This is a genomic window from uncultured Aquabacterium sp., from assembly GCF_913773725.1.
Classification (GTDB): Bacteria; Pseudomonadota; Gammaproteobacteria; order Burkholderiales; family Burkholderiaceae_C; genus Aquabacterium.
Genome location: NZ_CAJYGK010000011.1, coordinates 1 through 55,130, shown reverse-complemented (window position 1 = coordinate 55,130; position 55,130 = coordinate 1). Strand labels below are relative to the sequence as shown.

The following is a 55,130-nucleotide window of genomic DNA, read 5'->3' as shown; positions in this document are numbered from 1 at the left end:
TCTTCCGCCTGCTCCGGCAGCGCACGAGCGAACACAACGCAATACTGGACGAACTGGAACGGCAGCATGTGCTGGAAAACACCTTGATCGATGCCTTGTTCACCGCCCTCGCCCGTCACGGGCATGGAGATGCAGACGCCGCGGAAGCAGTCACCGCCGCCGTCCAGCGCCTGAGCGGCGCGGTCTGGGAGCACATGTCCCTGGAGGAGACCGTCATTTTCCCGGCTGCACGCCGGCATCTGACCAGCGCCGACTGGTCAGCTGTCTACAAAGCCTTTTCCGCGCACCACGCCCCCCTTTTCAGCCACTCCCCCGAGATGCCAATGAGGCAATTGTTCGCACGCATCGCTACCGCCCTGCAATAGGGTGACGGGTGCATGCCACTGCCGCAGGAGACAATTCACCGCCTGGCGCGGGGGGGCGCACCTGTGGCCAGGGCCTCCACCATTCGGCCAATGCGCCGGGGCAACGTCTTGCGATCAGCATCCCCCGGCACCAGTTGCTCGCTCAACACATAGCGGATCAGGAGTTCGCATACCAGTTCCCGATCCACCTTGACGCCAAAACGAGCCTCCCAGGCATCGAAAACAGAGCCGAGAACGTCCTGGAACCGGACCACCGAGTCGTGGAAGATGCGGCGAAAGAAACCAAGGGCGTATTCCGGTGCGGCGACCAGCAACCGGCGCGCGCGGCCATGCTCCAGGTAGTGGTCCAGGTAGCGAATCAACGCGTCGAAGCGCTCGTCGGGGTCCTGGTAGGGTTGGACGGCCTCTGCCAAGGTGACATGGAACTGCTCGCGTTTGTGACGGGCAAACGCATCCAGCAGTTCATCCTGAGACGCGAAATAGCGATAGAACGTGCCGCGGGAAATACCCGCCTCGCGGCAGACATCGAGTATCGAGATCCGCTCGGCGCCAGATTTCAGCACGATGTTCTCGGTGACCATCAGGATGTTCGCAATCGTTTGCTCGGAACGCCGGTTGCTGCGCCCACGGCGTACGCCAACCGGCCCTGTCTCTGCGGCCACCGGGCTCTTCTTCTCCACCATGGCGACAGCCGCCGCAGGTTTCTGCACAACAGGCGCCGCAACGCCACGATCCACCACCCTGCGACGGGGCTTGCCAACCGCTTTCGATGCGACTGCGGCTTGCTTGTTCGTACTCTTGAGGGTCATTTCCATGCTTTCTGAGGTTCAGTGAGAGATTCGGCGCTTGGCGATGCGGCCAAGGGTTTACCAGCACGCGCGGTGAAAAATCTAAATATAGAATTCTCATCTTTATCTAGAATTTTTTGCATCCTTGGGTGTGGCTTGGAGCGTTTTGCATGGCAGGAATCGGCAATCCCGACACGTGGTCCCTCGGTCAACAAGATACGGTCATTGCGGCGCTCGAACGCGCGGTAGCCAAACATTCCGACCGGGTGTTGCTCGACTTCTCGGGTGAACTCCATACCTACGGCGAAGTGGATCGCCAGTCGACCCGTTTGGCCCATGCGTTCGCGGCGCTGGGCGTGCAACCCGGCCAGACGGTCGTGACGATGCTCGACAACAACATCGATGCCGTGCTGTGCTGGTTCGCCATCAATAAGCTCTGCGCCGTCAGCGTACCCATCAATACCGCGCTCAAGGGTGAATTCCTGCGCCACCAGATTGCCGATGCCGGCGCGGCGCTCGTGGTCTGCGAGGCCGCGTATGCCGAACGCATCGCGGCGGTTTCGGACGGGTTGCCGGACGTGCAGCAGGTCCTGACCCGGGGCACGCCCGGCGACAGGCAGTGCGGCACCCTGCCCCTGGCCTCGCTCGACGAACACCGCGGCAGCGATGACAGCGCGTTCGAGCGCAAACCCCAGCCCTGGGAACTGGCCTGCCTCATCTACACCTCGGGCACGACCGGACCCTCCAAGGGCTGCATGATCAGCTACAACTACATGTGCAATCTGGCGCGTCTGCAACTGCGCGCTGGGCCGGCCAACGAAAACGACGTCACGATCACGCCCCTGCCGCTGTTCCACATGAACGCCATGTGCGTGGGCGTGCTGGCATCGATTCTGGTCGGCGCCCGCGTCGCTTTCGTTCCGCGTTTTTCGGTGTCGAACTTCTGGCCCGAAGTGGAGCGCAGCGGTGCCACCATCGCCTCCATCTTGGGCAGCATGGGGGCGATGCTGGCCAACGCGCCGGATACCGAGGCCGGGCGGCGCTGCAAGGGGCAAATCCATACAGTGCGGGGCAATCCGTTCACGGAGGAAGTCAAATCCATCTGGCGCGAACGCTTCGGCGCGAAACAGGTGGGCGGCAACGGCTATGGCCTCACCGAAGCGGCAGTGATCACTTCGCTGGCCGGTGGCGAATATGCCGCCCCCGGTTCGTCTGGAAAGCGCATTCCCGATTTCGACGTGCGCATCGTGGACGACCTTGACCGGGAAGTGCCGACCGGGACTTCTGGCGAAATCGTGGTGCGGCCGCTGCGCCCGGACATCATGTTCATGGGCTACTGGCGCAGGCCGGAAGACACGCTGAAGATCATGCGCAACCTCTGGCTGCACACCGGGGATATTGGCAAGTTCGACGAGCAAGGCTTTTTCTATTTCGTTGATCGCAAGAAAGACTACCTGCGCAGACGCGGCGAAAACATCTCCAGCTTCGAGATGGAGGCTGCCTTCGCCCGCCACCCGGCCCTGGCCGAAGTCGCCGTGCACGCCGTCCCGTCCGACAAGGGGGAAGACGACGTCAAGGTGACCGCCATGCTGCGCCCTGGCATGGCGCTGGCGCCCGAGGATCTTTTCCAGTGGGCCATCGACGCCGTCCCCTACTACGCCCTGCCGCGTTACATCGAATTCCGCGACAGCCTTCCCAAGAACCCCCAGGGGCGGGTTCTGAAGTATGAACTGCGCGACCAAGGTTGCACACCGGCCACCTGGGACCAGGAAACCAGCGGCATACAGGTCACCAAGCGCTGAAGCCTGTCTCCGGTGCATCAGTATTCGCGCACCGGCACATGGGCCGGGCGCGAGTTGTAGCCTGGCAAATGCAGCCCACCGTCCACGTGCATGGTGATTCCGGTCACGAACCGCGCCATCTCCGAGCCCAGAAAGACGGCCACTGGCCCGATATCCAGTTCCGGATCACCCGAGCGACCCATGGGCCGGGCGGCGGCCGAGCGCTCGGCGAAACCGGGGATTTCGGCGGCCAGCTTATGGAATGTCGCCCCCATGGCTGTCGGTGCAATGGCGTTGCAAGTGATGTTGAACCGGCCCCATTCGGCCGCTGCGCTGCGCGTCAGTCCGACGACACCGGATTTGCCCGTGTTGTAGTCGGCATGCTGCCAGGCTCCGATGTCCACGTCGATCGACGTGAAATTGATGATGCGCCCACCACCGCGCGCACGCATGTGCGGCAAGGCAGCGCGCATGGCCCACCAGGACGCCCAGACGGTAGATGTCAGGGTACGCTCCAGCATCGCATCCGTCTTGTCCTCCAGCAACACGTTCTCGGATGGGACGAAGGCATTGTTGATGAGAATGTCGAGCCCGCCAAAGCTATCCGCTGCGGCCTGAATGGCGGCTTCCACGCTGTCCTTGCGGAGCACGTCGGTGGGCACGAACAGGGCGCGCGCGCCCATCTGCTGGAGTTCGGCCTCGGCCTCGGCGCCGGTCACGGGATCGAGCTCGGCAATCAGTACCGCAGCGCCTTCTCGCGCATAGCAGCGTGCAATGCCGCGTCCGATACCACCGCCCGCTCCGGTGATCAGCGCCACCTTGTCTTTCAGCAAGCCCATTGAATCTCCTTATATTAGACAGAATTCTTTTTATCGTACACTTTAAGACACTTCGTGTCAGCCGGAAAAATCAGGCTTCGCGCGTTGCCAGCCGACGGCAGAGGCCCCGAAAGAAAGTTCCCATGCCTGTATTCCGACGCCGCATTCTGATCGCAACCGATCCCTTGGAAGCCGGCTTTCGCTGCCGGGCCGCGCTGGAGGATGACTTCCATCATTTCCGGGTCGAACTCGTCGTCCGGGATGGGCTCATCGCCTTCGTGCGTGGCGAAGCTCCTCGCCACCCTTACAGCCTGTGTCCTTCGGCGGCTGGCCAACTCCAACAGCTGGTCGGCACGCCCCCTGCGACAAGCGCCCACGGCGTGATGCGCCAAGTCGATCCCAGCGAGCAATGCACCCACATGCTGGAACTCAGCGGCCTGGCCGCGGCCGCCGCGTCCCGGGCCCTGCCGCGACGCCGCTATGACATCGAGGTGCCACTGAGAATCGAAGGACGCACATACGCGACCCTCGATCGCGACGGCATCCGGCTGCTGGCCTGGGATATCCAGGACCTGGACATCGTAGGGCCTCCCCCTTACGAAGGCATCGGGTTGCGCCAGGGCATGGCGCGCTGGGCGTTTGCCCACCTGACTGAAGACATGGCTGAAGCAGCACTGGTATTGCGGCGATGTGCCGTGATTTCCATGGGGAAGAATCGTCCCCTCGATGCACAGCGCCATGCCAGAACGACCGGAGCCTGCTATGCGCAGCAGCCTGGAAGAGCCCCTCTGGCTTTGCGCCAAGTGGGCTCGACCTGGAATTTCACGTGGCAGCCCGGCCAGCTATGCCGCGATGACCAGGAATGGCTCGCGTTCAAGGCTTGAAGGCAAGCGCGAGGTCAAAGGAAGATGGCCAGATTCGGCGTACCCAGCACGGCCTGGTCCAGCAGGATCTCGCGCTTGGCCAGCTTGAACCCCTCGCCATCCGACCGCAGGATGTCCCTGCGTTCCGCGCTGATCAGGTCGTATTCATCGAAGTTGAACCGGCTGCGCGTCACTAGCAGATAGCTGCGCACGCTGTATTCCTGGGGCTTGTCCGTCTCTTCGACCAGAACGTTGGTCACGAGTCGGCGCGTGCGCGATGGTGGATCTTCCGCCCAGGCGCTCTTGGTGCCGGTAAGGCGCACGATCCGCCCCATCACGGAGCGCCAATCGTCGTGGTAGTGCTGCATGGTGCGCACCACCGATGCCGCCTGCTGGTTGACCGGCCGTGTTTCCCTCAAGGGAGCGGAGTAGATCAGGTCTTGCGCGAGCAGGGCGCCCCATTCCTTGAGGCGGATTTCGTCAAGCAGGCGCGCCTCGACGTACAGAAATTGAAGGATCTGGTTGTAAACCGGCGATCCGATAGGCACCAGGGCGCCTTGGGCTTCACTCATGGGAGTCTCCGAGATTGGATGGTATCGAGTTGCAAGGAAGGATCAGACCGCGTCGCCCATGAGCTGGCGCCAGTACAACCACCAGTGCCACTGCGTGTCGTCCTTGGTGAAGCCTTCGTTGACGATGCCCGGGCCGGGCCAGCCTTTGGGCGCCCCGGTTTCATAGACAGCCTGGTACTTCAGGGTCATCTTCTTGCCCTGCGCGCCCTTGGCGGCCAGGGTCATGTGCGGCCAGGTGTCGGAGTCGTCCTGCTCCACCATGCCTGATGTGCCAAACAGCTGGATGGTCTGCCTGAGCATCTTGTCGCGCAACTCCTGCGGGGCGTCCTTTTCCGCAAAGATCCAGTTCACGAACTCCAGCTTGTCGGGCCCCTTCGGGACGTAGGCATGCATGGTCATCGAGCCGACCACCGAGCCATCGGCCTGTGGGATGTAGACGAAGCCAAACAGCACGTTCGGGAAGATGCCGCCGACCTGCGGCGGCATGCTGGTCTGCACATGCAGCTGTTCGGGCGTGAGGTTGCGCTTGAGCTGCTCGACCATCTCCTTCGTCATGCCGGCTGGCGGGAGCGCATTGAGCTTTTCGTCCACGCTCAGCACGTCGGGATCGAGCCCGGTCATGCGGCGAATCTTCCGCCCCAGGTCGATGCATCGCAACGCGTGCCCGTGCGGCGAACTGACTTCCACCCCGTACATCTCTGGGCTCAGGTCGCCACCGCTGCCCTCCCCTTCGCCCTTCTTGGAATAGTTGCCGACCTCGCCAAGCCAGCGGTGCAGGGTCAGCGTGTGGTAGCCGTCGGCGGCAGACTGCTCCCCTGCTGCCTTCCAGTTGGCACGCACCGTGAAGCGCTGCGGCGGCCCCAGCACTTCCATGCCTTTGTCGGTGCGCTTGAAAAGGATGTCGTAGTACCACTTGGCGTCGCCAAGGAATTCCTCGAACGAGGGGCCATCGATGTTCCAGGTTGCAAAGATCAGCCCGCCATACAAGGTGACCCGGGCCTTCTTCAACCCCAGTTCCTCCTTGCTCATCATCTTGCCGTGCATCGTCTCCTTCTCGACCGGCGCGCCGAGAAAGGCTCCGTTCGGACGGAAAGCCCAGCCATGGTAGATGCAGGTGTGGATCTGCGTGTTGCCCGCATCCAGGGTCGAAACCCGCATGCCCCGGTGCGTGCACAGGTTGAGAAGCACGTGAACCTCGCCCGACTTATCGCGCGTGACCAGCACCGAGTCGGAACCCATGTCGCGAGTGACGAAGTCCCCCGAGTTGGGAATCTCGGACTCATGGCCGAGGAAAACCCAGATCTTGCCGAAGATCCGCTCCATCTCCAGCTCGTAGAGCTCGGGGTCCGAGAGCGCGCGCATCTGCACCTCCCGTGTGTTCACATTGACCAGATCAACGACCTTGGTTCCATCGGAAAGCGTGGGGGGGGTGGGGCTTAGCATGCGCGTCTCCTTCATCTGTTTGGGCAGCTGTGGGGACGAAATATAAACAACCTAGCAAAGTCTGTACATATAAAGCCCGTTCCAGTGGCCCAAATGCGGCCAAAAACCAGGGTTAACACTAGGTTCGCGCATACCCTCCCAGCCTGGCATCCGCGCCATCCTTCTGGTTCGTGCCGAATTCCGATCAGGCCTTGAGAGAAGCGGTGATCTTGGCATGTGGCCCCGCCACCTGGCTTGCCCAGGCGTCCGGCATCTGGTCGAAGCGATACCCGACATGGTCAAAGGTGATGCGATGCTCGTGCGCCATCCGCAGGAGCCGGCGCCAGGTGGCCTCGCGATCGCTGGCCGAGCGCTGCCCCGTACCCACGCAACTGAGCGTGCGGAACAGCAGGTCGGCGATATCGAGCTTCACTTCGCGCCCGCCCCCCGTGCCGACGGTGAGGATGCGCGCGCCCCAGCGCGTGGCCTTCAGCGCCGCGAGCATGGGCGCACCGCATACGCCGTCGAGAACCACGTCGAACCCCTCGCCCGCCACGGCCTTCAGGGCCACGGCATCGTCGGTGCCGCCCAGGGCCACCACCGCGTCGGCCAGGCCCCGCGCGCGCAAGCGCTCCAGGGCGGCCGCATCGCGGGCCGCCCCCACCACACGGCCAGCGCCCAGAATGCGCGCGAGCTGCAGGGCGAGCTGCCCGAGCGTTCCCGTGGCCCCCAAGATCAGCACGGTTTCGCCAGGCTGGATGCGGGCCTGTTCCAGCGGCAGCAGTGCGCCGGTGCCCGCGATGCCCATGGTGATGGCCAGCGCATCGTCGACATCGTCGGGAACGTCCCACACCTCTTCGGTAGGTACCAAGGTGCGTTCGGCCCAGGCCCCGAAGGGCGCCACCGAGCGCTCGCCGAAATAGACCCGGCGCCCGTCCGGGGCGTGGCCTACCCCCTCGCCCCGAATCACGCACGGGAATTGCACGCCCAGGCGGTAGGCCCCCAGAACATCCCAGCCTCCCAGCCCCGCGGTATCGACCTTGATCAAGGTCGCGCCCTCGCGAGCCTGTGGTTCGGGAAAGTCCTGCAGAACCGGCGGCAGTCCGCGCTCGGCAATCACGGCCGCCCGCATCTTGCAGCCCCCAGATCGTAGAGATGGCTCATCTGATGCTCCCAAAGGCTACAGCGCGGTCTCTGCGTCCGCATCAGCGAACATCTTGTTGATGTCGCCCGAGGTCACCGGCTTGCCCGTCTGCCGCACCGGCTTGGCCCCCCCCATGCCCAGCATCGGTTCGACACTCACGTGCTTGGCCTGCGCCCGCAGCGCTCCCACGGTGCAGTTCTCGCGTCCCAGGATGGAGAACGGGTCGTAGGAGAACTCGCGCATGGCGTTGAGGTGGCCGATCTTGTCGATCTGCGCGTCCGTCAGGTGCCGGGTCTGCGCATGGAAGATCTCCGGCGAACCCGGCCAGGTGCAGTCGGAGTGCGGGTAGTCGCACTCCCAGGTCACCTTGTCTTCGCCGATGTCGGCCAGATTGCGCAAGCCGAACTCGTCTTCGATGAAGCAGGTGATGATGTGCTGCCTGAAGACGTCGCTGGGCTTGCCGCCGCCGAAGTCCGTCATGGTCCACTCGTGATGGTGCCGGTAGGTGAAGTCGGCACGCTCCAGCAGGTATGGAATCCATCCGATGCTGCCCTCGGAGAGGGCCATGCGCAGATTGGGGTACTTCTTCCACATGGGGGCCCATATCCAGTCGGCGGCCGAGTTGGCGATCGAGATCGGCATCGAGGTGATCCAGGCATCGATCGGCGTGAGGTCCGAGGCATGCTCGGCCTTGACGCCGGTGCCGATGTGGCAGCAGATCACCACGTCATTGTCCGCGCAAGCCTTCCACACCGGATCCCAATGGTCGGAGTGGATCGAGGGGAACCCATGCAGCGCGGGGTTGTCCGAGAGGGAGATCGCGTGAACCCCCAGCTTGGCCATGCGGCGGATCTCCTGGGCAGCCAGTTCACCATCCCACCATGGAATCAGGCTCAGCGGAATGAACCGCCCCGGCGCTGCATTGCACCAGTCGTGCAGGTGCCAGTCGTTGTAGGCCTGGATGGCGGCGAACGAAACCTCCCGCGCATCCCTGTACTGCTGGAAGCGCTGCCCCGCGAAACCGGGAAAGGTCGGGAAGCAGATGGAGCCCAGCACACCATTGGCGTTCATATCGTCCACCCGGGCCTTGATGTCCCACGTCCCGCGGCGCATGTGCTCGTAGCCCAAAGGCTCCATGCCGTATTCGTCCTTGGGGCGCCCCACCACGGAGTTCAGGCCCATGTAGCCTGTCGCGCGGTCTTCGAAGACCCAGACGTCACGGCCCCTGCTTTGAACCACCTTGGGCTGGCGGCCCTTGAATTTGGCTGGCATGTGGCGATCAAAAGCCCCGCGCGGCTCAATCGCGTGGTCGTCAACGCTGACAAGAATGAGGTCGTCGAGTTTCATGATGGACTCCAGATAAAGGAATATGCAAACAAAAGATGGGACCCCGATCGCGAATGGGACGATCGGGAATGCGCCGCGCCGGCCGCGCCGCACATCGCGGCGGGCACGTCCGGCGGGGCACACCGTGCGGCTGATTTGACGGCCTGGGGCTTCAGTCCCAGATCACGGGCACGGAGGACGCGCCGCGCAGCATGCTGCCGGCGATCACGGGCGCGGGGCGGTCCGGATCGAGCCGGATGTTGGGGAACAGGTCGAGCACCGCGTTGATGGCGATGGAAAGCTCCATCTTCGCCAGGTACTGGCCAATGCACATGTGCGGGCCGAAGCCGAAGGTGAAGGACGGCTTCTGGCGGCGGTCGATGTCGAAGGTGTCGCTGTTGTCGAAGATCTCTTCGTCGCGGTTGGCGGAGGCGACCACGCACTGCACCATCGCATCCCTGGGGATCTGCACGCCCCGGATCTCGACATCGCGAACGGCCTGACGCACCTTGACGGTGGACACGGGCTCGAAGCGCACCCCCTCGTCGATCAGCTTGGACACCAGGCTGCGATCGTTGCGGACCCGTTCGACCAGGGCTGGACGCTGCAGCAGCAGCGTCATGATTGAGCTGAAGGTCCGGGTGGTGGTTTCGCCGCCGGCGGCCACCATCGAACGCGCGAAGGTCGTGATTTCGTGGTCGTCGAGCTTGCGCCCCTCGAATTCGGCGCGCAGCAGGCGGCACACCAGGTCGTCTCCGGGAGCTCCTTCGGCGCGGCGGCGCTTGACCAGCGCCATCACGGTCTCATACAAGGTGTTGGTGGCCTTCATCGCGCGCTCGCGGGACGCGGCCTCTTCGGCCGGGTCGATCTTCGGGCCAGCCAGCACGGTCAGGCCCATCGCCGCGTACTCGTAGAAGTTGCCCAGTTCCTCGTCGGGAAAGCCGATCAATCCGTAGATGACGCGGATCGGGAAGTACAGGCCGAAGTCCAGCAGGTCGGCGCGCTTGTCGGGCACCAGGGGCAGGATGAACTCGTCGCGGATCTGGTGCTCGATCGCGGCGCGCCAGGGCAGCACGGCATCGGGTGCAAACACCGGCTGCAGCAGCCCGCGGGCCTTGCGGTGCGCCTCGCCATCCATGGCCGTGATGACCAGTCCGTCGGCACTGAAAAAGCTGCCGAAGCCCTTGGCCATGAAGCGGCTGTTGAAGGTGGCGGAGTCCTGCAGCACGTTCTTGACGTCGTTGTACTTGAACAGGGTGAAGGTCGGGTGGCCGTGGTTGGCACCGGCATGCGTGGGCACGCCGATGCTGTTCATGAAGTCGCCGGTCGCGACCGGCGACGTCGCGCGCCTGTCGCGGCACACCGCGTACAGGTCGATGTCGGTCCCTCGGTAGTTGGCCGAAAGTGCAGCGAAAGCCTCTTCGAGCTTCTCGGAACGATAGGTGGTTTTCATTTTTTCCTCAAAGGTGGAACGCGACACCGCAGGTCACAGAAAAATGCCGAGGTTGGGCGTGCCGAGCACGGATTGGTCAATCAGGACCTCGCGCCGCGCCAGTTGCAAGGCGCCGCCTTCCTTGCGCAACACGTCATGGCGGTCGCAGGGGATCAGGTCAAAATAGTCAAAATCGAATCGGTTCCGGGTGAGAAGCATGTAGCTCTGCACCTTGAATTCATTCGGCTTGTCGGTCTTGTAGACGCGCACGTTGCTGACCATCCGGCGCGTGCGCGAGGGAGGGTCTTCGCACCAGGCGCTGCGGGTTTCCGTGATACGGCGCACGCGCAGCATCAACGAGGCGTAGTTGTCGTGCATGTGCTGAACGGTTCGAATGGTCGTGCCATCCTGCATGCGCACGGGGCGTGTCAAGCGCTGCGGGACGTTGTATTCGATGTCCTGCGCCAGCAGCGCGCGCCATTCGTCAAAGCGCAGCTCATCGAGCATCTCCGCCTCGTCAATGAGGAATTCGACGCATTCGTTGTAAAGGGGACTGCCGACAGGCATGCGGTTGCCGCGCACGGTGGATGGCAGAGGCGTGGGTTCGAGCAGGTTGGCAAACATGGTGATCTCCTGGTGGTGAAGGGTTGGCATCGGCGGCTCAAGACTCGCGAGTCATCAGCTCGTGCCAGTACTGCCAGAAGCTCCAGTTGGTGTCGTCCTTGGTGAAGCCGCTGCCAACATGACCGGGACCCGGCCAGCCGTCAGGCTTGCCGGTCTCATACTTGGCTTGGTATTTGAGCGTGATGTTCTTGCTCATCGCCCCTTTGGAGACGATGGTCTGGTGCGGCCAGGTGTCCGAGTCGTCCTGCTCCACCATGCCGGAAGTGCCCAGGAACTGGCAGGAAATGCGCAGCATCGCGGCCTTCTGCTCGGGCGGCGTATCCTTTTCTGCCAGGATCCAGTTCATGAACATGAACTTATCCGGCCCCATGGGCACATAGGTGTGCAGGGCCATCGCGCCCGTCACCTTGCCATCGGCCGTCGGCAGGTAGATGAACTCGAACAGTCCGTTGGGAAAGAAGTTGCCCACTTGCGGCGGGTTGGAGCTCATGATCTCGATCTGCTCAGGCGAGAGGCGGCTCACCACATCGGGGATCATCTCGGCCGTCAAGCCCGGGGGGGGCAGGACAGTGAGCTTTTCCTGGGGCGAAAGCTCGGCTGGATCCCTGCCCGTGATCCGGTGAACCTTGCGGCCCAGATCGATACAACGCATGGTGTGGCCATGGTCAGTCCAGACTTCAACGCCATACATTTCCGGTGTCAGGTCCGCCCCACCCCCTTCGGCATTGGGCTTCTTCGCATAGGGGCCGATCTCACCCAGCCAGCGGTGCAGGGTCAGCGTGTGATAGCCATCGCATGCCCCCTGCTCGGCAGCTGTCTTCCAATTGGCCTTGATGATGAAGCGCTGCGGCGGCCCCAAAACCTCCATGCCACTGGTGGTACGGCACCACATGGTGTCGTAGTAAAACTTTGCGTCTCCCAGGAACTCGTCGAAGGAAGGGCCGTCAAGGTTCCAGGTGGCGAAAATCATGCCGCCGTAGACCGCCACGCGGGCCTTGGTGAGCGAGAGTTGCTCTTTGCTCATCATCTTCCCGTGCATGCACTCCTTGTCGACGGGGGCGCCGATGAAGTCCCCATTGGGCTTGAAGGCCCAGCCGTGGTAGATGCACATGTGGGCCTGGGTGTTGCCCACGTCCAGCGTGGAGACCTTCATGCCCCGGTGGGTGCAGACGTTGAGCACCACGTGCACCTGGCCCTCGCGGTCACGCGTGACGAGGACCGAATCCGAACCCATATCCCGCTGGACGAAATCTCCCGAGTTGGGTATTTCCGTTTCATGGGCCAGGAAGACCCAGGTCTTGGCGAAGATCTTTTCCATCTCGAGCTGGTACAGCTCGGCATCGGACAAGACCCGCATCTTCACTTCACGGGTGTCCAGATTGATGAGGTCCGAGATTCTGGTTCCGTCGGACAACACCGGATTGCTACGCGTCAACATTTCATCGTCTCCTTGGGACCGGCACGATTGCCGGCATGGAGACAATTTAGGACAGTTTTTCTATTTGTGTTCAACTTCTAGAGGTTTACCCGAAGCCGAAACGCCTGCCCTGTTGATCTATCGCAAATTACCAGGGGGGACTGGCCATGAAAGGCGCCTTCAAGAAGTCTCCGTTCCCGCCGGATGCAAGGCAACGCCAATCGCCAGCATGATCAAGAGCACCGCGGCCCCGTCTTGCCAATGCAGCGCCTCGTTCAGCCACAGCGCGCCCGACAGCAGCCCGAGCACGGGGATCAGGGAAATGCTGACACTCGCTGCGACTGGCGGCAAGGCGCGGGCCAGGGCGAACCACGCCACGTGGCAAAACCCAAAAATCAACAGTGCGTTGTAGGCGATCGCTGCCCAGACCCCTGGCGAGGGCTGGTTCGCGGGCAGGCCATCGGTGATCCCCACATACAGCAGAACCGCGACTGCCGTGATCGCCGTCATCCAGAACCCGATCGCGAGCACAGGCACATCCATGGCGCTACGCCGCAGTTGCTGGGTTCCCAGGGCCCACACCGCGGTTCCGGCCAGCAGGGTGAGCCCGGCCAAGGGAACCCCGCTGAGGCGCGAGAACTCATGCCACAGCAGCAACACCACGCCTGCAGTCGCGCTCCCCACGCCCACCCATTGCGGCCGGGACAGGCGCTGGCGATACAGCAACATGCCCCAGAGCGCCGAAAACACGGGCATGGTGTAGCCGATGATCGCCGCCCGCCCGGAACTCAGGCCCGGCAGGGCCCACATCAGGCACAGGTGCCAGGCCACCATGTTGGTGGTTGCCAGCAGCAGCAACTCGCCCCAGTACCGTCGTGGCACCTGCAGGGGAACCCGCAGCAGCTTCAGCCCCACCCACAGGCACGGCAGGCCCAGTACCATGGACCAGGCCCGGAATGCCATCGCGGGATAGGCGCTGACGGCTGATTTCATGATGGGCCAGTTCACCCCCCAGAACAGGGTGACGAACACGAGCAGCCAGACCTGGCGTCGGCTCAGGACAAAACCCGTCATGCCGCGACGGAGGTATCGAGTTTCAGCAGGCGGCGCGCATTCCCGCTGCGGATCTTGGCCACATCGGCGTCAGAAAGGCCCAGTCCGGCGGTCAGGTCGCCATTGTCGTAGGCGCCCCCGAAGTTGGTGCCATAGAGAACCTGGTCGGCGCCCACCACCTCCACCACGGCGCGGCGCAGCGCCGGATGGTGCACGTCCAGGTCGAACCAGAAGTTGGACAGGTAGTCCATGAACGGGCGCTTGTTGCGTGCGTCGGGCGCCATCGACTTGTTCAGCTCGGCCAGGCGCCCGAGCTGGAACACCGCCATGCCACCGGCGTGGTTGATGTAGGTTTTCAGTGTGGGGAACACGTCCAGCGCGCCGCCGCAGATCAGGTACCAGAAGAACAGGGTTTCATCGACGCAATCGCCCACGATCGAGGTGGTCTCGAAACGGTCTTCCGCATGCTTGTCGCCCCACCATACGGACTGGTTGTAACCATGCACCATCAGCGGCACATCCAGCCGCGTGACAGCCTCCCAAACGGGGAACAATTCCTCGCTATAGGCCTGCAGGCCCTTGAAATTGGCGCCCCCCACGCAGACCCCCTTGGCCCCGAGTTGCGTGACGGCGCGCTCGATCTCGCGTGCAGCCGCGACCGGATCGGCCAGGTTGGCGTGTGCCCAGAAAGCAAAGTGCGCCGGGTCCTGGGCGCAGTAGGCGGACATCTCGTCATTGCAGATGCGCGCGTATTCGCTTCCGAAGTCGTCCGCCCAGTACATGAATGCATGCGAGGGCGTGGACACCACTATCTGGTCCACGCCGCGCTGGGCCATCAGTTCGCGGCGCGCGGCATGCGTCATCTTTGCCAGCAGGTTCGCCTCCGCCTGCTGGTCCGAGGTGGCCTTCGATTTTTGCTTGGTTCCCAGCGCGAAGTGCCCGACGGTGAACCCCTGCATCTTCATGAAAGGCCCCCAGAAATCGTGGCGGTTGAGCATTCCAGGAGTCAGCAGGTGGGCGTGGGCGTCGATCAGCATAGGTCGTCAGGGTGATGGGACGGGGAATGGCCCCCGGGACAGCCGCCCGGACTTGACATCAGCCGAGCCAGCACAGTCTAATGTTTGAACACTTATTGTCAATGTGTTTCAATTTCAGCAAGAACCTGAGAGACCCGATGCAACCCACCACATACCACCTGCTTGGCCGTACCGGTTTACGCGTCTCGCGCCTGTCCCTGGGTACCATGACCTTTGGCACCGAGAACGGTTGGGGCTGCGATCGGGAGACCGCACGCGCGATGTTCGACGCCTACCTGGCATCCGGGGGGAATTTCATCGATTCGGCTGACATCTACACGCAAGGCACCGCCGAGACCTGGCTGGGCGAATTCATGTCGGAAACGGGTATGCGCGATCGCGTCGTTCTGGCCACCAAGTACAGCTTCAATCACCAGAACCCGCAAGGCAACCCGAACGCCGCGGGCAACGGCCGCAAGAATCTGATCCGTTCCCTGGATGCCTCGCTGGCGCGGCTGAAGACGGACTATGTGGATCTCTACTACCTCCATGCATGGGATGGCATCACGCCGGCGGAGGAGGTTCTGCGCAGCATGGATCAGTTGGTGCGCGCCGGCAAGATCCGCCACTGGGCGCTCTCGGACGTGCCCGCCTGGTATGCCGCGCGCATCACCACCCTGGCGCAGTACCATGGCCTCGAAGGTCCTTGCGCGGTGCAGCTCGAGTATTCGCTGGTGCAGCGCGGCATCGAGTACGAGTTTCCCGCCATGTGCCAGGAAGTGGGCCTCGGGCTGGTGGCCTGGAGTCCTTTGGGCGGCGGCCTGCTGTCCGGCAAGTACCAGCCCAATGTGGAGGCACCAGCACAGCAGGCTGGGCGCATCAAGGCCACCGCCGCGGTGGCGACACCCGCGCTGAACAAGCTGACGCCGCGCAACTGGGAGATCGTCGCCGCGCTCGAATCCGTCGCCAATGAATTGGGGCAGCCCATGGCTAGGGTGGCCATCAACTGGCTGTCGGGCCGCCCGGCGCTCAGCTCGGTGATCCTGGGCGCCACCCGGCTCGAACAGCTGCAGGACAGCTTGGGCGCGCTGGACTTCGAGTTGCCTTCCGAACTCCGTACCCGGCTTGATCAGGTGAGCGCGTTGCCACCGCTGTTTCCCTACAACTTTCTGAGCGCCATTCAGCCGCGCATGCACGGGGGAGCCAGCGTGTCGCCCCACCCTCCCCACTTTGACGAACCTCCTGCGGCTCGCAGTGGCGGCTGGCGCTGAGCGACAGACCAGCGCCCCTGGAGAACCCGCCCATCCATGGCAAATGTCCGGGGAACTCGCACGAAAGAGCCTCGGAGGAACCAGTGAAAATGGCAGGCATGGCCTCCCAGCCAATCGAAACGGAGACATCCACATGATTTTCTGGACCCGGCGTCGGATGCTTGGCCTCGCGGCCAGTGCACTCCCGACATGGGCAGCTCCTGGCTACGCCCAAACCATCTGGCCCACCAAGCCTGTCTCGATCACGGTGGCATACGCCGGTGGCGGTGCCATCGACGGGCTGATTCGCTACTGCACCGAGCAGATCCAAAAGCGCCATCCCGAGATCGTGTTCGTCATCGAGTACAAGCCTGGCGCAGGCGGCAACATTGCGGCGGACGCTGTCGCCCGCATGAAAGGCGATGGGCATCAGTTCCTGATGACAGGATCCTCGACCCAGGCGGCCAACGTCAGCTTGTACAAAACCCTCCCATTCAATCCGGAAAAGGATTTCGCGCCGATCGCCTCCATGGCCACCGTGCCTTACATCCTGGTGGTCAACCCCGCGCGCGTGCCGGTCAGCACGTTTCAGGAGTTCGTCGCCTTCGTCAAATCCAGGCCGGGCCAGTTGAGCTACGCCAGTTCGGCGATCACCGGAAGGCTCGCTGGCGAGATTCTCAAGCAGCGCCTGGGATTGCAGGCGACCTTCGTGCCGTACAAGACCTTGGCCCAGGTGGTTTCCGACATCATCGGCGGCCATCTTGACTACGCCTTTGGCGACCCTCAGGGCTACCTGCCACATGTGCGCTCCGGCCGCCTGCGTGCAATTGCCGTGACGACGCGCGCGCGCATCGCCGCCGCCAGCGACATTCCTACCCTCGCGGAGTCGGGCGTCGCTGATTTCGACGTCTCCGCGTGGCTGGCTCTCTACGGGAAGGCCGGGATGCCAGCCTTCGCAATCCAACGCTTCAACCAGTTGATCAACGAGGTGCTGGAAGCGCCCGAGGGCCAGGCATTCCTTACCAGCATCGGGCTGCAGCCACTGCTTGGCAAGCCCGACCAGCTTGCCACCCTGCAAAAGCGCGATACGCTGGCCTGGGCACAGGCCATCCGGGCGGCAGGCATCACGATCGAATAGTCCATGCCTGAAATCAGATCCCCGGCCAACGCCAGCCCTATGCCGGCAGTCGATCCCGCTTACCTTTGCGAGGGTGCGTTGGGCTTCTGGCAAATTGCCGAGCGGCAGCCCAGCCGCATCGCGATCACGGAATCCAATGGCGGCTGCAGCACGTTCGGCGAGCTGCGCGACCGCGTCGATCGCCTGTCCCATGCGCTGCGCGGCTGCGGTGCGAAGACCGGCGACGCCGTCGCGGTCTTGTTGCCGAACTCCAGCGACTGGCTGGCGAGCGCGCTCGCCATCTCGCAAATAGGCGCCTACCTGGTGCCTTTGAATTGGCACCTGACGGCCGAAGAATTGGCCTACCTGTTGTCCAACAGCATGAGCCGCGTGCTGATTGCCGATCATCGCTTTGCCTCCACGGCCAGCCAGGCGGCCCGACAGGCGGCACTCCCCGAGCAAGGGCGCCTGGCGGTTGCGGGAGACATACCGGGTTTTCGCGATCTGCAATCCTTGCTGGACGCGCAGCCCGACGCCCCTCTTGGCGACCGGCTGGCAGGCAGCACCATGTTCTATTCCTCCGGCACCACGGGACGCCCCAAGGGAATTCGGCGGCCGCTGACAGGATTGCCCCCCGAAGGGGCATTGGCGCGCACCCTTCCGCTCTATTCGGGCATGTTCGGCCTGCGCGCGGGCAATGGGGCGCACCTGGTCTGCACGCCGCTCTACCACGCGGCTCCCGGCTCCCGCGCCATCCAGATGCTGCATCTCGGGCATCGGCTCGTGCTGCTGGAAAAATGGGACAGCGAACGCGTGCTCGCCCTGATCGAAAGCGAACGCATCGACAGCGTGCAGCTGGTGCCGATCCTGTTCCACCGCCTGCTGCAACTTCCGCAGGCTATCCGGCAGCGCTACGACCTTTCGAGCCTCAGAACCGTCATTCACGCGGCTGCCCCATGCCCGCCGGAGACCAAGCGCCGGATGATCGAGTGGCTTGGCCCTGTTCTGCACGAGTACTACGCGTGCAGCGAGGGAGGGGGCACCTATGTCGGCAGCGACGACTGGCTGCGGCGCCCCGGGACAGTGGGCCGCAGGTATCCGTTCAGCAAGCTCGCCATCCTGGATGAGGGCGGAGCCGAGCTTCCTGCCGGCGAGCCCGGGTTGATCTACATGAATGATGGCTTCGATTTCGAGTATTTCAACGATCCACAGAAGACCCGTTCCGTCAAGCGCGGTGACCTGTTCACCGCGGGAGACTATGGATACCTCGATGAGGAAGGCTGGCTCTACCTTTGCGACCGCCGCTCCGATCTCATTCTTTCCGGCGGCGTCAACATCTACCCTGCCGAGATTGAGGCCGTTCTCATGCAGCATCCTTCGGTATCCGACGCAGTCGTCGTGGGACTGCCGGATCCCGAATGGGGCCAGAGTGTCTGCGCATTGGTCCAACCCCGCGAGCCGGCCCCATCGCACGCGCTGGAGGCGTTGCGTGCCGAGCTGATGGCGTACTGCGGGCAGCACCTGGCTTCCTTCAAGCGGCCCAGGCACCTACTCCTCGCGCACGTCCCGCGCACCGATGCCGGCAAAGTCGGCCGCGCTGCAGTCCGGCAAGCGCTGCTGGCGGGAGAACTGCGTCCGCTGGCAGGTGCCGCTCCTGCCTGACCACCGGCTCAGCGCACCATCAGCGTCCCGCCATCGACGGCAAAGATCTGGCCGGTCATGAAACGCGCGCCGGGAGATGCCAGGAAGGCGAGCACCGGCACCAGATCCTGCGCCATGTCGCCCAGCTTGCCGCCCAGCGGGATCACCCTGGCCATCAGCGCATCGTGCGCGCTCAGTTGCTCCGGGCTCATTTCGGAACGGGTCTGGTCATACATGGGCGTCCAGATGGCCGGGGCGATCGCATTCACGCGGATGTTGTAGGGCCCCCATTCCTGGGCCACGGTGCGGGTCCAGGCCAGGACAGCCCCTTTGGCGGCCGAATAGGCAGACTTGTTGGGGAGCCCCAGCGCGCCGGCTGCGGAAGCGAAGTTGATGATGCTGCCGCCCTGCTCCCTCATATGGGGAAACACCGCCCGGTTCATCAGGAAGGTACCCGTGGCATTGACAGCAAAGACCTTTTCCCACAACGCCAGACTGGTCCCCTGCGCCGGCGAAGACGGCGCGATGCCCGCGGCATGGATCAGCACATCCAGGCCGCCCAGGCGGGTGCAGGCGGCATCGACCGCGCGCGCAACCGAGCCCTCGTCGGCCACATCGACCTCCATGAAGCCCCGTGCTCCCGCCGCCTTGGCAACGGCTTCGCCGCGTTCGCGGTTCAGGTCCATGGACACGACCAGCGCCCCCATGCCCGTCAGCGAGCGCACAAGGCCCTCGCCCATGCCACTGGCCCCTCCGGTGATGAGGATGCGGCGGCCGGCCAATTCTGAAACGGACATGGTGGTGCTCCTCTAGCGCTGCACTTTGATGGTGGAGGACTCGATGTCCCAGGTGGCAGGCGTCACCCCTTCATCGCGCAGCTGGTACTTCAGAATCCGCCCCTGCGGATTGACCGGCAGTTCGACCCGGAACTCGATGTAACGGGGCACGGCGTAATAAGGCACCCGATCCACCATCCAGCGGCACAGGGCCTCTTCGGTGAGTTGGGCACCCGCCACCCGCTTGGCGGTGACCTTCAGGTCGTCCTCGCCCAGATTCGACCGCACGGCATGAACCGCGACCTGCTCGATGTCGGGATGCTGCAGGATCGCCGATTCCATCTCGAAGCTGGAGATGTTCTCCCCCCGCCGGCGCAGATAGTCCTTCTTGCGGTCCACGAAGTAGAAGAACCCGGCCTCGTCGAACTTGCCAATGTCTCCCGTGTGGAACCACATGTTCCCCATCACCTTCTGCGTGTCCTCGGCCCGGCGCCAGTAGCCCTTGAACATGATGTCGGGATGCAGGGGCCGGCACACAACCTCGCCGGCCTGCCCGGGCGGCAGCGGATTGTCCTGGTCGTCGAAGATGCGCACGTCGAACTCGGGAGCGCACCGTCCCGACGAGCCTGGAGGAACCGGCTCGCCGGCTGGCACCGACGTGATCAGCGCCTCCGTCAGGCCGTAGGCGTTGGAGCCGATGTGGCGCGCGCCGAAGCGGGTGCGCCACATCGCCTTGATGTCTTCCGTGAACGGATTGCCCTTGACCGTGTGGATCTGGCCGAAGCAGCGCCTCATCGCGTCATTGTCCGGTGCCTGGGCCAGCAGCGTACCCAGGGCGCCCAGGATGGACACCACGGTGGCCCCGGATGCCTCCACGGCAGGCCAGAAGCCGCTGACCGAGAACCGTGGAGCGATCGAGATCGTTCCACCCACCAGCAGCGTGGACACCACGCCGGTCGCGATCGCGTTCATGTGGAACAGCGGCAACGGGGTCCACAGCACATCGTTCGGGCCGAACGGCGCATCCCGCAGGAGCAGGCGCGCCACATGGCACATCTGGTTGCCGCTGATCATGCAGCCCTTAGAAGGCCCTGTTGTCCCGGACGTGTAGATCAGGGCGTTGAGCGCGGCCGGATCGGGCAGCTCGGCCAGGGGCGTGGTGTCGTGCCCCCGGTGATCGTCAAGGCTTTCGATGGCAAAACCAACGTCTGGACACCCATTTTCCACAACCCCGCGCACCAACAGGCGCCTAATGCCTTGAAGGTGCCCGGCCACCTCGAACAGGCGCGGAGCGTAGGCCGCATCGCACACCACGATCTCGGCCCCCGAGTCGGCCACCTGGTGGCGCAGGAACTCGCCCTTGAGCGCCGTGTTCAACGGAACGCTCACGGCGGACAGCTTGTTGAGCGCGATCCAAAGAACCACGGCGTCGAGGTGGTTGTCGAACAGCGAAGTGACGGTGGCGCCGGCCTTCACCCCCAATGCCTGCAGCGCATGGGCCATGCGGTTGCTGAGAGCGTCGAACTCGGCGTAGGTGGTTTTCTCGCCACTGAAATCGAACAGGATTTTGTCCGGATGCGCGAGAACCGCGCGGGCCAAGGCCGCCACGGGAGTGTCGCGCAGTCCTGGCGTCCAGCCAGGTGCGCTATCAATGTCTTTGCTCATTCGATGTGCCCTGCCGCGACCGGCGGCAGATTTTTTGCGTTGTGTGAAGGCGCCGATCGGAAGCATGCTGCATGCCACCGCGGCGACGGAACCAGGGCGCCCGCCCGTGGGTGGAGGACGCCCATCAAGGCTGCGTGATGCGCGTACGCAGCAGGCCGATGCCCTCCACCTCTAGTTCCACGACATCGTCAGGCTTGAGGTAGCGCATCTGCTCCAGGCCACAGCCATTGCCCACCGTTCCCGACCCGATGAACTCACCGGGATGCAGGGTTTCGGAGCGCGAGACATGCGCGATCACATCCTCGAACTTCCAATACATGTCGCGCGAATTGCCGCGCCCCCATTCCTCGCCATTGACACGGGCGACCATGTTCAGGTTGTAGGGATCGGGGAGCTCATCGGCAGTGACCAGGCAGGGCCCCATCACGTTGCTGGTATCGAAGTCTTTGCCCTTGGCCGGCCCCAGCATGCCGCCCATTTCCACGGCCTGGGCATCACGCGCGCTGATGTCATTGAAGATCGTGTAGCCAAAGATGTACTCGCGCGCCTTCTCTTTGGGCACGTCCTTGGCCCGCGCGCCTAGGTAGAAGCCGAACTCGAGCTCAAAATCGAGCGCCTTGCTGTAGCCGGGCCACACGACATCGTCGTCCACGCCGATGGTCGCAAAACGGTTGCATTTGTAGTAGATGGGCTGGCGCAGGAAGGTCTCGATCGCGCGCTCGTCTGAGCGGGTGTTCATGGCCTTCAGTGTGGCCTCCGGATCCGGTGTGCGCGCCGCGCGTGCCCGCCGTGCTGCCGCATAGCTCTGGCGCAGATGCAGCTCGAAGCAAGAGGCATCGCGCATTTGCGGTGGCGGTTGGATGGGCGCCAGGATTCTGACCGCGCTGCGCTCCCGGACGGCCGCACGGGGCGCGCGCGCGATCAGGTCGCGCGCAAGCTCGGAGGCAGCGGGCCCCGCTTCGATCAGCGCGAGGATGCTCGCCAGTGCGTCCGCGCTGCCGCCATGCACGGTCTGCGCCGCCTGCCGCAAGTCAAGCACCGCTTGGTCGCCCTCGATGAATGCGCCTGCGCGGGCGGCTTCGCCTGCAGCCTGAAATGTCACCAGTCTCATATTGATCGTTTCTCTTGTGGGGGGATTGAAAACCAGGGGCAAAGCGCCTCTAGCGGGAACGAAGACTCAGTTGGCCGGCGGCAGAGGCGGCGCGTCAGCGGGCTCCAGCCGGCGGCGAAGCACCACCGGCGCTCCACCATGGCTGCGCTTGACCAGCCATTGGGCAAGCGAAGCATCCATGTAATCAGCGTGTCCTGGGAACCAATTCGCGAGCGCATGGGCGAGATCGCGGGCTATCTGCCCTGGACCGCCATTGCGCAGAATCTCCTGCACCTCGTGCACGGAACGCAGAACCGCCGTATGTTCGTCCACATGGCACTGTGCGGCAGGAAACCCGGTGGAGTCCATCCAGCGCCGCTCCTGCTCGAAATGCTCGACGGCATGTGCTTCGAAAGCGGCAAGGCACCCCGCAAGATCGACATCTTTCGCTGTTTGAAGGGCCGCCACGCACGCGACAAATTCGCGATGGGTGCCATCCATGTCACCGTGCCCAAGCAAGTAGCGATCGGACCAAGCCATGGCATTGCCGCCGCCCTCTCCAACGGCCCCGGGTGACGAGTGCTCCTGGGACAAGCGCATGTCTTCCATGATCACACCCGACCGGCCACCGGAATGCACGCGCCTGTGACGGCGCTGGCATCGTCCGACAACAGAAACGCGATGACGGCGGCCAGCGAGCGCGGCGATACCCAGCGCGCGGTGTCGGCATCGGGCATATCGGCCCGGTTGGCAGGCGTGTCCAGAATGCTGGGGCACACAGCGTTCACACGCACGCCACGATCCTTGACCTCCTCGGCAAGCGCTTCGGTTAGCCGCGCGACGCCAGCCTTGGACGCCGCATAAGCCCCCATTCCCATTCCGGCCTTCTGTGCAACCAGCGCTCCCACGTTGACGATGCCTGAGCCATCGGCCGCCAACAGCCGTGGCAGAGCCTCCCGGCACGCCACCACGGTACTGCGCAGATTCATCGCATAGAGCGCATCCCACGACTCCAGGGTTCCGCTCTCCAGCGTTTCCCATCGGAACCCCCCGGCGGCGTTCACCAGGCCATCGAAGCCCTGGAGCCGCTCGCTTGCCTGCTGGAATGCGGACCGTGTGGCATCCGGGTCGGTCAGGTCAATGCCGCCGATCACCGCCGTGATCCCAGGCACATCCTGGGCCGCAACACGATCGAGCAGGACAACGCGGGCTCCCTGCTCGACCAGCACGGCCCCCACGGCACGGCCCAGCACGCCCAGGCCGCCGGTCACAACGATATGGCGGTTCGCCAAAGAATGTTCACTCATAGATGCAGATGGTTGGTAGAAACCATTAGTTAGACACATTGACGCAATTTGTTCAGATATTAAACTCTCTCAACCCGCCTGCGTCAATTCGTAGCGGCCCTGATTCAACCCACTGCCAGCCCGACATACCCCGCGTTCATGCCACGAAAACTGCCCCAGATCACCAGCGACTCATCGGCCTTTTGGCAGGGAGGGGAATCGGGCCGACTGATGATCCATCGCTGCAGCACCTGCCGGCGGTTCTTTCATCCACCCGCTCCGATCTGCCCATTCTGTGGTTCGCTGGATGTGGCGCCGCAGGCCACAAGCGGCCGCGGCCGCATCGCCACCTACACCATCAACCACCAGGCGTGGAAGCCCGAGCTGGCCACCCCCTACGTCGTGGCCATCGTCGAGCTCGACGATCAGCCCGGCCTGCGCCTGCTCAGCAACGTCGTGGAATTAGTGCCCGATCAGGTGCGAATCGGCATGCCGGTGCATGTCACTTTCGAGCAGCACGAAGACGTCTGGCTCCCTCTGTTCAAGAAAGCCGAATGATGTTCGACCATCTGTACGAAAAAAACGTGGCGATCGCCGGCGTAGGCCAATCCGAAGTGGCCCGCCCATCCGACAAGTCCGCCATGCGCCTGACCCTGGACGCATGTCTGGAAGCCATTGCCGATGCGGGTCTCACGCGAAAGGACATCGACGGCGTGGCTTGCTGGCCAGGCGACAACAACAATGGCAACAGCTTTTCCCCGGTGGGCCCCAATGCGCTCATCGGCACGATGGGGCTCCACGTCAACTGGTATGGCGGCGGCTACGAAGGGCCGGGGCCACTGGCCGGCGTGATCAACGGCGCGATGGCCATTGCCGCGGGCCTGTGCCGCCATGTGCTGGTGTTCCGCACGATCACCGAAGCGAGCGCGCGGCGGCTCGACAAGAATGCCAACGCCTTGAGCAACAAGACCGCCGGGCGCGACAGCAGCTTCTTCTGGCAGTGGTACACCCCCTATGAAGTGCACTCGGCCATCAACCTGATGGCCATGTACGCGCAGCGGCACTTCCACGAATACGGGACCACCCCCGATCAGTTGGCGCAAATCGCCCTGACCTGCCGTGCCAACGCCGAGCTCAATCCCAAGGCTGTGTACCGCACGCCCATGACCATGGACGACTACTTGGCCTCCCGCATGATCTCGACGCCCCTGCGCATGTTCGATTGCGACGTGCACTGCGACGGGGCGACGGCCATCGTGCTCTCGCGCATGGATGCGGCGCGCCATGGACCGAATCCCCCCATCCGCCTGGAGGCCATCGGTTCGGCATTGCACCAGCCCTGGTCCTGGGATCAGGTTTCCCTGACCGGCGGGGCCAGCATCGACGCGGCACGCATGATGTGGCAGCGAACCGATCTCAAGCCGGCTGATGTCCGCAGCGCCCAGTTGTACGACGGCTTTTCCATCCTGACCCTGCTCTGGCTGGAGGCCTTGGGCCTGTGCCCGGCGGGCGAAAGCGGCCGCTTCGTCGAAGGCGGCACGCGGATCGCCCGCGACGGCGCCCTGCCGGTGAACACCAATGGCGGCCAGCTCTCGGGGGGAAGAACCCACGGCCTTGGGTATGTGCACGAGGCTTGCACCCAACTCTGGGGGCGCGCCGGACAGCGCCAGATCGCGCCGCACCAGGTAGCGGTCGCGGCGGCCGGCGGAGGCCCGCTGGCCGGCTCGCTTCTGCTCGTGCGCGAGTGAACCGGCCCTGGCCCTACCTGCCCTTCCCTTCCCCATTGCCGGCACCCTATGACACAACCTCTCCCCACCTCTTCACATACCGCGCATGGCCTGGGCATCGATCTGACCGAGTTCAAGAGCGCGTGGCGCATCGTGATTCTGGCCACGCTGGGACTGGCGATCAACTCCAACTCATCCATGCTGTATGCCTACGGCGCGATGATGGTTCCGCTGCAGCAGACCTTTGACTGGGCCCGCGCGGATCTTCAGTCGGCAGTGAGCTTCATGTTTCTGGGATCGGTGGTCGCATCCCAGATCGTGGGCTGGCTCAATCTGCGCTTTGGCATGAAGCGCGTCACGGTGATCTCGCTGTGCATGCTTTCCCTGGCCTTCATCGCCATGACGCGCTTGGGGCCTTCGATCGTGACGCTCTACCTGGGCTTTTTCCTGATGTCCATGGCCAGCATGGGCACCATGCACGTCACCTGGACCCATCTGGTGAACCTGTGGTTCGAGCGCAACCGCGGCCTGGCTCTCGCGCTGGTTCTTTCCGGCACCGGTCTGGCCGCCATGCTCATTCCCTCGGCGGTGAGCGCCGTGATCTCGCAATGGAACTGGCAGGCGGCCTTCTGGCTTCTGGCGGCCCTGCCAATGATCCTGGTGCTGCCCCTGGTGCTGGCCTGGATGAAAGAGCCTGCCCGCGCCCCGGCCCGCAAGCACAGCGAGTCAGCATCGTCAGCAGGTGCCGTGATCACGGGTGCCTCGCTGCGCGAAGGCCTGCGCAATCCCCGCTTCTGGCTTCTGAACATCGCCTTGTCCATGGTCGTGGCCTGCGTGGTGACGCTGGTCACGAATGGTGTCCCCCTGTTGCGCGACAAAGGCCTGGAGGCAGGGGATGCAGCGCGCATCTTCGGCAGCTTTGGCTTGTCGCTGATATTGGGGCGGGTCGTCGTGGGCTACCTGGTGGACCGCCTCTGGGCGCCTGGCGTGGCCGCCGTCGCCCTGGGGCTGCCGGCCCTGGGGTGCCTGCTCCTGGGTATCAGCGGCGCGAACGATACCGGCTGGCTCGTGCTGGGTGTCATGCTGGTGGGCATCGGCGCGGGTGCCGAGTTCGACCTGGCGGCCTTTCTCGTCTCGCGGTATTTCGGCATGCGCGACTACGGCCGCCTGTTCGGCATCCACCTCGGGCTGATCACGCTGGCTTCCACGCTGGCCCCATGGCTCTTCGGGCAACTCTACCGGAGCACCGGCTCGTACCAGGCGACGTTGTGGGTCTGCGGGCCCATGTTTCTCTTTGGTGGCCTCGCGTTGCTCTCGTTGGGCCGTTATCCGATCTTCGAGCGCAAGACCGCCCCTGACCAAACTCTTTGAAGCAGAACTCTATGTCCCACAATTCCATTGTCATCGTCGGTGCCGGCCAAGCCGGCTATCAGGTTGCAGCATCGCTGCGGCAGGAGGGATTTGAAGGCGCGATCACCCTCATTGGCGACGAACCTGGCGTTCCCTACCAGCGTCCACCACTGTCCAAGGCCTATCTGCTAGGAAAGGTTGGCGTGGCGGCGCTACGCTTTCGCCCCCCCGAGTACTTTGACGAGCACCGCATCACGCGCATACAGGGCAGTGCCACTGCCATCGACCGGGAACGCCGCGAGCTTGTCCTCGCCAGCGGCGAAAGACTCGCCTACGAGCACCTGGTGCTGGCAACCGGCGCGCGCAACCGTGTGCCGGCGGTCGCGGGCATCGAGCTCGGCGGCGTATTCGGCTTGCGCAACCTGGCAGATGCCGACGGGCTGTCACAGCGCCTGGGCAGCGCGAAGCGCGCAGTGGTCATTGGCGCGGGCTTCATCGGCCTGGAGTTCGCGGCCGTCGCAGCCGCACGCGGCATCGCGGTGGACGTGCTGGAGCTGGGCACGCGGCCAATGGCCCGAGCCCTCTCTGCGGTCACGTCCCAGGTATTCGATCACGCCCACGCCCGGTGGGGTGTGCGAATCCACTATGGCCAGAGCCTCGCCGCAATCCACGGCGATGGCGGCCAGGTGCGCAGCGTGGAGCTGGCCAGCGGCGAAGTCCTGCCGGCGGATCTGGTGGTCTATGGCATCGGCGTGCTGCCCAACGCGGAACTCGCTGCTCAGGCACAGTTGACCGTCAACAACGGCATCGTTGTCGACGCCCATCTGCTCACCAGCGACCCGGCCATTTCCGCCATCGGCGACGTGGTCAGCTTTCCCAGCCCCTGGTCACCACAGGCCATCCGGCTCGAGTCGGTTCAGAATGCCGTGGACCAGGCCAAGGCCGTGGCGGCCCGGCTCATGGGCAAGCCCGCCGGCTATGCCGCCCTGCCCTGGTTCTGGACCGACCAGGGAGAACTCAAGCTGCAAATCGCCGGCCTCGCCGACGGGCACGATGAAACCGTCGTGCTCGGCTCCGTCGAGCAGCACCAGATCAGCGTCCTTTGCTTCCGCGCCGGCCGTTTGGTGGCAGTGGAATCATGCAATCGGCCAGCCGACCACATGGCGGCGCGCAAGCTCATTGCACGCAACACGCCGCTCAGTCCTGCCGAGGCGGCCGCTCCAGGCTTCGATCTCAAGGCGTTCGAAGTCTCGACACGCGAGACCGCCTGAAAACGCGCCGATCCAGCGGCTTCCGCCGGGCTTTCAGCGGCCCTGCGCGGCGACCCCACCCCCACCCCCACCCCCACCCCCACCCCCACCCACGCCCACGCCCGCCACTGCCAACTACCCCGCGTCATGAATCGCTTAAAAATCTCCACCCGGCTTGCCATTTCGTTCTCCACCATGGTGCTGCTGCTGGTCGCGCAGGGCGCAATGGTGCTGTTCCTGTCCGCCGCGCAGCGTGAGGCGATGGAAGACATCGTTCAAAGGAGCAACCCCATCACCAAGGCATTGAGTGCGGTGATCGACGGGTCGAACATGGAAACCATCCAGTTCCGCAATCTGGCCTTGTTCTCGTCCCCGGACATTCAGCAGGCGGCGCTGGCCCAGATCAAGGTCGAACGCGGCAACATCGCCGCACAGACGCAAATTCTGGATCAGCTCATCGAATCCGACGAAGGTAAGGCCTTGCACCAGAGCATCAAGCCTCTGCGCGCCAAGGACCTTGCATTGGGCAATCAGTTTCTTGAACTGTTTGCCAAGGAACAATGGGTGGAGGCGCTGGCCTTGCTGGAGAGCAAACAGCGCCCCGCGCAGATCGAATACCAGAACGCGATCCGCAAGCAAGCGGAACTCCAGGCGCAGGTCATGGCCGAAGCCGGCCATCGGGCCGAGTCGGCCACCCGCAATTTGATGCGGGGGCTCCTGGTCGCGAGCGCCGTGACCATTGCTCTGGCCCTGTTCCTCGCTATCACCATCATCCGCTCGATCACTCGCCCGCTGATGCAGGCCGTTTCAGTGGCCGACCGCGTCGCCAGCGGCGATCTGAGCGGGCACATCACCGTGCAGTCCCAGGACGAAATGGGCCACCTGCTGGAGACGCTGCAGCGCATGCAGCACAGCCTGGCGCAGACGGTCACGGCGGTGCGCAGCAATGCACAGGGCGTCGCCTCGGCCAGCACCGAGATCGCGGCGGGCAACCATGACCTGTCGGGCCGCACCGAAGAGCAGGCCAGCGCACTGCAGCAAACCGCCGCGTCGATGGAACAACTGGGCTCCACGGTGAAGCAGAACGCCGACAACGCGCGCCAGGCCAACCAGCTCGCCCTGAGTGCCTCCACCGTGGCCACCCAAGGCGGCGAAGTGGTCGCCGAAGTGGTCAAAACCATGAAGGGCATCGACGACAGCAGCCACAAGATTGCCGACATCATCAGTGTGATCGACGGCATCGCTTTCCAGACCAACATCCTGGCCCTGAACGCCGCAGTGGAAGCCGCCCGCGCGGGCGAGCAAGGCCGCGGCTTTGCTGTGGTAGCCAGCGAGGTGCGCAGCCTCGCAGGCCGCAGCGCCGAAGCAGCCAAGGAAATCAAGCGGCTTATCACCGACAGCGTGGAGCGCGTGGAGCAGGGGTCGCAGCTCGTGGGCAAGGCCGGTGCCACGATGACGGAGGTCGTCACCGCCATCCGCCGTGTAACGGACATCATGGGCGAAATCAGCGCCGCGAGCAGCGCACAGAGCCAGGACATGGGACAAATCGGAGAAGCGGTCGCGCAGATGGACCAGACCACGCAGCGAAATGCCGCGCTGGTCGAAGAAATGGCCGCGGCCGCCAGCAGCCTGAGCAGCCAGTCCCAGGCGCTGGTGGAAGCTGTGGCGGTATTCAAGCTGTCGGACGGAGAGGCCGTGCGCACCATCAGTGCCGTGCCCGTGCCTCGCACGCTCCACGCAAGCGCGCCGATAAAAGCCATCCTGCTCGCCAGCGAGCACTAGGCTGAATCGACATTCACTGTAGCCATAGCCAGATTGAAGCAGCCAAGACCGCTGCCATGAAGTTGGCGGGCTTGCGGTCGTAGCGGGTGGCCACACGCCGCCATTGTTTGAGCTTGGCAAAGCAGCGCTCGATTCGACTGCGCAGGCGGTAGCGAGCCTTGTCATAGGGGCGCGCGGCCGCTCGCAATTGCGAGGCGGGATCACGGCCTGCGCCCCTTGCTGCTCGATGGCCTGTATCAATTCCGGGCTGTCGTAGCCCTTGCCGGCCAGCACGTAGCTGGGCTTGAACCCATCCACCAGGGCGCGGGTCTGGGTGACCATCCTCCGAGCTTAGAGAATGAATATCGATTAAGCCTAGGGCCGCAAGCATCAGAGCGGCAAGGCCCAGCCGCCATGCCGCGCCCGTCTCACACGAAAGCGCGCCGCCCGCCATGGGCAGTGGGGGCGATTGGAAGCGCATCTGAGTTTCCGGCGGTCTGGACTCTTCGGCGGGAAACCAGCACGCGAATGAATGCCCCGTTCATTGGCGCGGGATCTGCCTGAGCGGTGAACACGTCCTCTATGAAGTTTTGATAGCTGCTTGCGCGTTCTGAATGGGCGCTTGAGGCCAATTTGGCCCGTATCTTCCGTGCACGCGTCCGGGCCCCTGCGAAAGTATTGCCCTGCACTGAAGATGAGATCAGCCCCGCCACAGCGCCAACCTGGACCGCTGGTGACGAACGTGCCACGCGCACTCGGAGCGCGTGGACATCCACCCGCAAAAAAACACCCCCTGGTACAAGCCGTGAAGGTCTGCCAGGGGGTTCAAAACCCCGGATTCCACGGGGTACTGTGTCAATCACCGGCCTTGCCTCCGGTACTTGCACCTTGGAGAACGTGTCCAGGTCCGGCCCGGTCAGGCCATGGCTCCCAGAAAGTCAGCCTTGCCCAGCTCCACGCCTGCCTGGCGGAGCAACGCATAGGCCGTGGTCACATGAAAGAAGAAATTCGGCAGCGACCACTGCTGTAAGAAGGTCTGCCCCGTGAAGTGCAGCGGATCGCCTTGCCGCTGCGGCACGACCAGGGGCCGCTCGGCGCTCCCGGCCAATTGCTGCGGCGAAACGCCTTCCACGAAGCCGATGGCGTCCCGGACGCGGACACGCAACCCTTCGAAGCTCTCGTCGGAGCCTTGAGCGGCAGGCAGTTCCACGGCACCCAGGCGCGCGACGGCGAGCCGCGCCACCTCGCTGGCAATGGCAACTTGCTTGCCAAAGGTCAGCATGTCGGGCGACAGCTTCGTATTCAGGAAGGCCGCGCTGTCAAAACTTCTGGCCTGGGCATGGCCTTCGGCTTTGTCAAGCCAGGTCAGCAGGTTGCGCAGCATGCGGGCATAGATTTCCGCGCTGGCGGCATGCATGGATAAAGACATGGTCGGATATGGTTGGTTGGGTTCAGAGTTTGTTGGATCCCATGCGTGCGAAGAACTCGCGCATGGGCACCATGGACGGAGCGTGGCTGGTGAAGCCGCCATCCACTGGAATCACCGCCCCCGTGATGAATGAGGACTCGTCGCTGGCCAGGAAGCTCACCACGTCGGCAATCTGCTTTGGCGAACCGAGCTGGGGCGTCAGGTGCTGATCCAGGAGGATCTGCTTGATCTCCTGCGGAACGCCCTTCTGCGCGTGCTCGTTGAGCACAAAGCCAATCATGATGGCATTGGATCGGATACCCTCCTTGCCGTACTGAGCGGCCACGGAACGTGCCAGCGCCATCAGGGCCGCCTTGGAGGCGGCATAGGCGGTCAGCGTTGCATCACCCAGCAGCCCGAAGCCCGACGTCGCAAAGATGATCGATCCACCGCCGACCTTGAGCATGTGCGGGATGGCGTGCTTGCAGCACAGCATGGCGCCGCGCGCATTGACGTTCATGGCCCTGTCCCATGCGGAAAGGTCCACGTTGCAGACATCGCGGTCACCGGCACGCTGCGCCGGATCCAACGCGGCCGCATTGTTGTGCAGGACATCGATCCGCCCAAAGTGGTCGAGCACGGCTGAAACCATCGCCGCGACCCCCTCCTCGGAAGTCAGGTCGGTTTGGATGGCCAGAGCCTTGCCACCCCCCGCCTCGATTTCGGCGGCCACCGACTGAGCGCCCTCCAAGTTGATGTCCACCACCGCGACACGGGCTCCATGCCGGGCCAGCGAACGCGCACATTCAGCCCCAAGACCCGCCCCCGCACCGGTCACGATGCCGACCTTTCCATCCAGTTTGCGTTCGCTCATTGCATCTCCAGAAAAGCGATGTTTTGAAATTCATTCACCAGAAAAACAGGGCGCCCGTTTCTCGCGAAACGCCAGCGCGGCTTCCTTGACGTCGTTCATTGGAACCAGCATGGCGAACAGATCCAATTCCAGGTCCAGGCCACTCTTGAGGTCAAGGTGGCAGGCCGCGCGTGCAGCCTGCTTGGCGAACAGCGTTGCCGTGGGCGGCTTCTGGGCAATGCGTTCGGCCAGGGCAGTGACCTCCGCGAGCAGCGAATCAGCGCTGTCGGCCATGCGGGTGATCAGGCCGATGTCGAATGCCCGGCGTGCGTCGACGCGATCACCGGTCAGGAGCAAGTCCAGAGCACGCCCCGGGCCGACCACGGCTCCAAGGCGCTGGGTTCCTCCCCCTCCGGGGATCAGGCCCAGCCCCGTTTCGGGAAGGGCAAACACGGCGTCCGGGGCCGCGAAACGCAGATCGCAAGCCAAGGCCAGTTCCATGCCCCCGCCCATGCAATAGCCATGAATGGCGGCGATCACAGGTTTCTCGGTGCGATCCAGCGCCTCGATCCAACGCGACTTCTGCATGCGCCGACGCACCTGCACCGATGTTTCCGCCGCCCGCCGTTCCTTGATGTCGGCTCCGGCGCAAAACCCGCGCGCGCCCGCGCCGCGTATCACGATCACCCGAACGGACGGATCGCTATCGAGCTCGGCCAGCGCCGCGGGTACACCACGGCGGATGTCGTCGTTGATCGCATTGATCTGGTCCGGGCGATTGAGCACGATCCAACCAACGCCTCCCCGGCGCTCCACCTCGACGGCATTCCCGGGGGCCGCAGCTTCGTCACGCGTCGGGGTGGCCGGCTTGTGAAAGGAGGTTTCCATCATCGGTTCAATACTCCTCGAACTCAAACAGTTGCCCCCGCACGTCGGCCGGATCGACCCGGATCAGCGGCTTCCCACCCACGGCCTCGCATTCGTCGATCCAGGTGAAACGGGTACCGCGTGCCTTCAGGTCCTCGGCCTTGGCCTGGAGACCGTTCACCGCGATGCGGATGTAGTAGGGGCCGGGCCCCCAGGAATTCAGGTAGACGCCGGCATCACCGTTCCAGCGGGTCGCCTCGATCACGTCCAGCGAAGCGCTGTGCGGCACCGTGAATTCCATGCGGGCGCGACGGTACCCCTCCTTGTCCAGAGACTCCACAGGGCTGCCAGGCTCCCAATCGAGGTTGGCCGATACCGTGCGCAGGGTTTCGTCCAGATTGCGGACGATGTAGCCGCGCGAGGTGACTCGCACCATGTCGCCCGGCTTGGGATCGCGCGGCTCGGGCGGGGGCATGCTGAAGGTGTCGGCCGGCATCTGCAGCGGCTCCAGGGGCATGACCTCGATGCACAGACCGCCGTCCACCGATGGGTGGTAGCGGGGATCCTCGGGCGTCGCGCCCAGCCAGAGCCGGTCGAACGGCATGTCGGGGGTGCGTTGTGCCATGCGGAACCGCAGGCGCCGGCGCATGAGCTTCTCGACCAGCAGGTCGAACTTGTCGCCGCGCGCGGCCAGCACGATCGAGTGGGTCACCATGGGCCGGTGCGCGCCCTGGTAAGCCTTGAGGCTCTCCAGGAAGTCGTGGAACATCGGATCGCCCGGGTTTGGTTGGTCCAAGTGGCACTGCGGCTCGATGCGGGTGGGGGCGACCGCCAACGATTTGTGAACCCGCAGGAAATGGGCAATGTAGGGATGGCCATCGAACGCTTGGCGCCAGTTGGGATGGCCGTGGAGGCCCAGCTTCGTCACCAACAGTTGCGCCATGCCGTCCGGGTCGGACAGCATCATGTCGGCACTCATCAACAGATCAAACACAGGCGTTGCTCCAAGAGAAGGAAAAAGTCAAAGAGAAAGTGCGCCATCCGCGGGCAGTGCAGACTTGGTCTGCCGTGGATTGAGCAGGAAATGGGACAAGGCGGGAATCAGCACCAGGGCACCCACCATGTTCCACAGGAACATGAAGGTCAGCAAAATGCCCATGTCCGCCTGGAACTTGATCGGCGAAAACGCCCAGGTGATCACGCCCGCGGCCATGGTCAGCCCCACCAGCGCCACCACGCGTCCCGTGAAGTCGAGCGACCTCCGGTATGCCTCGGCGAGCGTCGAGCCACGGCGCTGCATCGCAATCTGCACACTCAGCAGGTACAGGGCGTAGTCCACCCCGACGCCGACACCCACCGCGATCACTGGCAACGTGGCCACCTTGAGCCCGATGCCCATCCACACCATCAAGGCCTTGCAGATGATGGTGGTGATCACCAAGGGAACCATCGCCACGATGGTGGCGCGCAGGCTGCGGAAGGTCAGCAGGCACAGCAGCGCCGTGGCGCCATACACGGCCAGGTACATCAGCAAGATGCCGCGCTCGACCTCAATGTTGGTCGCCGCCTCGATACCCGCGGAACCCGCCGCGAGCAAAAAGCGCGGCCCGCCGTCGGCAGAAGCACTGTTGTGCTCCGCGGCAAAGGCCTCACTCACCTGAAGCACGCGCTTGAGCGTGTCCGCCTTGTGATCGGCCAGATAGGCAATCAGTGGCGAGACGGAACACGAGGTATTGGTGATGTCCGGACTCGCAATCATGGCGGCCCCCACCGCCGCATTCGTGATGCCCTGGTCCCGGCTGATGGTGAGCCACTTGCCACTGCCCTCATTCAAGGCTGCAGTGATGAAGCGCGTGGACTCCGCCAGCGAACTGGTGGCCTGCACGCCCTCGGTCTGGCGCAGTGCCTGGGCCAGTTGGTCCATCAACTGCAAGGTGCCGTACAGCCGGCAGCCATCGTCAGGATTGGTCATGATGACCACGAACTGATCATTCGACAGCCCGTAGTGGGCCGTGATATAGGCACTGTCGCGGTTGTAGCGCGAGTCCTGCCTCAATTCGGGCGCCCCCGGATCCAGGTCGCCGATGCGCAGGTCGAACATCACGACCGTGCAGACCGCGGTCATCACGGCGGCAAGCGCCACCGTCACCGTGGCCGCGCGACGCTCCGTCAGGCGATCCAGCGCACTCCAGGTGCGTCCGAGCCATCCTTGCTTGCGCGTCGTGTCCTCGGCGAGGGCGCGGCGCGCCGCAGCCTCGCTCACGCCGATGTAGGACAAGGTCACCGGGATCAGCACGAGCTTGGTGAAGACCAGCACCGTGATCCCGATGCTGGTGGTCAGGGCCAGATCGCGAATAACCGGGATATCGATGATCACCAGCACGGCGAAGCCGACAATGTTCGTCAAAAGCGCCGTCAGGCCCGCCATGAAGAGGCGCCGGAAGGTGTAGCGCGCGGCAACGTATTTGTGCGTCCCACGGCCCACGTCCTGCAGGATGCCGTTCATCTTCTGGGCACCGTGCGAGAGCCCAATCGCGAAAATCAGGAATGGGACCAGGATCGAGTAGGGGTCCAGCTCGTAGCCCAGCAGGTTCATCAACCCCAGCAGCCACACCACCCCGGCAACGGCCACGCTCACCAGCAGCACGGTGCTGCGGATGCACCGGGTATAGAGGTAGACAAACAGCGCGGCGACCGCCACCGAGAGTCCGAAAAAGAGCATCACCTCATGGAGCCCTGCGATCAGATCGCCGACGATCTTTGCAAACCCGACCATGTAAATGCCGGTGCTCTCGTCCTCGAACGACCGGATCTCCTTCTCCAGGATGCGGGAGAACTCGCCATAGTTCAACGGCTCGCCTGTCTTGGGATGCCGATCCAGCAACGGCACGATGATCATCGTAGAGCGCGCGTCATTGGCCACCAGGCTTCCAACAATGCCTGACCGCCCAACGTTTTCCTTGAGCTTGCCGATCGATTCCTGGCTGCCGCTGTAGTCCGGCGGCATGACAGGCCCCCCCACCACGCCCTCCTCCGTCACCTGCCGCCAGCGCACGATGGGCATCCAGAGCGATTTCATCCACGAGCGGTCGACCCCTGGAATCAGGTAGAGAGCGTCATTGACCTTGCGCAGTTTTTCCAGGTAGGCTGCGTCGTAGACATCACCGCTCTTGTTCTCCACGACGACCCGCACCGTGTTTCCCAACCCGGGGAGTTCCTCCCGATAGGCAAAGTAGGTCTGAATGTACGGGCTGGAGGATGGGATCATCCGCTCAAAGCTGGCATTGACTTCCAGCTTCAGAGCGAAGTAGCCCAGCACTGCGGTAGCCGCAAGGCACAGGAGCAACACCAACAGCCGGTTGTTGAACACCAGTTGCTCCAGGCGGCTGCCTGACTTGCGGTCGAACTGTGCCGGATCGCGAACGACCGGCATGGCGGGTTGCTGGGAATGAGCAGACATCAAAACTTTCGTGAGGGAGATCCATGGGATCTGCGGCCTTCATTTACCTTGCGTGGGGAGCGCGATGACTCCGACACCGTTCAGGCGTGCCAGAGCCAGACGATGGGGGTCGGTCATCGCGGCGTCATAGACCTCAGCACCTGGTGCCTGGTCATATACCGTGGCGCGAGCGGCAGCGAAATCCACGGCGAGCACACTCCCTTGCTGCGACACTAGAAAAGCGGAATCCTCAAGGGTGACCGCACTTACCAGGTTGGCATCAAGACCGGTCTCGATCTTTTTCCACGCATGCCCAGCGTCCTCGCTGACAAAGGCATTGCCACGCAGGCCGTAGGCCACCAAGCGGGCACCGAACTGCGAGATCCCGAAGAAGCTGCCGTTGTAAGGCGTCTGCACACGTTTGAAGCGCTGGGTTGTTGCATCGAGATGCATCACCAGGCCCTGCTCACCTGCGACGAAGACGCCCCCTTCCCCACCTGCCAGTGCATAGAGGTGGTACCGCTGGTCATTGTCGGTTTTCCATAGCCAGGGTTGCCACGTGTTGCCGGCATCGCTGGTTTTCAGGATCAAGCCGAAACCGCCCACGGCAAAGCCGGTGAGGCCATCGGGAGCGAACCAAATGTCGAGCAACGGCGCGGGCCAGACGTCCGCCGTGGCCGATTGCCCAACTGTCCGCTGGATCTCCGCCTCCCTCTCTTCGGAGCCTTTGGCGGAATCGCGCAGCAGCATCAGTACCGCACGCCCGTCCAGCACCCGCGTCCACGAGGCGCCGCCATCGGGCGACCTCAGGGCCACGGCATCGTGCCCTACGGCCCACGCCACGCCGGAACTGGCGAAGCGCACCGTGGTGAGGTCGGTGGAGACCGGGCTGCCGACCTGGCGCCACGATACCCCACCATCTTCGGACAGCAGGATCAAACCGCGCGGACCCACCGCAATGGTGCGCCCGCCTTGGCTCGCCACCCCGCTGACCATCGCCCGCTGCGCCGCCACAAGGGCTCGTGATGGCGCATCGATCAGATCCAGGCGGGCTGCGCCTTGCGCTGCGATCACCCACGGCACCGGCAGCAGTACACACACGCCAACGAGCGCGGCGCAAGCCCAACGCAACCGCAGGAAAGGATGCAGGAAAGTCATGGCCCGGGGATCCGATCGAGGTTCGTCATGCACGAGGTTCAGCGAGCCGATTCACGCGACACGATGGCTTCAGGATTCATCTCGCGCTCGCTGCGCGCGGACGGAAGCACCTTGTAGCCTCCCACCATCACATCGTTGACATAGGCGTACATGCCCTTGTTGAAGTCGTACACCACGTTCTTCGCAGCAAAGGGGATCTGCTTGTCGTACATCGGCGAAGCAGCCTGAAACAGGCTACGGTACAACTGACCATTCTGGTCAAAGGCATCGTAGTTGGCGGCGCCGGTCAAATCTTCATCAAAGTAGTAGATGCGCTTGGAATACGCATGACGCTGGCCCGGCTTGAGCGTGGCTTCCACGGCCCAGACACGGTGCTTTTCCCAGCGCTCGCACTCCGGATTGACGTGGTTCGGCAGCAAAGCCTTTTCGGCCGTCGGGCAATCGTACAGATTCTTGTAGGCGTTGTACTGGATGTACATCTCCTTCTTGCCGATGAGCTTGAAATCGAATCGATCCATGGTCCCAGAGAACACGAACAGTTCGTCGAACAAGGTCACGCCCCCCATGCTTGCCACGGGAGTGTCATACGCGAACTCCGGCGAGAGCTTCACGCGGCGCAAGCCCGGGGTGTAGCTCCATGCCTTGCGCGGACGAGCCACGGGATCGAGGTAGTCGGCCAAGCCTGTCATTTCTCCTGCACGCCGTGCCGGCACCTTGCTGATCGAATACACCCGCCACGCCATGTCCGGATCGCGATCTGCCACGTCGGTCTGGTAGTACACAAAGTCCTGGAACGTCGCTTGCTCCGCCGTCACCACGGCCTTGCCCGAAGTATCAATCACCCAGGAGCGGGAGGCCGCAGTGGTGATCGCGGTCTCTCCCTGGTAACGCAGGATTTGGTTCCACATCACCTCGTATCCGGTCTTCGGAATGGGGAACGGGATGCCACCGCGGCAGGCGTTTTCAATGGCAAGGCCCTCTTTGGTTGCCTTGCACGTGGTCGCATTGCGGACGGTCGCATCCAGAATCTTCTTGGGATAGGCCGCCGTTCTGTGCGTGGGATACACATTGAGGTAGTACCCTGGGTACTTGGACAGCAGGTGCTTCTGCCCTTCGCTCAGCAAGGCTGCATGCTGTGCCATGTTCTTGCTGTCGATGCGCAGCACGGGCTTTTCGTCTTTGAACGGATCGGTCCAGAAGCCGCTATCCGGCTTGAAGCCCTCAGGAGCCTTGGTCAACCCCCCGGTGTAGGCCGGGATGCTGCCATCGGCATTGGCTGCCTTGACCGCTCCGAACGGGGTCAGGGTGGTGCCCAGTTGCTTGGCCTCCTCCGCTGTCACGGCCGCGAAAGCTGGCGTGGCAAGGCCAATGGCAACCAGCGAAAGGATGTTGTGGAATTTCATGATTGCAGCTCCAGGGAATCAGAAAGAGGTCTTATAGGTGAAAAACAGGCGACCACGATCGGTTGCGCCCACGCTGCTGTTGAGTGCGTTGCCACCAATGGCGGCCGTAGCGGCAGCGTTGTATTTGGTTGGCACGGACATGTCCGCATAGGTCAGGCTGAATTCATGCTTGCTTGCGTAGGTGGCAGCAATGCCGATTGACCACTTGAGGAGGCCTTCAAAGCCGCCACCGCCGGTGGCGGCCGAACCCTTGAGTCCGTAGCTGACGGTTACTGGAACCGACACATCCAGGGACGGCAGCACGCCCAGGTATTGGGGCGTGAAGCGCAGCGCAAGCTCCCAATAGTTCTTGGTCGAGCAGGTGTCGGTCACGTCCCCCGGCTGGGCGGTGGCACCGCTCGTTCCGAGCCTCACGCAACCGGCATACCCGACACCGCGATACAACTGCTCGTTACCCGTGACCTTCAGCAGGCGGCTGTACGCGAGTTCGCCGATCAGCGTACCGGTATCCCAGAGGGGTGTCTTGGGCAGCCCGTACGTGCCATTCACCACGGCATGGAAAGTGTCTCCCGTCGCCCCCGTGCTGGTAGCGGTATAGCTGGCAACCGAATTGAGGTGCGCGTTCTTGCGCCAGGACACTTCGGAGCCAACGCTCACCGGGCCCACAGACTTGGAAAGACTCAGGCCCCAGAGCTTGGTAGCGGCCGGGTAGACAAACCTGAAGGTACTCGGCAGCGCTGCCCCCAGGATAGTGTTGTAGGGTGCCGACACCGGAGCGAAACTGGTGAGTTGAATGCCCGTTTCCGGATTGGTATCGTTGAACTGCCGATAGTAGGCGCCCAGGGTGGAATCGATGGCGTCCACATCCAGACGCGCGGAAAGCCCCCAATTCTTGTCGCCCGAAGTCTTAACTGCCGTGTTGGCCATGGCCAGGCAGGAATAAGGACCCAGTGCCGGGTTGCAGGGCGTCAGGGCAAAACGATCGACACCGGGCGCGTTGTCGGCGCCCATCAGATATGTACCGGCATACGGTACGCGCGTCGCCTTCCAGTCCAGCGCATATTGGCCTGCAAGAGACAGCTTGTCGGTCACCTGCGCCTTGAAGGTCAACTGGTTGATGGGCAAGAAAGTTTCCTTGGTCTCAATGCCCGGGCTGGAAACAGCCTTCATGCCATCCACGGGCGACTGGCCATAGGAAATGGCATGGGCGCCGATGAACATGCCTTCACCCCAAACCACCGTGTGGCGGCCCAACTTGACGTTGACGGGAACAGAACCGAGATCGAAGTTGGACCAGACGAACGCATCCAGGACTTCGCCAGACGGGCCGTGGACAAAGCGGTTGACCTGATCGTTAAACCGGTTGTTGTTGTACGACGTCGCGGAACCAGCAGGCGAAGACACCGACCTATCGCGATACGCATGGTCGTACCAGCTTGCGGCACTGATCCGCGCCCCAAAGATCCCTTTGTAGTTAAGGTCAAGTTCCCCCAAAAGATCGAGCCGGTTGGACACGATATCTCCACGGCCGAACTTGGCGTTGCCTTCGTCGGTGGTGGCAAAATTCAACAGTCGCTGGTCTTGTGCCTCGGTACGAACCCCCAAGTTGTATCGAACCGTCGCATCGGCACGCACCTTGAAGTCGGGATTGCCAGTGTCAAGCTCCAGTGCGTGTGCACCACTGGTTGCGACCAATGCCGCTGCAGCGGCAATCATGTGCACTGCGGCCTGGGAGGGAGCCGTCCTCGTTTGTCGATTTTTCATGAGTTTGTCTCCATCAGTTGGGGATTTACCTGCTACTTGGCACAAGCTTCAGTCAGCCCTCCCATGCGTCCCCCTGAGGTGTCAGGGCTGGCCAGCGCAGCTCGCCTTCATTCTGTATGCTGCCTGCGATTCTGCATTTAGAATTTTCTTCCCGATTCCGGGTTTTCACCTAATTTGAACAAATTTATCCATAGCGTCTAAAATAAGACCGATGGAGGCGGTGCAGTCGGCATCCAGCGTGGCGGCGAAGCCGCTATCCAGCGTCGAGCATCAGGGATGGAGTCCGCTGCGGTCGCCGGTCCACGAAACGCACCCTTTGATGCAGATAGAAGCTCAGCCACGTCCACGAACGAAACCGCCGGAAGCACGGCGAGAAGAACTCATGAATGCCGCCCAGGCGTTGTTCCTGAAGAAGGGGGTGGGCGCTACCGTGATCAGGGAGATCACTGATAGCGCGAAAGTGGCGAAGGGCTCGTTCTACCTGTACTTCTCATCCAAGGAAGACATCCATATCGCATTGGCCGAGCGGTTCCATGCCCTGCATGTGGGCAACCTGGATCGGGCGACTGGGCAATGGCCTGGAACAGATTGGGGCGGCAAGCTCGGAGCTTGGGTCAAGGCTGCCGCAACGGGATTTCTTGACGATGGGCCGTTGGTTAGCATGTTTTTCGATGCTCTCCCGCACATTCCGGACAAAAGGCCAAACGCGATCGGCAAGCATCTCGAGGAATTGCTCGGGGCTGGCACAGAAGCGGGTGCCTGGTTCGTCGTCGATCCAGGAGTCACCGCCGACTTTCTGCTTGGAGGGCTCCGTGGTGTTGTCGGTGACGCCTTGACTGGCGAAACAAGCGCCAGCCGCATGCAAGTTGTCGAGCGCCTGCAGCAGCTCTTTTTCAGGATCGTAGGGTTGCCTGAAAACTGACAATCGGGCCGCTTCGTTCATTCAGCAGTCATCTCTTTCAGAGATGACTGCTGCGTCGTACTGAACCCAAAAGCAGCAGTGACCCCGAGCCCACAAACTGCCCACTGGGTGGCACGGGGCCGATGAGCAGCGCAATGCGGTCAGCAACATAGGGCAGCAACGTTGCCCCGGGGGGGCGATGCCCTTGCACTGCTCCGCATCAGAGCGCGCACGCATCAGGCCGCGCCGCTCTCGCGGTCAATCGACCTGGGCACCCGAAAGCCTGACGACACCGCCCCACTTCTCGAGTTCGCTTGCCGCGAAGCGCGCGAACTCCGGCTGTGTCATGACCAGAGGGTCAATGCCCACCGCTGCAAGCCTGGTCTGGAAATCTCCCGACTTGACGACTTTGTCGCCAGCTTGCACCAGCTTTTGCATGACCGCAGGTGGCAGGCTGGCCGGACCGGCAACGGCCCACCATCCGGTCAAGTCGAATCCTGGAAAGCCTTGCTCGTCCAGCGGCTTCACGCCTGGCGCCGCCGGTGATTTGGCAACGCTACTCAAACCCAGCGCGCGCAGCTTGCCAGCTTGAATCTGCGGCATCGCCACGGCCGGGTGGTAGAACATGAAATCGGTCTGCCCCCCGATAACTGACGTGACGGCCTGTGCTCCCTCCTTATATGGCACATGGACCATCTTCGTATTGCTCATGGCCTTGACGAGTTCTCCCGCCAAGTGACCGGTGGTGCCGTTGCCTGCGGATGCGTAGGTCACCTTGTCGGGGTTGTCCTTGGCGTATTGCACCAGTTCAGCCACGCTGTGCCACGGGGCGTTGGCCCGCACCAGCAGCAAGGTGGGCGTGTAGCCAATCATGGTCAGGGGCGTGAAGTCCTTGATGGGATCGAAATTAATCTTCTTGTAGAGGGCCTTGTTGATGGAGAACTGCCCAGTGTTGGTCAGGATCAAGGTGTAGCCGTCCGCAGGTGACTTCGCGACCAACTCGTGCGCGATGTTGCCGCTAGCTCCAGTCTTGTTCTCCACCACCACGGGCTGACCAAGCTCACGCGCGAGACCTTCGCCCATCAGGCGTGCCACGATGTCGGTGGACGTACCAGCACCCGCAGGCACGATGAGCTTTAGAGGCTTGTTTGGATAGTCTTGTGCCAGTGCCTGGGTGGCGGAAAGGACGGCTGCGAGGCCGCAGGCCAGCGTGATGGCCGCCCGTGCAAGAAGTCGATGGGTGTACGTGAACATGTTGTCTCCTTTGTTGTTTGACTAGTACTTGAGCCCCGCGAGCAACTCGCTGCGATGCTCGTCCAGCTCCGGCGGCGGTACGAGTCTCGCGGGCGGCGAGCGGTCGTAGATCACCGGATTTCTCACGGCTGTAAAGATCCCGCGTCCAGGTCGTTCTGCGGCCTGCCTGAGCTGCATGTGCAGCGCCTGCGGATCATTGAGTGCCTCACTCGCGTCGTAGACCGGCGAATGTGGCACGTCATGTTCCTTCAGACGGATGCACCACTCGGATCGGTCGTACTCCTTGAAGTAGCCATCCAGCACGCGAATTACTTCGCCGTGATTACGTATGCGCTCGCCGCGCTGCTTGAAGCGCGGATCGTCCAGCAGCTCCATATGGCCGGTGGCGCGCACCAGGTTCTCCCAGAACTTGAGCGGTGAGGACATGTGCAGCGCCACGCGCTTGCCATCCTTGCAGGTGAGCACGTGTGCCTGCGACGCACCCGGCCGACTGTATGGAGTCATCAGCTCGCCGTCACCGTAGTAGTGCGTGAAGGCGTCGATGTTGAAATGCGCCATCGCACCCACCATGGCCACCTCCACCAGCCGTCCCCGGCCAGTGCGTTGCCGCTCATGCAGCGCGCCCAGGATTCCGTAGGCCGCGTACATCCCCGTGATCGAATCGGCCACCGCAGGACCGCACACGCGCGGGTTGCCGGGATTGAGCGTCAGGTCCAAATAGCCGCTGGCGGCCTGCGCCACTGTGTCATAGCAAGGCTGGTTGGCGCCTGGACCGTCAGGCCCGAAGCCGCTGATGGCGCAATACACCAATCGTGGATTGATGAATCGCAGCCGTTCCGCACCCACATTGAGTTTCTCTGCCGCACCTGGACGAAAGTTCTGAATGAACACGTCTGCATCGGCAATCAATGCGTCGAACACGGCAAGATCCTGTGGATCGACAGTGTCGAGCGCGAGGCTGCGTTTATTGCGGTTAAAGGCCTGGAAGTTGGTGTCGTACAAGCTTCCGTCTGCCGACATCCGAAACGGGTCTCCTGTGCCGGGTTTCTCGACCTTCACAACGTCGGCCCCCTGGTCGGCCAGCAGCACTCCGGCAGCCGGGCCAGTGATGAAAGTCCCCATCTCGATCACGCGCAAGCCGTGCAGCACCCCGCTCATGCCAGATCCTTCCGTAGGGATCTGGGCGGCGGCCCGTCATAGGTGATGCTTTCGTCTGCCACGTTGTACATGTAGAACCCGATAGGCCGCGTGGCTTCCTCGTGCAAGTGGCCCAACAGACCGGCAGTGCGCGCCAGGATGGGAATGCCCTTCAACGCTCCGACGGGAAACCCTACATCCAGCAGCACAGCAGGGATCGACCCGGAAGCATTGGCCAACAGCGGACGGCCATAGACTTGGGGCAGCAGTTGCTCGAAGGTGCACAGAGCCTCGATGTATCTGCCCGTCACACCTTGCTCCCTGGCGAGGGCCAGCAGCCGGTGCGTGCGCGGGTCGCCCTGCGTGTGCAGTGGGTGGCCGTAGCCCGGCACGGTCTTTCTGGCCTCGCGTAACTGCGTGACCTTCTCGAGCGCCGCGTCTTTCAGCGGCCGACTGTCAGTCTCGGCCAATGTGATGATCTCGTGCAGGAAACGCCCGCACAGTTCGGATGTGCCCATGACCACGGAGCCGGCGCCAAGAATGCCTGCAGCCACAGCACCCTGGAGGGCGGCTGGATCGGCGTCGTAGGTCATGCGCGCAGCCTGGACCGTGGGCGTCAGTCCATGCTCGGCAATGGTGACAAGGGTCGCGTTGACGAAGAAGCTTTGCTGCGGCGTAGGCATCTCGCCGGTCAGCAGGAAAAAATAGAAATCGGCAAAGTTCAATTTGCCGATGAGCTCGCTGCACAGATCCTTGCCGCGGATGGTGATGGAGTCTGCGTCCGATGTTGCGATGGTGCTGAACGGCTCCTGCTTGCCAATCTTCATGTCGATGTCTCCAGACGCCGCAACGGTGGGCGTGCCGCATTCTTGGTCGCACGGAGCAATCGGGCAAATGACTTATTTCGCTGACTATGATTGATGCTGTCGATTATTTGGGGATGGCCATGGAACTGAGACACCTGCGGTACTTCATCGCCCTGGCAGAGCGGCTGAACTTCACCCACGCTGCCGCGCAAGTGCACGTGACGCAGTCGACGCTGTCGCACCAGATACGCCAGCTCGAGGAGGAGCTGGGCCAGGCTCTCTTCCAGCGAACGAAGCGCAGCGTGGCCCTCACCGCAGCGGGCGAGCTGTTCCTGCCGCGTGCGGTGCACGCGCTGGGAGAACTGGACATCGCCATAGCGTTGCTGAGCCCGGCCTCGCCCGAACTCACCGGCCAACTGCGCGTGGGCACGACGCCGACGTTCGACATCCATGTGATTCCACGCGCCATCACAGCATTCACTGCACGGCACCCGGCCGTGCGGCTGACGGTGGAAGAAGATACGGCCGCCAGCATCTCGCGCAAGGTCTTGCAACGCGAGTTCGACATCGCCATCTCCTACCACCCCGGCGATGAGCCCAAGCTCAGCTTCGAGCCGTTGTGCAACGAAGAACTGGTGCTGCTGGTGGGCGCGAAACATCCCCTGGCCAGCCGCAAGCGCATGAGGATGGTGGAGTTGCACCGGCGCGAGATGATCCTCCCATCATCGCGCTACACCACGCGGCGCATGATTGAAGAGGCATTTGCTGCAGCGGGGGCGACGCCCATTGTGCGCGCTGAGTCTGACTCCATCACAGCCATGCTCGGCACGGTACGCCAGAGTCATCTGGCAACTATTGTGTCGCGCCATGCAGTCCAGGGAGACAGTGGGTTCAAGATCATTGCTCTTGAAAGCCCCACGCCGATGCGCACGCCTGGTCTCGTACGGCTGAAGGGGGCACCCGTGGACCCCGCCCAGGCCACGCTCGCTTCCATCATCCGGGAGGTCACGACGGCTGCCGATTTTCAGCCCCTGCAGCGCAATCGCTAGAGGCACGGCGACCCGTCCCATGAATGCACTCTGCTATCACCGGGAAGGCTCATCTGGCACTCACGGGAGATTCATTCTGAATACCGTTGATCAGTCGCAAACGTCGAGCATTTGTTGGCGTTGTTGACTCTGGGTAAGCCTCAAGAGTGCGGGAAACGAAGCCTCCATGCAATGAAACGCTAACAAGTTGTGAGCTGCCTGCGCCGCCCGCGCGCGATTCCCTCCCCTGAATGGATGGCGCGCGGCAGCTCCTGCGGCGTGGCCTCCCCGCTTCCCTTCCGTTGGACGCGCACGCGCCCACCCAGCGTATCCACCGCCTACATCTGTGGGGTCTCGGCAATTGACCCGCGCGTTGTCAGCACCTTACGTTTTGCTTCATCCGTAGGGTGAGTGTGCCGAATCAGCTCAAGGCCGCGCCCGTGCTGACTCAGCGGCACATTTCTGCGGCTTTTAAGTTGAATGCATCGTGGTAGGCCACCACAGCCGCCGGAATTGCCCCTTCGAAGGCAATGGCCAAAAAGTACTCAGGCGGCACATCGGGCAGCACCAGTGCGCTCTCGGCCTTGAAACCAAAGCGTTGGTAGTAGTGCGGATCTCCCAGGAGCACGCAGCCCGACGCGCCCATCGAACGCAGTTGCGCTATGGCATGGTTCATGAGTTGCACGCCGATCCCCTGCCTCTGCCGCTGCGGCAAGACCGACAACGGCCCCAGGCCGAACCAATCCGCAGGGCCAATGGAGAGCCGTATCGGCGAGATCGCCACATGGCCGACCACCGCTCCATCGACGTCAGCCACCAGCGACAGCGTGAGTTGCCCCGCATGACGCAGCGCGTTCACAATGAAGTGCTCAGTGTGGCTGGTGTGCTCGGCATCATGGAACGCCGCTATCGTGACGGCCTCGATGGCCGCTACATCGGATGCTGTTTCGTTGCGGATCTTGAGGGTCACGGCGTATCCATCGTATGTTGATTGCTCATGTTCGTGTGCACAGCCGCCCCCTGTGCGGCTCCATAAAACTGTCCTTTTCCAAACTGGAAAGGTATGAACCGCGAGTAGGACGGGCCGGGGTGCAGTGCTCAGAATTCCAAGTTGTCGATCAGCCGCGTGCCGCCCAGGCGCGCCGCGCCCAGAACCACGAGTTGGCCCGGCTGCGGAGCCTCTGCAGGCGGCAGCAAGTCAGCGCGCTGGCGCACGGTTAGGTAGTCGGGCTGCCAGCCCTGCTTGCGCAGGCGCTCCACCGCCTGGGCCTCCAGCGCGGGCAGGCTGGCGCCTAGCTGCAGCGCCGCATCGGCCAGCGCGCGTAGCGCCTGGCTCAGTTGCACGGCCTGGGCACGTTCTGCGTCGTCCAGATAGCCGTTGCGCGAACTCAGCGCCAGACCGTCGCCGGCGCGGCAGGTGTCGCCGGTCACGATGTCGATGGGCAGCGCGAACTGCTCCACCATGCGGCGGATCACCAGGACCTGCTGGTAGTCCTTGCGCCCAAACACGGCCGTGCCCGGGCCGCCGCTGAACACGCAGGCCAGCAGTTTCATCACTACCGTGCACACGCCGGTGAAGAAGCCTGGACGGAAGTGTCCCTCCAGGATGTCAGCCAGTCGCGGATCGGGCTGCACTTTGAAGGTTTGCGGCTGCGGGTATAAGTCTTTTTCGGCAGGCGCGAACAGCACGTCGCAGCCCTCGGCGTGCAGCTTGCCAGCGTCTATTTCCAGCGTTCGCGGGTAGCTGTCGAAGTCCTCGTGCGGCAGGAACTGCAGCCTGTTGACAAAAATGCTGACCACCATGACGCTGCCCAACGGCTTGGCTTGGCGCACCAGGGCCAAGTGGCCGTCGTGCAAGTTGCCCATGGTGGGCACGAAGGCGGGACGGCCGCGACCCGCCAGGGCGTCGCGCAGGTCAGAGATGGTGTGGACGATTTGCATGGGTGGATTCATCAGGCGCGGAGCTAATTGTCGGGGAAGGTGGCCAAGGGCTCAGGCCGCGTCAACGGACTAGCGTTCGACGAGGACGGCGGGGGGCTGGACGGCCCTGCGCGGCAGCTGGGACATCATGCGTTTCGTCGCCGATGGGGCCTTCGATCGGGTGCAGGGCCTGCACGTGAGTTTGGCAAATATGGAATTTTCTCGGAATTCTTCAAGGAAATCATCCGACTTCCTCTCAGAGGCGGACAGACCGCTTGCACGCTGACACGCAACCGACTGTGTGCTCAGCGATCTCTCCCTCTACTTCGCGCTGCAAACAAAATCTTGCGCAGGCTCTCAGGATTGGCTCCACCTCGCGCTCGCCCTGCACCGCCAGCGATCCAAGTCTTACTCCGCCCCTTCATGCAATAGATTCGAGGCTGTATCGCCCCGCCTCCCCTACTTACCTTGCAGGAGAATGGGGATGTACCTCTTGCCTACCAAGCTATCAATACGCGGCTATTTCTGCTCCGCGATCCAGTGACGGACATCTTCTGCCCGCCATGCCGTTATGCCGACGGAAATCCGGACAGGCGCAGGGAACAGACCCGCCTTCACCCGCCTCCAGAGCGTTGATTTGGAAAATGGTACGAATCTGAGCAGCAGGCTCTGGCGCACAAAGCCAGTGTGGGGTAGCGTCATGAGATCGGTGTACTGGCCGGAGCGCACGGGCTTAAGCGAAGAAGTGTCTTGCATGATCATTCCTTTCCCGGATCTATGTCCGAGATCTGAGGGATAACCAGCTCTGTCGCAGCGGTGTTGGTCGAAAGGGTTCCGCTGCCAAGGAACGCAGGACTTACGCATCTTTGCCGACGGTCCGGTCGGGCAAAGAGGGGGAGACGTGGGACGACGCGCGCGCATGCACGAATCGCCAGCACACTTCAGGAAGCCTCCCAAGGCTGTCAGCAGGCAGGTGACGACTGCGACGTGCCCATCTTGCTGGGCGGGCAATGGAAGGCCCGATGAGCATCTCCATTGCTGCCGTCTACTCTACAAGCTTCACGTGCTTGCTGGCGCCCTAGTATGAGCAGTGCGGAGAAAAACCCTCGCAAGCGCTTCCGTTTGTGCATGGCGATGCCTTCTCTCTACTGGGGATCCGCTGTGAGCTCATCGCGCTTTGGGTCTTCCAACCTCCCAGTAGCAGCGCCAGCCCCGGCAAGACCCTCGTGTTCCCTTGGAAACTCAGTCAGGCTGCCGACGTCACCCTGTCCTGCTCCACCGCTAGGCTCTTGTGCATCTGCCATCATTTCCATGTCGCTGGCTGGGCGACGACTATCTAGTGCATTCATCTCGCGCCGCAACCGCGACGCCAGATTTCGGGCACCGTTCGCGACGTCGCGCACCCTGCGTTTGAGCGCAGCCCGCTCGATGTCGACTGCCTGCGCTGTGATGACCTCATGGATTTCCAGGGTCTGCAGCAAAGGCATCAATTGATCCAACTTGCCCAGGATCTCAAGATACCTGCGACTGCTGGAGGACAGCACGCCCACCTCCAGTTCCAGGGCAACCGTGTCATAGGTAGCGACGCTCGTGATGCCGTTGGCTTTAAACAGAGCCTCGGCCCCGTCAATAGCTTGGTTCAGTTGCTCGGCAACCTTGTCCACCTGTTCTCGGATGAGCGTCTCGACCTTCGCGACGTCTTCATGATTGAGCCGGGTTCGTGAGATCACCGAGATGAAATGGATGCCCAGTTGAAAGGTATTGAAGTACCGGATGAACAGGCGCTTCCCCTCGGCGCTCGCAAAGCTGGCCTTGATTTTCAGGCTCGCGGCCTCCACTCGCCGGAAGTCGGCCTTGGTTTCTCGGGCAAGGATGCGGGCATTGACACCCCCCTGGTCGTGCTTGACGAAATCGAGGTCGGCCATAGTCATCTTCTCCTGGTGCAACGAGCTTCGGAGAAATGATCGGCAAGACCTTGGCGCATCGCCACGCGAAACGGCCACGAAGTCGGGCTGCTTTCGGCATCGGGGTGGGCGGATGGCGCTTCGGGCATTGACGCATAAGGGTTCGGCCCCTACCGTGGGAGGCATGCAGTAGCTGGCCCTGCACCCCCTGGCAAGCCCTGGAGTTCCGCCGGCACGGTCTGAGCGCGACACGCTCTGGATCGCTGTCTCTAACCAATGCTTCCGGTCGGCGGCTTTCGAGGCCAGCCTGGGGGCAGTCACGCCCTCGGCCTGGCGCCGAAAGCTTTCTCCCTGCCGGTCGCTGGCGCACCGGTCCCACGGCGCATCGCGCCGTGTCCAAGCCAGCCTTGGAATCCCTGATCCGCCACACGGATCCGTTCATTCATCCACCCCCTGGGGGCTAACAGCCCCTAGATCGGTGCGTTGGCTCCTGCCGTCATCCCAAGGAGCCAACCATGCTGAGCCCCAGCATCTCATCCGAGATCCGTACTTGCCCGCCGATGGGAATCCTGTCCGAAGGCATGCACGCCGAGCGGACGGCCTTCCAGGTCCTGCTCGAACGGCTGCAGGCTGGAAATGCGCACGTCGTTCCACTCGCAACTGCCGCGGCAATGCTCGATGACCCCGACGACAGGTCCCCCGTCGAATGGAGCGAGGAAGACATCGTGCTGCTGCACTGGCGGCTGCTCAAGGAGATCGGCCGACTGGCAGATCCCGAGACACCGCTCGAAGATAAGTTCGACACGCTGCGCTGGGTGTTCACCGAGCGCGAGAAGGATCGCAAGCCATTCAGTTTCGTCTCCTGCCTTCGCGTGGTGGGCTGCAGCCCTTTGTCGCCCCTGCCGTATTGCGGCTTGGTCGACGTCGAGGAAGTCCGGGACGTCATCCGCTGTGCCATGCGCAGCTGGCTGCGCCAAACCCTGATGCGCTACCCGAGCTGGGTGCGTGAGGCCATCGTGGACCACCCCGAATGGATCGAGTCCCGTCTGGCCCGCAACCCCCAGTGGATCAACGAAGCGATCCGGCGCACTGCCCTCGAGGGCGATCTTTTCGCCTGACTGCTCCGGCCTGAAACCCCAATCCGTGGGGCGCGCCCCGCCCCACCCTGCAACTTGAAAGGAGTCCACCATGACCGAATGGAAGGACGTTTTCTGCCTCCTGGCGATCTTCGTGGCCTACGGGTTCGCCGGCCATCTGGACTACCAGGATGCCATCGCGATGGAAGAAGCCATGCGCGAGGACACGCCGTCTCACTGCTCTGCGCCCGCGGGCGTGGCAGCGGAAGGAACACCGCCGCTTGCGGCCGACGCACGGACTGTTCGCCTCGGCACCACGGCGGCGATTTCTCGCCCGGCCTGTGGGCCGGACAACGAATGAAGGGTCGAACCATGCACTATGCCGCACGCCACCCGAACCCGTCGGAGGCCTTGCTTCCCGTCAGGGCGCTGGACGACATCGAATACCTCGTCAAGGAAAGCGAAGTCGTGACCGGCCAGGCCGGCAGGGCCTTCGTCATTGCCGGTGCCGACCGGCTGATCTACCGCGTGCACTGGCACCCGCTGGGATTCAAGGTCGAGCGCCTGGACGTGCACGGCGACATCCTGGACAGTCGGCACCTGCTTCCCCGAGTTTCGAGCAGCACGGCCTGGCCCAGGCACTGGCCTGCGGCCAGCTGTTCACTGCATCGGTGTCCCTCGACATCGACGGCAGCGCCTGATTTTCGCTACTCGCCAGCGGGTCATCCCGCTGGGGACGGAGCCTTGGCCTCACAGGAGATCTCCATGAAGATCCAAATACGCATCAAGCAAGAAGGCATCCTGCGCCCTGAGCGCGGTGCCTTCGCCGACCGGCCCACGCCGGTCACCGACCTGGTGAAGAACACCCGGCAGGCAGGCGCGCGCCCCATCACGGCCGGCCACCACGCCGAAAAGCGGAAGCAGGAGGGAGACCGCCATGCTGAACGCTGAATACACCGCTCGCGTGGACGCCGTCAAACGTCGCGCGCACGGGCGCTGGACCGAGATTCTCGGTGCCATGGGGATCCACGAGCGCATGCTCAAACGCAAGCCCATGGCCTGCCCCGTGTGCCGCGACGGAGAGGACCGGTTCCAGTACACCGACAAATTCGGCGAAGGGAACTACCACTGCCGCAAGTGCGGTCCAGGCGGCGGCTTCAAGCTGCTGCAGGCCTGCAAGGGAATGGACTTCCACACCGCGCTGTGCGCCGTCGAGAAACTGCTGGGGGTTCTGCCTCCGGCCAGGCCGGCCGATGAGCCGACGCCGGACCGGATGAAGAAGCTTGCGCAGCGCATCTGGAACGAGGCGCGCCCCATCACCCTCGGCGACGAGGTGGACCGCTACCTGCGTGGCCGAGGACTCGCGCTCCGTACCTATCCGCCCTCGCTGCGTTTCCACCCCGCGCTGGGCTACTACCAGAAGGAGGGCGCTGCCAAGTCCCGCAAGGTCGCCGAATACCCCGCCATGCTGGCCAGCGTGCAGGACGCGCAAGGCGCGGTGACGCTGCACCGCACCTACCTGCGCGATGGCCGAAAGCTCGATGCGCCAGATGCAAAGAAGGTGCTGAGCAGTGGCTTTGCTGGTGCCGCCGTGCGGCTGGCCGAAGCGACCGACGACCTCGCGGTCTGCGAAGGCATCGAGACCGGCATCGCGGTGTTCCTGGCGACCGGCAGGCCCGTGTGGTGCGCACTCAGCGCAGGCAACCTCGAAAAGATCTGGATCCCCGAGACAGTCGTCAGCGTGGGCATCTACGGCGACAACGATGCCGACGGCGACTTCACCGGCCAAGCCAGCACCTACGCGCTCGCCCGCCGACTCATGAGGGAGCCCTGTCACCGCGGTCGCCGCGAAGTGCGCCCGCATCTGCCCCGGCGCATCGGCTCCGACTGGGCCGACGTCTGGCGGCAGCGGCAGGAAGCCCTGCTGTTGCAGGCCGCGTGACCCTTGCTGGGATGGGCATCTCGCCCATCCCGCCTTTTCAACGCAGATTCGCCTCCCGCGCGTCTGCGCTGAAAAGGTGTCTCCCCTGGTCGCTGCCAGACCAGGCCGTTCACGCGGCGAAGGCAGCCTGGGAGTTCTGCGCGCAACCAGATTGCGCGATCGCGGGCCGGCTCACGCCGGTCCTTCATCAGCCCATGCGGGGATGCGCATCCCCGCCGGGGCTCTGCCGTCCCCGCTTCTTTCTCTCCGAAGGAGATTGTCATGAGAAGCGGACGTACCCTGTTGAATCTGGCCCAGGAGTTGGAGCGCCAGCTCGACACCAAGAAAGATCTGGTAGTGTCCTCGCCACTGGTGCGCCACAGCACCAGCGAAGGCGGCGGAACGACCCTCGTAGTCGAGGAGGCAAGCGGACCGGCAGCCTATGGCGTGACGCCGCTCGCGCGCCGGCAGCTCGCCGACAAGCTGAACATTCCGTATGCCTATTTCGAGCGCATGCGCGAGAACCAGCCGGCACTGCTGGACCGCAACGTCAACACCTGGCTGCAAAGCGAGCCCGACCGGCGCTTGCTGCGCACCCTCGACGGACAGGTACGTGCCGTGCTGTCCGACCGCTACCGGCGCCTGGACAACTATGATCTGGCCGTGCATGTCCTGCCCATCCTCAAGGGCTTGCCCGAACTCCGGTTCGAGTCCGTGGAGCTGACCGAGACGCGCATGTATATCAAGTGCGTCACGCCGCAGCTGAAGTTCGAGATGGCGCCCGGCGACATCGTGCAGGCAGGCATCGCTATCTCGAATTCCGAGGTGGGCCAGGGCACGCTGTCTGTGCAGCCGCTGCTTTACCGCCTGGTGTGCCGCAACGGCCTCATCGTCGCCGACCGCGCCCTGCGCAAGACGCACGTCGGCCGTTCGCTCGCACAGGACGAAGAAGGCGTGACGGTCTACCAGGACGACACCCTGCAGGCCGACGACAAAGCGTTCTTCCTCAAGGTCCGCGACGTCGTGCAGGCAGCGGTGTCGGAAGTGACGTTCCGTCAAGCTGCGGCCAAGATGCAAAGGACCATGGGCATCAAGCTCGTCGGCGACCCGGTGCACAGCGTGGAGGTGCTGGCCCAGCGCTATACGCTCAACGAAGCGGAACGGTCAGGGGTGCTGCGCCACCTGGTGGCTGGGGGTGATCTGTCGGGCTACGGCCTGGTGAACGCGGTCACGCATTTCAGCCAGGAAGTCGAGGACTACGACCGGGCCACAGAGTTCGAGGTCCTGGGCGGCAAGCTCATCGAGTTGTCGGCATCCGAGTGGAAGCCGCTGGCCGAAGCCGCCTGAGAAACGTGTCGCGGCTGCAGGAGGGTCAATCCCTCCTGCAGCCCGCCATTGGCACAGAATGGCTTCCTTCAGAACACCTGCACGCTGATCCCGCCATGGACTTTGCCAAGCAGCTTGACGCCGGAACGCGCAGCTGCTGCGGCCCCTTTCCATTCATGATCCCGATAGGCCTTGTTGTCGCACTGAAGCACGATGCTCTTGTCAATTCGCTGCTCCACGCGGCGGATAAGAAGTTCGTCGTCGCGGGTGAATGCGTAGATGCCATTGCCTTCGATACGAGTGATGGCCGTTTTCACGAACACGATGTCCCCGGCCTTCAGGCGTGGTGCCATTTCGTCGCCAGGCACACGGACCGGAATTCCCAGTTCGCCCCTGCGGGCCAGCGAATCGGTGATCGCGCGAATGCAGTTGGCCATCTGGACCATGTGAGCGCAGCGAGCCGGATCGTGCCCTTCGCGATGAAGGGCCCCAATGATCTCGTCCGCGCTGCACCCCAGGCCGATGCACAGCCGAGCAAAGGATTCGAGGTCCGGTAACCCGGGCTCGCGTGCATCAAACCAGCGGCGCACGCTTTGCGCGGCTCGCTGCGTGATGCCGGCCACATAGGACACCTCCTTCGTGGCGGGTATGCCCATGGCGACCAGTCTGGCATGCAGACGATCACGCACACCAGGAACGAGGTCGAGATCGACCTCTGCGGCTTCGCGGCCTATGTGCCCAGCCCTGGCACGCAGGCCACCTTCAAGCCCTTTCATTCGCGGGGTAGGCGCGCGCCTCGTGGGGCAGCGCGCTGCACTGGTTATGGGTGTCACGCTTGTCTCCTTGCCGATCGCAAATCGCGTGTTGTACTGCTACTTTTGTTACCGGATGTGCGCGAATGCGAAATCAATCTCCAAAGCTGCCATTTGTCGGTGGCAAGTCCTGCGGACTCTCCGCGCGCAGCTTGGGATGCGGGATTTCGCGCAAAGCGCAGCATATGCTGTATCCCCAAAAGCCCCCATCAACTCGCTCCGAGGACGTCGTGAAACATCGTTGAACCACACAACCGGGATATGAGGAACCGATCATGCGCCACCTGCATCTGTCCGATGTGCAATCCACCAACCTGCAATTGCTCCACGTGATCCTCGTGGGTGCGCAGCGAGACCTGGTGGAGACCTGCCGCAAATTCCATCTGCACGCCACCCAGGCCGAGCGCCTGCGTACGATGCAGCCGTCCGAGATCTGGTCTCTCGTGCATGCCGTCGGCGACACATCGCTGTTCGTGCCCAGGAACGACTTTCTCGCATTGGTCGACTCGCCGCCCTCATTGGTCGGCACGCTCGCTGCGGTGCGCCCGCCCTTCCCTCCGTCGCTGGATCCCATCCAGGTGACCCGCTGAATGCCGGGAACAAAAATCGGCCATCGCAT

General features: G+C 63.3%; 52 protein-coding genes. 19 read left to right on the top strand and 33 right to left on the bottom strand.

Features of this window, described 5'->3' with window-relative positions:
* Positions 1–365: hemerythrin domain-containing protein (locus tag QZ709_RS00835; RefSeq protein ID WP_294635479.1), on the top strand; the 365-nt coding region annotated here is incomplete at its 5' end.
* Between the two features lie 35 nt (positions 366–400).
* On the opposite strand, the gene QZ709_RS00830 is transcribed toward QZ709_RS00835, so the two are convergent.
* A complete protein-coding gene (locus QZ709_RS00830; RefSeq protein WP_199726994.1) occupies positions 401–1,180 on the bottom strand; it encodes a TetR/AcrR family transcriptional regulator in 780 nt (259 codons plus the stop codon).
* 143 nt (positions 1,181–1,323) lie between these two features.
* Here QZ709_RS00830 and QZ709_RS00825 point away from each other — a divergent pair, with 143 nt between their 5' ends.
* On the top strand, positions 1,324–2,955 hold the full coding sequence (locus QZ709_RS00825; RefSeq protein WP_060987174.1) for an ATP-dependent acyl-CoA ligase: 1,632 nt from the start codon (positions 1,324–1,326) through the stop codon (positions 2,953–2,955).
* Between the two features lie 17 nt (positions 2,956–2,972).
* Here the strand turns inward: QZ709_RS00825 and QZ709_RS00820 are convergent, their stop codons facing one another.
* Positions 2,973–3,773, bottom strand: coding sequence for an SDR family oxidoreductase (locus tag QZ709_RS00820; RefSeq protein WP_060987175.1), 801 nt, complete (start codon positions 3,771–3,773; stop codon positions 2,973–2,975).
* A 122-nt stretch (positions 3,774–3,895) separates the two neighbouring features.
* Between QZ709_RS00820 and QZ709_RS00815 the strand changes: the two genes are divergently transcribed.
* Positions 3,896–4,636, top strand: coding sequence for a DUF2889 domain-containing protein (locus tag QZ709_RS00815; RefSeq protein ID WP_121506350.1), 741 nt, complete (start codon positions 3,896–3,898; stop codon positions 4,634–4,636).
* Between the two features lie 14 nt (positions 4,637–4,650).
* Here the strand turns inward: QZ709_RS00815 and QZ709_RS00810 are convergent, their stop codons facing one another.
* From QZ709_RS00810 to QZ709_RS00770, 9 genes are all read right to left on the bottom strand, one after another.
* Entirely contained in the window at positions 4,651–5,187 is a 537-nt protein-coding gene (locus tag QZ709_RS00810) for a 3-phenylpropionate/cinnamic acid dioxygenase subunit beta (RefSeq protein ID WP_121506349.1), read from the bottom strand.
* A gap of 42 nt (positions 5,188–5,229) precedes the next feature.
* The gene (locus QZ709_RS00805; protein WP_063460928.1) at positions 5,230–6,630 is read right to left on the bottom strand and encodes an aromatic ring-hydroxylating dioxygenase subunit alpha; all 1,401 of its coding nucleotides are present in this window, start codon (positions 6,628–6,630) and stop codon (positions 5,230–5,232) included.
* 184 nt (positions 6,631–6,814) lie between these two features.
* Positions 6,815–7,741 carry a zinc-binding dehydrogenase gene (locus QZ709_RS00800; RefSeq protein ID WP_060987179.1) on the bottom strand — a complete coding sequence of 309 codons (927 nt, stop codon included), beginning with the start codon at positions 7,739–7,741 and terminating at the stop codon, positions 6,815–6,817.
* A 48-nt stretch (positions 7,742–7,789) separates the two neighbouring features.
* Positions 7,790–9,100 (bottom strand): amidohydrolase family protein, encoded by a 1,311-nt coding sequence (locus QZ709_RS00795; protein WP_060987180.1) that lies wholly within the window; start codon positions 9,098–9,100, stop codon positions 7,790–7,792.
* 151 nt (positions 9,101–9,251) lie between these two features.
* Entirely contained in the window at positions 9,252–10,532 is a 1,281-nt protein-coding gene (locus QZ709_RS00790; protein WP_060987181.1) for a cytochrome P450, read from the bottom strand.
* Between the two features lie 33 nt (positions 10,533–10,565).
* Entirely contained in the window at positions 10,566–11,135 is a 570-nt protein-coding gene (locus tag QZ709_RS00785; RefSeq protein ID WP_060987199.1) for a 3-phenylpropionate/cinnamic acid dioxygenase subunit beta, read from the bottom strand.
* Between the two features lie 37 nt (positions 11,136–11,172).
* Positions 11,173–12,573: an aromatic ring-hydroxylating dioxygenase subunit alpha gene (locus QZ709_RS00780; protein ID WP_060987182.1), complete on the bottom strand. Its 1,401-nt coding sequence runs from the start codon at positions 12,571–12,573 to the stop codon at positions 11,173–11,175.
* Between the two features lie 159 nt (positions 12,574–12,732).
* Entirely contained in the window at positions 12,733–13,626 is an 894-nt protein-coding gene (locus tag QZ709_RS00775) for a DMT family transporter (RefSeq protein ID WP_121506348.1), read from the bottom strand.
* Positions 13,623–14,642, bottom strand: coding sequence for an amidohydrolase family protein (locus QZ709_RS00770; protein ID WP_060987184.1), 1,020 nt, complete (start codon positions 14,640–14,642; stop codon positions 13,623–13,625). The genes QZ709_RS00775 and QZ709_RS00770 overlap by 4 nt, the downstream gene beginning before the upstream one ends.
* Positions 14,643–14,779: 137 nt before the next feature.
* Here QZ709_RS00770 and QZ709_RS00765 point away from each other — a divergent pair, with 137 nt between their 5' ends.
* The 3 genes from QZ709_RS00765 (at position 14,780) to QZ709_RS00755 (ending at position 18,650) form a co-directional block, all read left to right on the top strand.
* Entirely contained in the window at positions 14,780–15,892 is a 1,113-nt protein-coding gene (locus QZ709_RS00765; protein WP_060987200.1) for an aldo/keto reductase, read from the top strand.
* Positions 15,893–16,025: 133 nt separating this feature from the next.
* Positions 16,026–17,009 (top strand): tripartite tricarboxylate transporter substrate binding protein, encoded by a 984-nt coding sequence (locus tag QZ709_RS00760; RefSeq protein ID WP_158603245.1) that lies wholly within the window; start codon positions 16,026–16,028, stop codon positions 17,007–17,009.
* Positions 17,010–17,012: 3 nt separating this feature from the next.
* The gene (locus tag QZ709_RS00755; protein WP_121506346.1) at positions 17,013–18,650 is read left to right on the top strand and encodes an AMP-binding protein; all 1,638 of its coding nucleotides are present in this window, start codon (positions 17,013–17,015) and stop codon (positions 18,648–18,650) included.
* Between the two features lie 8 nt (positions 18,651–18,658).
* Here the strand turns inward: QZ709_RS00755 and QZ709_RS00750 are convergent, their stop codons facing one another.
* From QZ709_RS00750 to QZ709_RS00730, 5 genes are all read right to left on the bottom strand, one after another.
* Positions 18,659–19,426, bottom strand: coding sequence for an SDR family oxidoreductase (locus QZ709_RS00750; RefSeq protein ID WP_063460671.1), 768 nt, complete (start codon positions 19,424–19,426; stop codon positions 18,659–18,661).
* 12 nt (positions 19,427–19,438) lie between these two features.
* Positions 19,439–21,070, bottom strand: coding sequence for an AMP-binding protein (locus QZ709_RS00745; RefSeq protein ID WP_294635478.1), 1,632 nt, complete (start codon positions 21,068–21,070; stop codon positions 19,439–19,441).
* A gap of 124 nt (positions 21,071–21,194) precedes the next feature.
* Complete coding sequence (locus QZ709_RS00740; protein WP_242421853.1) at positions 21,195–22,223, bottom strand: fumarylacetoacetate hydrolase family protein; 1,029 nt, start codon at positions 22,221–22,223, stop codon at positions 21,195–21,197.
* A gap of 24 nt (positions 22,224–22,247) precedes the next feature.
* Positions 22,248–22,661, bottom strand: a complete 414-nt coding sequence (locus QZ709_RS00735) for a hemerythrin domain-containing protein (RefSeq protein WP_233559581.1) — start codon at positions 22,659–22,661, stop codon at positions 22,248–22,250.
* A 110-nt stretch (positions 22,662–22,771) separates the two neighbouring features.
* Positions 22,772–23,467: an SDR family oxidoreductase gene (locus tag QZ709_RS00730; protein ID WP_121506344.1), complete on the bottom strand. Its 696-nt coding sequence runs from the start codon at positions 23,465–23,467 to the stop codon at positions 22,772–22,774.
* 138 nt (positions 23,468–23,605) lie between these two features.
* On the opposite strand from QZ709_RS00730, the gene QZ709_RS00725 reads away from it, so the two are divergent.
* The 5 genes from QZ709_RS00725 to QZ709_RS00705 all read left to right on the top strand — a co-directional run bounded on the left by QZ709_RS00725 (position 23,606) and on the right by QZ709_RS00705 (position 29,555).
* Positions 23,606–24,004, top strand: coding sequence for a Zn-ribbon domain-containing OB-fold protein (locus QZ709_RS00725; RefSeq protein ID WP_060987191.1), 399 nt, complete (start codon positions 23,606–23,608; stop codon positions 24,002–24,004).
* Positions 24,001–25,194: a thiolase family protein gene (locus QZ709_RS00720; protein WP_199726993.1), complete on the top strand. Its 1,194-nt coding sequence runs from the start codon at positions 24,001–24,003 to the stop codon at positions 25,192–25,194. The genes QZ709_RS00725 and QZ709_RS00720 overlap by 4 nt, the downstream gene beginning before the upstream one ends.
* A 48-nt stretch (positions 25,195–25,242) precedes the next feature.
* Complete coding sequence (locus QZ709_RS00715; RefSeq protein WP_060987192.1) at positions 25,243–26,544, top strand: MFS transporter; 1,302 nt, start codon at positions 25,243–25,245, stop codon at positions 26,542–26,544.
* A gap of 11 nt (positions 26,545–26,555) precedes the next feature.
* Positions 26,556–27,794 (top strand): FAD-dependent oxidoreductase, encoded by a 1,239-nt coding sequence (locus tag QZ709_RS00710; RefSeq protein ID WP_060987193.1) that lies wholly within the window; start codon positions 26,556–26,558, stop codon positions 27,792–27,794.
* A gap of 126 nt (positions 27,795–27,920) precedes the next feature.
* A complete protein-coding gene (locus tag QZ709_RS00705; RefSeq protein WP_121506343.1) occupies positions 27,921–29,555 on the top strand; it encodes a methyl-accepting chemotaxis protein in 1,635 nt (544 codons plus the stop codon).
* A gap of 13 nt (positions 29,556–29,568) precedes the next feature.
* Here QZ709_RS00705 and QZ709_RS21270 read toward each other — a convergent pair whose 3' ends face one another.
* From QZ709_RS21270 to QZ709_RS00660, 9 genes are all read right to left on the bottom strand, one after another.
* A complete protein-coding gene (locus QZ709_RS21270; protein ID WP_348649990.1) occupies positions 29,569–29,925 on the bottom strand; it encodes a transposase in 357 nt (118 codons plus the stop codon).
* A gap of 525 nt (positions 29,926–30,450) precedes the next feature.
* The gene (locus tag QZ709_RS00695; RefSeq protein ID WP_060986285.1) at positions 30,451–30,951 is read right to left on the bottom strand and encodes a DUF1993 family protein; all 501 of its coding nucleotides are present in this window, start codon (positions 30,949–30,951) and stop codon (positions 30,451–30,453) included.
* A gap of 34 nt (positions 30,952–30,985) precedes the next feature.
* Positions 30,986–31,816, bottom strand: coding sequence for an SDR family oxidoreductase (locus QZ709_RS00690; RefSeq protein WP_121506342.1), 831 nt, complete (start codon positions 31,814–31,816; stop codon positions 30,986–30,988).
* A 30-nt stretch (positions 31,817–31,846) separates the two neighbouring features.
* Positions 31,847–32,686, bottom strand: coding sequence for an enoyl-CoA hydratase/isomerase family protein (locus tag QZ709_RS00685; protein ID WP_250439245.1), 840 nt, complete (start codon positions 32,684–32,686; stop codon positions 31,847–31,849).
* Positions 32,687–32,690: 4 nt separating this feature from the next.
* The gene (locus QZ709_RS00680) at positions 32,691–33,641 is read right to left on the bottom strand and encodes a lactoylglutathione lyase (protein WP_294635477.1); all 951 of its coding nucleotides are present in this window, start codon (positions 33,639–33,641) and stop codon (positions 32,691–32,693) included.
* Between the two features lie 42 nt (positions 33,642–33,683).
* Positions 33,684–36,095, bottom strand: coding sequence for an MMPL family transporter (locus QZ709_RS00675; protein ID WP_294635476.1), 2,412 nt, complete (start codon positions 36,093–36,095; stop codon positions 33,684–33,686).
* Positions 36,096–36,161: 66 nt separating this feature from the next.
* Positions 36,162–37,259 (bottom strand): YCF48-related protein, encoded by a 1,098-nt coding sequence (locus tag QZ709_RS00670; RefSeq protein ID WP_121506341.1) that lies wholly within the window; start codon positions 37,257–37,259, stop codon positions 36,162–36,164.
* Positions 37,260–37,297: 38 nt separating this feature from the next.
* Positions 37,298–38,662, bottom strand: coding sequence for a DUF1329 domain-containing protein (locus tag QZ709_RS00665; RefSeq protein ID WP_060986291.1), 1,365 nt, complete (start codon positions 38,660–38,662; stop codon positions 37,298–37,300).
* Positions 38,663–38,680: 18 nt separating this feature from the next.
* Positions 38,681–40,378: a DUF1302 family protein gene (locus QZ709_RS00660; protein WP_294635475.1), complete on the bottom strand. Its 1,698-nt coding sequence runs from the start codon at positions 40,376–40,378 to the stop codon at positions 38,681–38,683.
* 430 nt (positions 40,379–40,808) lie between these two features.
* On the opposite strand from QZ709_RS00660, the gene QZ709_RS00655 reads away from it, so the two are divergent.
* Positions 40,809–41,348, top strand: a complete 540-nt coding sequence (locus QZ709_RS00655) for a TetR/AcrR family transcriptional regulator (RefSeq protein ID WP_199865951.1) — start codon at positions 40,809–40,811, stop codon at positions 41,346–41,348.
* Between the two features lie 237 nt (positions 41,349–41,585).
* Here the strand turns inward: QZ709_RS00655 and QZ709_RS00650 are convergent, their stop codons facing one another.
* Genes QZ709_RS00650 through QZ709_RS00640 form a run of 3 tightly spaced genes read right to left on the bottom strand, consistent with a single transcriptional unit; the run spans position 41,586 to position 44,545 of the window.
* Entirely contained in the window at positions 41,586–42,581 is a 996-nt protein-coding gene (locus tag QZ709_RS00650) for a tripartite tricarboxylate transporter substrate binding protein (protein ID WP_207374476.1), read from the bottom strand.
* Positions 42,582–42,602: 21 nt separating this feature from the next.
* The gene (locus tag QZ709_RS00645) at positions 42,603–43,739 is read right to left on the bottom strand and encodes a CoA transferase (RefSeq protein WP_063460684.1); all 1,137 of its coding nucleotides are present in this window, start codon (positions 43,737–43,739) and stop codon (positions 42,603–42,605) included.
* Entirely contained in the window at positions 43,736–44,545 is an 810-nt protein-coding gene (locus tag QZ709_RS00640; RefSeq protein ID WP_207374475.1) for a citryl-CoA lyase, read from the bottom strand. The genes QZ709_RS00645 and QZ709_RS00640 overlap by 4 nt, the downstream gene beginning before the upstream one ends.
* Before the next feature lie 86 nt (positions 44,546–44,631).
* Between QZ709_RS00640 and QZ709_RS00635 the strand changes: the two genes are divergently transcribed.
* Positions 44,632–45,573, top strand: coding sequence for a LysR substrate-binding domain-containing protein (locus tag QZ709_RS00635; RefSeq protein ID WP_199865952.1), 942 nt, complete (start codon positions 44,632–44,634; stop codon positions 45,571–45,573).
* 427 nt (positions 45,574–46,000) lie between these two features.
* Here the strand turns inward: QZ709_RS00635 and QZ709_RS00630 are convergent, their stop codons facing one another.
* From QZ709_RS00630 to QZ709_RS00615, 4 genes are all read right to left on the bottom strand, one after another.
* On the bottom strand, positions 46,001–46,522 hold the full coding sequence (locus QZ709_RS00630; protein WP_207374474.1) for a GNAT family N-acetyltransferase: 522 nt from the start codon (positions 46,520–46,522) through the stop codon (positions 46,001–46,003).
* Between the two features lie 128 nt (positions 46,523–46,650).
* Positions 46,651–47,493: a pantoate--beta-alanine ligase gene (gene panC, locus QZ709_RS00625; protein ID WP_207374473.1), complete on the bottom strand. Its 843-nt coding sequence runs from the start codon at positions 47,491–47,493 to the stop codon at positions 46,651–46,653.
* 498 nt (positions 47,494–47,991) lie between these two features.
* On the bottom strand, positions 47,992–48,174 hold the full coding sequence (locus tag QZ709_RS00620; protein WP_294635480.1) for an AlpA family transcriptional regulator: 183 nt from the start codon (positions 48,172–48,174) through the stop codon (positions 47,992–47,994).
* Positions 48,175–48,617: 443 nt separating this feature from the next.
* The gene (locus tag QZ709_RS00615) at positions 48,618–49,397 is read right to left on the bottom strand and encodes a DUF1845 domain-containing protein (protein WP_294635474.1); all 780 of its coding nucleotides are present in this window, start codon (positions 49,395–49,397) and stop codon (positions 48,618–48,620) included.
* 494 nt (positions 49,398–49,891) lie between these two features.
* Here QZ709_RS00615 and QZ709_RS00610 point away from each other — a divergent pair, with 494 nt between their 5' ends.
* The 5 genes from QZ709_RS00610 to QZ709_RS00590 all read left to right on the top strand — a co-directional run bounded on the left by QZ709_RS00610 (position 49,892) and on the right by QZ709_RS00590 (position 53,720).
* On the top strand, positions 49,892–50,494 hold the full coding sequence (locus QZ709_RS00610; protein ID WP_013722331.1) for a hypothetical protein: 603 nt from the start codon (positions 49,892–49,894) through the stop codon (positions 50,492–50,494).
* A 70-nt stretch (positions 50,495–50,564) separates the two neighbouring features.
* On the top strand, positions 50,565–50,813 hold the full coding sequence (locus tag QZ709_RS00605) for a hypothetical protein (protein ID WP_013722332.1): 249 nt from the start codon (positions 50,565–50,567) through the stop codon (positions 50,811–50,813).
* The gene (locus tag QZ709_RS00600) at positions 50,810–51,403 is read left to right on the top strand and encodes a hypothetical protein (protein WP_238530019.1); all 594 of its coding nucleotides are present in this window, start codon (positions 50,810–50,812) and stop codon (positions 51,401–51,403) included. Before QZ709_RS00605 ends, QZ709_RS00600 begins: the two co-directional genes overlap by 4 nt.
* A complete protein-coding gene (locus tag QZ709_RS00595) occupies positions 51,390–52,394 on the top strand; it encodes a toprim domain-containing protein (protein WP_013722334.1) in 1,005 nt (334 codons plus the stop codon). The genes QZ709_RS00600 and QZ709_RS00595 overlap by 14 nt, the downstream gene beginning before the upstream one ends.
* Before the next feature lie 261 nt (positions 52,395–52,655).
* Entirely contained in the window at positions 52,656–53,720 is a 1,065-nt protein-coding gene (locus QZ709_RS00590) for a DUF932 domain-containing protein (protein ID WP_013722335.1), read from the top strand.
* Between the two features lie 68 nt (positions 53,721–53,788).
* On the opposite strand, the gene QZ709_RS00585 is transcribed toward QZ709_RS00590, so the two are convergent.
* Positions 53,789–54,475: a S24 family peptidase gene (locus QZ709_RS00585; protein WP_227468464.1), complete on the bottom strand. Its 687-nt coding sequence runs from the start codon at positions 54,473–54,475 to the stop codon at positions 53,789–53,791.
* A 311-nt stretch (positions 54,476–54,786) separates the two neighbouring features.
* On the opposite strand from QZ709_RS00585, the gene QZ709_RS00580 reads away from it, so the two are divergent.
* Positions 54,787–55,101, top strand: coding sequence for a hypothetical protein (locus QZ709_RS00580; RefSeq protein WP_016448288.1), 315 nt, complete (start codon positions 54,787–54,789; stop codon positions 55,099–55,101).
* Positions 55,102–55,130 lie beyond the last annotated feature (29 nt).

What these genes read in the sequence shown, in the direction of transcription:
- QZ709_RS00830 (WP_199726994.1), bottom strand. Translation starts at nt 1,180, where the DNA reads ATGGAAATGACCCTCAAGAGTACGAACAAGCAAGCCGCAGTCGCATCG.
- QZ709_RS00825 (WP_060987174.1), top strand. Translation starts at nt 1,324, where the DNA reads ATGGCAGGAATCGGCAATCCCGACACGTGGTCCCTCGGTCAACAAGAT.
- QZ709_RS00820 (WP_060987175.1), bottom strand. Translation starts at nt 3,773, where the DNA reads ATGGGCTTGCTGAAAGACAAGGTGGCGCTGATCACCGGAGCGGGCGGT.
- QZ709_RS00815 (WP_121506350.1), top strand. Translation starts at nt 3,896, where the DNA reads ATGCCTGTATTCCGACGCCGCATTCTGATCGCAACCGATCCCTTGGAA.
- QZ709_RS00810 (WP_121506349.1), bottom strand. Translation starts at nt 5,187, where the DNA reads ATGAGTGAAGCCCAAGGCGCCCTGGTGCCTATCGGATCGCCGGTTTAC.
- QZ709_RS00805 (WP_063460928.1), bottom strand. Translation starts at nt 6,630, where the DNA reads ATGCTAAGCCCCACCCCCCCCACGCTTTCCGATGGAACCAAGGTCGTT.
- QZ709_RS00800 (WP_060987179.1), bottom strand. Translation starts at nt 7,741, where the DNA reads ATGCGGGCGGCCGTGATTGCCGAGCGCGGACTGCCGCCGGTTCTGCAG.
- QZ709_RS00795 (WP_060987180.1), bottom strand. Translation starts at nt 9,100, where the DNA reads ATGAAACTCGACGACCTCATTCTTGTCAGCGTTGACGACCACGCGATT.
- QZ709_RS00790 (WP_060987181.1), bottom strand. Translation starts at nt 10,532, where the DNA reads ATGAAAACCACCTATCGTTCCGAGAAGCTCGAAGAGGCTTTCGCTGCA.
- QZ709_RS00785 (WP_060987199.1), bottom strand. Translation starts at nt 11,135, where the DNA reads ATGTTTGCCAACCTGCTCGAACCCACGCCTCTGCCATCCACCGTGCGC.
- QZ709_RS00780 (WP_060987182.1), bottom strand. Translation starts at nt 12,573, where the DNA reads ATGTTGACGCGTAGCAATCCGGTGTTGTCCGACGGAACCAGAATCTCG.
- QZ709_RS00775 (WP_121506348.1), bottom strand. Translation starts at nt 13,626, where the DNA reads ATGACGGGTTTTGTCCTGAGCCGACGCCAGGTCTGGCTGCTCGTGTTC.
- QZ709_RS00770 (WP_060987184.1), bottom strand. Translation starts at nt 14,642, where the DNA reads ATGCTGATCGACGCCCACGCCCACCTGCTGACTCCTGGAATGCTCAAC.
- QZ709_RS00765 (WP_060987200.1), top strand. Translation starts at nt 14,780, where the DNA reads ATGCAACCCACCACATACCACCTGCTTGGCCGTACCGGTTTACGCGTC.
- QZ709_RS00760 (WP_158603245.1), top strand. Translation starts at nt 16,026, where the DNA reads ATGATTTTCTGGACCCGGCGTCGGATGCTTGGCCTCGCGGCCAGTGCA.
- QZ709_RS00755 (WP_121506346.1), top strand. Translation starts at nt 17,013, where the DNA reads ATGCCTGAAATCAGATCCCCGGCCAACGCCAGCCCTATGCCGGCAGTC.
- QZ709_RS00750 (WP_063460671.1), bottom strand. Translation starts at nt 19,426, where the DNA reads ATGTCCGTTTCAGAATTGGCCGGCCGCCGCATCCTCATCACCGGAGGG.
- QZ709_RS00745 (WP_294635478.1), bottom strand. Translation starts at nt 21,070, where the DNA reads ATGAGCAAAGACATTGATAGCGCACCTGGCTGGACGCCAGGACTGCGC.
- QZ709_RS00735 (WP_233559581.1), bottom strand. Translation starts at nt 22,661, where the DNA reads ATGGATGGCACCCATCGCGAATTTGTCGCGTGCGTGGCGGCCCTTCAA.
- QZ709_RS00730 (WP_121506344.1), bottom strand. Translation starts at nt 23,467, where the DNA reads ATGAGTGAACATTCTTTGGCGAACCGCCATATCGTTGTGACCGGCGGC.
- QZ709_RS00725 (WP_060987191.1), top strand. Translation starts at nt 23,606, where the DNA reads ATGCCACGAAAACTGCCCCAGATCACCAGCGACTCATCGGCCTTTTGG.
- QZ709_RS00720 (WP_199726993.1), top strand. Translation starts at nt 24,001, where the DNA reads ATGATGTTCGACCATCTGTACGAAAAAAACGTGGCGATCGCCGGCGTA.
- QZ709_RS00715 (WP_060987192.1), top strand. Translation starts at nt 25,243, where the DNA reads ATGACACAACCTCTCCCCACCTCTTCACATACCGCGCATGGCCTGGGC.
- QZ709_RS00710 (WP_060987193.1), top strand. Translation starts at nt 26,556, where the DNA reads ATGTCCCACAATTCCATTGTCATCGTCGGTGCCGGCCAAGCCGGCTAT.
- QZ709_RS00705 (WP_121506343.1), top strand. Translation starts at nt 27,921, where the DNA reads ATGAATCGCTTAAAAATCTCCACCCGGCTTGCCATTTCGTTCTCCACC.
- QZ709_RS21270 (WP_348649990.1), bottom strand. Translation starts at nt 29,925, where the DNA reads ATGCTTGCGGCCCTAGGCTTAATCGATATTCATTCTCTAAGCTCGGAG.
- QZ709_RS00695 (WP_060986285.1), bottom strand. Translation starts at nt 30,951, where the DNA reads ATGCATGCCGCCAGCGCGGAAATCTATGCCCGCATGCTGCGCAACCTG.
- QZ709_RS00690 (WP_121506342.1), bottom strand. Translation starts at nt 31,816, where the DNA reads ATGAGCGAACGCAAACTGGATGGAAAGGTCGGCATCGTGACCGGTGCG.
- QZ709_RS00685 (WP_250439245.1), bottom strand. Translation starts at nt 32,686, where the DNA reads ATGATGGAAACCTCCTTTCACAAGCCGGCCACCCCGACGCGTGACGAA.
- QZ709_RS00680 (WP_294635477.1), bottom strand. Translation starts at nt 33,641, where the DNA reads ATGAGTGCCGACATGATGCTGTCCGACCCGGACGGCATGGCGCAACTG.
- QZ709_RS00675 (WP_294635476.1), bottom strand. Translation starts at nt 36,095, where the DNA reads ATGCCGGTCGTTCGCGATCCGGCACAGTTCGACCGCAAGTCAGGCAGC.
- QZ709_RS00670 (WP_121506341.1), bottom strand. Translation starts at nt 37,259, where the DNA reads ATGACTTTCCTGCATCCTTTCCTGCGGTTGCGTTGGGCTTGCGCCGCG.
- QZ709_RS00665 (WP_060986291.1), bottom strand. Translation starts at nt 38,662, where the DNA reads ATGAAATTCCACAACATCCTTTCGCTGGTTGCCATTGGCCTTGCCACG.
- QZ709_RS00660 (WP_294635475.1), bottom strand. Translation starts at nt 40,378, where the DNA reads ATGATTGCCGCTGCAGCGGCATTGGTCGCAACCAGTGGTGCACACGCA.
- QZ709_RS00655 (WP_199865951.1), top strand. Translation starts at nt 40,809, where the DNA reads ATGAATGCCGCCCAGGCGTTGTTCCTGAAGAAGGGGGTGGGCGCTACC.
- QZ709_RS00650 (WP_207374476.1), bottom strand. Translation starts at nt 42,581, where the DNA reads ATGTTCACGTACACCCATCGACTTCTTGCACGGGCGGCCATCACGCTG.
- QZ709_RS00645 (WP_063460684.1), bottom strand. Translation starts at nt 43,739, where the DNA reads ATGAGCGGGGTGCTGCACGGCTTGCGCGTGATCGAGATGGGGACTTTC.
- QZ709_RS00640 (WP_207374475.1), bottom strand. Translation starts at nt 44,545, where the DNA reads ATGAAGATTGGCAAGCAGGAGCCGTTCAGCACCATCGCAACATCGGAC.
- QZ709_RS00635 (WP_199865952.1), top strand. Translation starts at nt 44,632, where the DNA reads ATGATTGATGCTGTCGATTATTTGGGGATGGCCATGGAACTGAGACAC.
- panC (WP_207374473.1), bottom strand. Translation starts at nt 47,493, where the DNA reads ATGCAAATCGTCCACACCATCTCTGACCTGCGCGACGCCCTGGCGGGT.
- QZ709_RS00620 (WP_294635480.1), bottom strand. Translation starts at nt 48,174, where the DNA reads ATGACGCTACCCCACACTGGCTTTGTGCGCCAGAGCCTGCTGCTCAGA.
- QZ709_RS00615 (WP_294635474.1), bottom strand. Translation starts at nt 49,397, where the DNA reads ATGGCCGACCTCGATTTCGTCAAGCACGACCAGGGGGGTGTCAATGCC.
- QZ709_RS00610 (WP_013722331.1), top strand. Translation starts at nt 49,892, where the DNA reads ATGCTGAGCCCCAGCATCTCATCCGAGATCCGTACTTGCCCGCCGATG.
- QZ709_RS00605 (WP_013722332.1), top strand. Translation starts at nt 50,565, where the DNA reads ATGACCGAATGGAAGGACGTTTTCTGCCTCCTGGCGATCTTCGTGGCC.
- QZ709_RS00600 (WP_238530019.1), top strand. Translation starts at nt 50,810, where the DNA reads ATGAAGGGTCGAACCATGCACTATGCCGCACGCCACCCGAACCCGTCG.
- QZ709_RS00595 (WP_013722334.1), top strand. Translation starts at nt 51,390, where the DNA reads ATGCTGAACGCTGAATACACCGCTCGCGTGGACGCCGTCAAACGTCGC.
- QZ709_RS00590 (WP_013722335.1), top strand. Translation starts at nt 52,656, where the DNA reads ATGAGAAGCGGACGTACCCTGTTGAATCTGGCCCAGGAGTTGGAGCGC.
- QZ709_RS00585 (WP_227468464.1), bottom strand. Translation starts at nt 54,475, where the DNA reads ATGAAAGGGCTTGAAGGTGGCCTGCGTGCCAGGGCTGGGCACATAGGC.
- QZ709_RS00580 (WP_016448288.1), top strand. Translation starts at nt 54,787, where the DNA reads ATGCGCCACCTGCATCTGTCCGATGTGCAATCCACCAACCTGCAATTG.